General features: G+C 60.1%; 52 protein-coding genes and 2 tRNA genes (1 of these 54 running past the window's edge). 22 read left to right on the forward strand and 32 right to left on the reverse strand.

The genetic code is table 11. The features are described from left to right. The 4 genes from LG31_RS0104515 to LG31_RS0104530 form a co-directional block, all read right to left on the reverse strand. The coding region (locus tag LG31_RS0104515; protein WP_033113314.1) for an HD domain-containing phosphohydrolase at positions 1-1,420 on the reverse strand (1,420 nt) is incomplete at its 3' end. Positions 1,421-1,476: 56 nt separating this feature from the next. Then, positions 1,477-2,598 (reverse strand): beta-ketoacyl-ACP synthase III, encoded by a 1,122-nt coding sequence (locus LG31_RS0104520; RefSeq protein ID WP_033113315.1) that lies wholly within the window; start codon positions 2,596-2,598, stop codon positions 1,477-1,479. A gap of 54 nt (positions 2,599-2,652) precedes the next feature. After that, a complete protein-coding gene (locus LG31_RS0104525; protein ID WP_033113316.1) occupies positions 2,653-3,816 on the reverse strand; it encodes a vWA domain-containing protein in 1,164 nt (387 codons plus the stop codon). 3 nt (positions 3,817-3,819) lie between these two features. Then, on the reverse strand, positions 3,820-4,662 hold the full coding sequence (locus LG31_RS0104530) for an AAA family ATPase (protein ID WP_033113317.1): 843 nt from the start codon (positions 4,660-4,662) through the stop codon (positions 3,820-3,822). Between the two features lie 159 nt (positions 4,663-4,821). Between LG31_RS0104530 and cysK the strand changes: the two genes are divergently transcribed. The 4 genes from cysK (at position 4,822) to crr (ending at position 8,814) form a co-directional block, all read left to right on the forward strand. Beyond that, on the forward strand, positions 4,822-5,790 hold the full coding sequence (gene cysK / locus LG31_RS0104535; protein WP_005347490.1) for a cysteine synthase A: 969 nt from the start codon (positions 4,822-4,824) through the stop codon (positions 5,788-5,790). A 442-nt stretch (positions 5,791-6,232) separates the two neighbouring features. Continuing rightward, positions 6,233-6,490: an HPr family phosphocarrier protein gene (locus LG31_RS0104540; protein ID WP_005303128.1), complete on the forward strand. Its 258-nt coding sequence runs from the start codon at positions 6,233-6,235 to the stop codon at positions 6,488-6,490. A gap of 44 nt (positions 6,491-6,534) precedes the next feature. After that, positions 6,535-8,262, forward strand: a complete 1,728-nt coding sequence (ptsI, locus tag LG31_RS0104545) for a phosphoenolpyruvate-protein phosphotransferase PtsI (RefSeq protein WP_033113318.1) — start codon at positions 6,535-6,537, stop codon at positions 8,260-8,262. A gap of 42 nt (positions 8,263-8,304) precedes the next feature. Continuing rightward, positions 8,305-8,814: a PTS glucose transporter subunit IIA gene (crr, locus tag LG31_RS0104550; protein ID WP_005303134.1), complete on the forward strand. Its 510-nt coding sequence runs from the start codon at positions 8,305-8,307 to the stop codon at positions 8,812-8,814. A 104-nt stretch (positions 8,815-8,918) separates the two neighbouring features. Here crr and LG31_RS0104555 read toward each other — a convergent pair whose 3' ends face one another. The 3 genes from LG31_RS0104555 to pykF all read right to left on the reverse strand — a co-directional run bounded on the left by LG31_RS0104555 (position 8,919) and on the right by pykF (position 15,160). Beyond that, entirely contained in the window at positions 8,919-9,857 is a 939-nt protein-coding gene (locus LG31_RS0104555; protein ID WP_033113319.1) for a GGDEF domain-containing protein, read from the reverse strand. 404 nt (positions 9,858-10,261) lie between these two features. Then, on the reverse strand, positions 10,262-13,597 hold the full coding sequence (gene mscK / locus LG31_RS0104560) for a mechanosensitive channel MscK (protein WP_033113320.1): 3,336 nt from the start codon (positions 13,595-13,597) through the stop codon (positions 10,262-10,264). Between the two features lie 150 nt (positions 13,598-13,747). Further along, positions 13,748-15,160 carry a pyruvate kinase PykF gene (gene pykF / locus LG31_RS0104565; RefSeq protein ID WP_033113321.1) on the reverse strand — a complete coding sequence of 471 codons (1,413 nt, stop codon included), beginning with the start codon at positions 15,158-15,160 and terminating at the stop codon, positions 13,748-13,750. Positions 15,161-15,468: 308 nt separating this feature from the next. Here pykF and LG31_RS0104570 point away from each other — a divergent pair, with 308 nt between their 5' ends. Then, entirely contained in the window at positions 15,469-15,714 is a 246-nt protein-coding gene (locus LG31_RS0104570; protein ID WP_033113322.1) for a hypothetical protein, read from the forward strand. A gap of 217 nt (positions 15,715-15,931) precedes the next feature. Continuing rightward, positions 15,932-16,696 (forward strand): DODA-type extradiol aromatic ring-opening family dioxygenase, encoded by a 765-nt coding sequence (locus LG31_RS0104575; RefSeq protein WP_033113323.1) that lies wholly within the window; start codon positions 15,932-15,934, stop codon positions 16,694-16,696. Positions 16,697-16,757: 61 nt separating this feature from the next. On the opposite strand, the gene LG31_RS0104580 is transcribed toward LG31_RS0104575, so the two are convergent. From LG31_RS0104580 to LG31_RS0104590, 3 genes are all read right to left on the reverse strand, one after another. Then, on the reverse strand, positions 16,758-20,510 hold the full coding sequence (locus LG31_RS0104580) for an AAA family ATPase (protein WP_033113324.1): 3,753 nt from the start codon (positions 20,508-20,510) through the stop codon (positions 16,758-16,760). After that, positions 20,507-21,733 carry an exonuclease SbcCD subunit D C-terminal domain-containing protein gene (locus LG31_RS0104585; protein ID WP_033113325.1) on the reverse strand — a complete coding sequence of 409 codons (1,227 nt, stop codon included), beginning with the start codon at positions 21,731-21,733 and terminating at the stop codon, positions 20,507-20,509. Before LG31_RS0104585 ends, LG31_RS0104580 begins: the two co-directional genes overlap by 4 nt. Before the next feature lie 103 nt (positions 21,734-21,836). After that, entirely contained in the window at positions 21,837-22,265 is a 429-nt protein-coding gene (locus tag LG31_RS0104590) for a GNAT family N-acetyltransferase (RefSeq protein WP_033113326.1), read from the reverse strand. 180 nt (positions 22,266-22,445) lie between these two features. On the opposite strand from LG31_RS0104590, the gene rdgC reads away from it, so the two are divergent. Further along, positions 22,446-23,357: a recombination-associated protein RdgC gene (gene rdgC, locus LG31_RS0104595; RefSeq protein ID WP_033113354.1), complete on the forward strand. Its 912-nt coding sequence runs from the start codon at positions 22,446-22,448 to the stop codon at positions 23,355-23,357. 187 nt (positions 23,358-23,544) lie between these two features. On the opposite strand, the gene LG31_RS0104600 is transcribed toward rdgC, so the two are convergent. Together LG31_RS0104600 and LG31_RS0104605 are read right to left on the reverse strand one after the other, a co-directional pair. Continuing rightward, the gene (locus LG31_RS0104600) at positions 23,545-24,015 is read right to left on the reverse strand and encodes a BamJ family beta-barrel-assembly machinery protein (protein WP_033113327.1); all 471 of its coding nucleotides are present in this window, start codon (positions 24,013-24,015) and stop codon (positions 23,545-23,547) included. Positions 24,016-24,188: 173 nt separating this feature from the next. Beyond that, positions 24,189-25,337 (reverse strand): sodium:phosphate symporter, encoded by a 1,149-nt coding sequence (locus LG31_RS0104605; protein ID WP_033113328.1) that lies wholly within the window; start codon positions 25,335-25,337, stop codon positions 24,189-24,191. Between the two features lie 249 nt (positions 25,338-25,586). Here LG31_RS0104605 and LG31_RS0104610 point away from each other — a divergent pair, with 249 nt between their 5' ends. Beyond that, complete coding sequence (locus LG31_RS0104610; protein WP_225315422.1) at positions 25,587-25,961, forward strand: hypothetical protein; 375 nt, start codon at positions 25,587-25,589, stop codon at positions 25,959-25,961. A gap of 93 nt (positions 25,962-26,054) precedes the next feature. Here the strand turns inward: LG31_RS0104610 and LG31_RS0104615 are convergent, their stop codons facing one another. The 5 genes from LG31_RS0104615 to LG31_RS0104630 all read right to left on the reverse strand — a co-directional run bounded on the left by LG31_RS0104615 (position 26,055) and on the right by LG31_RS0104630 (position 33,033). Beyond that, complete coding sequence (locus LG31_RS0104615) at positions 26,055-27,401, reverse strand: APC family permease (RefSeq protein WP_033113329.1); 1,347 nt, start codon at positions 27,399-27,401, stop codon at positions 26,055-26,057. Continuing rightward, positions 27,401-27,541: a hypothetical protein gene (locus tag LG31_RS21405; RefSeq protein ID WP_167334751.1), complete on the reverse strand. Its 141-nt coding sequence runs from the start codon at positions 27,539-27,541 to the stop codon at positions 27,401-27,403. Before LG31_RS21405 ends, LG31_RS0104615 begins: the two co-directional genes overlap by 1 nt. A gap of 775 nt (positions 27,542-28,316) precedes the next feature. Continuing rightward, complete coding sequence (locus tag LG31_RS0104620; protein ID WP_033113356.1) at positions 28,317-29,660, reverse strand: APC family permease; 1,344 nt, start codon at positions 29,658-29,660, stop codon at positions 28,317-28,319. A gap of 366 nt (positions 29,661-30,026) precedes the next feature. Further along, positions 30,027-31,316: a 4-aminobutyrate--2-oxoglutarate transaminase gene (gene gabT / locus LG31_RS0104625; protein ID WP_033113330.1), complete on the reverse strand. Its 1,290-nt coding sequence runs from the start codon at positions 31,314-31,316 to the stop codon at positions 30,027-30,029. Positions 31,317-31,569: 253 nt separating this feature from the next. Beyond that, a complete protein-coding gene (locus LG31_RS0104630; RefSeq protein ID WP_033113331.1) occupies positions 31,570-33,033 on the reverse strand; it encodes an NAD-dependent succinate-semialdehyde dehydrogenase in 1,464 nt (487 codons plus the stop codon). Positions 33,034-33,386: 353 nt separating this feature from the next. Here LG31_RS0104630 and puuR point away from each other — a divergent pair, with 353 nt between their 5' ends. Both puuR and LG31_RS0104640 read left to right on the forward strand, forming a co-directional pair. Further along, the gene (puuR, locus tag LG31_RS0104635; protein ID WP_033113357.1) at positions 33,387-33,989 is read left to right on the forward strand and encodes an HTH-type transcriptional regulator PuuR; all 603 of its coding nucleotides are present in this window, start codon (positions 33,387-33,389) and stop codon (positions 33,987-33,989) included. Positions 33,990-34,034: 45 nt separating this feature from the next. Further along, the gene (locus tag LG31_RS0104640) at positions 34,035-35,312 is read left to right on the forward strand and encodes an NAD(P)/FAD-dependent oxidoreductase (protein ID WP_033113332.1); all 1,278 of its coding nucleotides are present in this window, start codon (positions 34,035-34,037) and stop codon (positions 35,310-35,312) included. A 90-nt stretch (positions 35,313-35,402) separates the two neighbouring features. Here the strand turns inward: LG31_RS0104640 and LG31_RS0104645 are convergent, their stop codons facing one another. The 4 genes from LG31_RS0104645 to LG31_RS0104660 form a co-directional block, all read right to left on the reverse strand. Continuing rightward, the gene (locus LG31_RS0104645; protein ID WP_005347440.1) at positions 35,403-35,651 is read right to left on the reverse strand and encodes a DUF3297 family protein; all 249 of its coding nucleotides are present in this window, start codon (positions 35,649-35,651) and stop codon (positions 35,403-35,405) included. Positions 35,652-35,768: 117 nt separating this feature from the next. Continuing rightward, positions 35,769-36,200, reverse strand: a complete 432-nt coding sequence (locus LG31_RS0104650) for an N-acetyltransferase (RefSeq protein WP_033113333.1) — start codon at positions 36,198-36,200, stop codon at positions 35,769-35,771. A 45-nt stretch (positions 36,201-36,245) separates the two neighbouring features. Continuing rightward, positions 36,246-36,524: a putative quinol monooxygenase gene (locus LG31_RS0104655; protein WP_238567477.1), complete on the reverse strand. Its 279-nt coding sequence runs from the start codon at positions 36,522-36,524 to the stop codon at positions 36,246-36,248. A gap of 142 nt (positions 36,525-36,666) precedes the next feature. Beyond that, positions 36,667-37,134, reverse strand: a complete 468-nt coding sequence (locus LG31_RS0104660) for a hypothetical protein (RefSeq protein ID WP_050513406.1) — start codon at positions 37,132-37,134, stop codon at positions 36,667-36,669. Between the two features lie 497 nt (positions 37,135-37,631). Between LG31_RS0104660 and LG31_RS0104665 the strand changes: the two genes are divergently transcribed. Then, a complete protein-coding gene (locus LG31_RS0104665) occupies positions 37,632-37,976 on the forward strand; it encodes a DUF805 domain-containing protein (protein ID WP_033113334.1) in 345 nt (114 codons plus the stop codon). A 93-nt stretch (positions 37,977-38,069) separates the two neighbouring features. On the opposite strand, the gene LG31_RS0104670 is transcribed toward LG31_RS0104665, so the two are convergent. The 3 genes from LG31_RS0104670 to LG31_RS0104680 form a co-directional block, all read right to left on the reverse strand. After that, on the reverse strand, positions 38,070-38,750 hold the full coding sequence (locus LG31_RS0104670) for a hypothetical protein (RefSeq protein ID WP_033113335.1): 681 nt from the start codon (positions 38,748-38,750) through the stop codon (positions 38,070-38,072). A gap of 145 nt (positions 38,751-38,895) precedes the next feature. Further along, on the reverse strand, positions 38,896-40,290 hold the full coding sequence (locus tag LG31_RS0104675; RefSeq protein WP_420796187.1) for an ATP-binding protein: 1,395 nt from the start codon (positions 40,288-40,290) through the stop codon (positions 38,896-38,898). Further along, positions 40,281-40,955, reverse strand: a complete 675-nt coding sequence (locus tag LG31_RS0104680) for a response regulator (protein ID WP_033113361.1) — start codon at positions 40,953-40,955, stop codon at positions 40,281-40,283. The genes LG31_RS0104675 and LG31_RS0104680 overlap by 10 nt, the downstream gene beginning before the upstream one ends. Positions 40,956-41,167: 212 nt before the next feature. On the opposite strand from LG31_RS0104680, the gene LG31_RS0104685 reads away from it, so the two are divergent. Then, complete coding sequence (locus tag LG31_RS0104685) at positions 41,168-41,842, forward strand: polymer-forming cytoskeletal protein (protein ID WP_033113336.1); 675 nt, start codon at positions 41,168-41,170, stop codon at positions 41,840-41,842. Positions 41,843-41,902: 60 nt separating this feature from the next. Here the strand turns inward: LG31_RS0104685 and LG31_RS0104690 are convergent, their stop codons facing one another. Together LG31_RS0104690 and tsaA are read right to left on the reverse strand one after the other, a co-directional pair. After that, positions 41,903-42,451 carry a cytochrome b gene (locus LG31_RS0104690; RefSeq protein WP_033113337.1) on the reverse strand — a complete coding sequence of 183 codons (549 nt, stop codon included), beginning with the start codon at positions 42,449-42,451 and terminating at the stop codon, positions 41,903-41,905. A gap of 281 nt (positions 42,452-42,732) precedes the next feature. Further along, the gene (gene tsaA / locus LG31_RS0104695; RefSeq protein ID WP_033113338.1) at positions 42,733-43,437 is read right to left on the reverse strand and encodes a tRNA (N6-threonylcarbamoyladenosine(37)-N6)-methyltransferase TrmO; all 705 of its coding nucleotides are present in this window, start codon (positions 43,435-43,437) and stop codon (positions 42,733-42,735) included. Positions 43,438-43,664: 227 nt separating this feature from the next. On the opposite strand from tsaA, the gene LG31_RS0104700 reads away from it, so the two are divergent. After that, complete coding sequence (locus LG31_RS0104700; RefSeq protein ID WP_033113339.1) at positions 43,665-44,645, forward strand: NAD-dependent epimerase/dehydratase family protein; 981 nt, start codon at positions 43,665-43,667, stop codon at positions 44,643-44,645. Between the two features lie 98 nt (positions 44,646-44,743). On the opposite strand, the gene LG31_RS0104705 is transcribed toward LG31_RS0104700, so the two are convergent. The 4 genes from LG31_RS0104705 to cydD all read right to left on the reverse strand — a co-directional run bounded on the left by LG31_RS0104705 (position 44,744) and on the right by cydD (position 49,163). Then, positions 44,744-45,130, reverse strand: coding sequence for a DUF488 domain-containing protein (locus LG31_RS0104705; RefSeq protein ID WP_033113340.1), 387 nt, complete (start codon positions 45,128-45,130; stop codon positions 44,744-44,746). A gap of 6 nt (positions 45,131-45,136) precedes the next feature. Continuing rightward, a complete protein-coding gene (gene rcsF, locus LG31_RS0104710) occupies positions 45,137-45,508 on the reverse strand; it encodes an Rcs stress response system protein RcsF (protein ID WP_033113362.1) in 372 nt (123 codons plus the stop codon). Positions 45,509-45,670: 162 nt separating this feature from the next. After that, complete coding sequence (gene cydC / locus LG31_RS0104715) at positions 45,671-47,401, reverse strand: heme ABC transporter ATP-binding protein/permease CydC (protein WP_033113341.1); 1,731 nt, start codon at positions 47,399-47,401, stop codon at positions 45,671-45,673. Further along, positions 47,394-49,163: a heme ABC transporter permease/ATP-binding protein CydD gene (gene cydD, locus LG31_RS0104720; protein WP_033113342.1), complete on the reverse strand. Its 1,770-nt coding sequence runs from the start codon at positions 49,161-49,163 to the stop codon at positions 47,394-47,396. The genes cydC and cydD overlap by 8 nt, the downstream gene beginning before the upstream one ends. Positions 49,164-49,364: 201 nt before the next feature. Here cydD and LG31_RS0104725 point away from each other — a divergent pair. Together LG31_RS0104725 and LG31_RS0104730 are read left to right on the forward strand one after the other, a co-directional pair. After that, positions 49,365-49,438: transfer RNA gene (locus tag LG31_RS0104725), tRNA-Gly, on the forward strand. A 15-nt stretch (positions 49,439-49,453) separates the two neighbouring features. After that, positions 49,454-49,528 (forward strand) — tRNA-Gly (locus LG31_RS0104730). A gap of 146 nt (positions 49,529-49,674) precedes the next feature. On the opposite strand, the gene arcA is transcribed toward LG31_RS0104730, so the two are convergent. Then, positions 49,675-50,394, reverse strand: coding sequence for a two-component system response regulator ArcA (gene arcA / locus LG31_RS0104735; RefSeq protein WP_005338193.1), 720 nt, complete (start codon positions 50,392-50,394; stop codon positions 49,675-49,677). 395 nt (positions 50,395-50,789) lie between these two features. On the opposite strand from arcA, the gene LG31_RS0104740 reads away from it, so the two are divergent. Together LG31_RS0104740 and LG31_RS0104745 are read left to right on the forward strand one after the other, a co-directional pair. Beyond that, on the forward strand, positions 50,790-51,197 hold the full coding sequence (locus tag LG31_RS0104740) for a DUF3293 domain-containing protein (RefSeq protein ID WP_084059541.1): 408 nt from the start codon (positions 50,790-50,792) through the stop codon (positions 51,195-51,197). Between the two features lie 42 nt (positions 51,198-51,239). After that, positions 51,240-51,719 carry a putative 4-hydroxy-4-methyl-2-oxoglutarate aldolase gene (locus LG31_RS0104745; RefSeq protein ID WP_033113344.1) on the forward strand — a complete coding sequence of 160 codons (480 nt, stop codon included), beginning with the start codon at positions 51,240-51,242 and terminating at the stop codon, positions 51,717-51,719. Between the two features lies 1 nt (position 51,720). On the opposite strand, the gene LG31_RS0104750 is transcribed toward LG31_RS0104745, so the two are convergent. Then, complete coding sequence (locus LG31_RS0104750) at positions 51,721-52,200, reverse strand: hypothetical protein (protein WP_033113345.1); 480 nt, start codon at positions 52,198-52,200, stop codon at positions 51,721-51,723. 157 nt (positions 52,201-52,357) lie between these two features. Here LG31_RS0104750 and LG31_RS0104755 point away from each other — a divergent pair, with 157 nt between their 5' ends. The 5 genes from LG31_RS0104755 to LG31_RS0104775 all read left to right on the forward strand — a co-directional run. Continuing rightward, a complete protein-coding gene (locus LG31_RS0104755) occupies positions 52,358-52,756 on the forward strand; it encodes an META domain-containing protein (protein WP_033113346.1) in 399 nt (132 codons plus the stop codon). A gap of 197 nt (positions 52,757-52,953) precedes the next feature. Next, entirely contained in the window at positions 52,954-53,322 is a 369-nt protein-coding gene (locus LG31_RS0104760) for an ArsR/SmtB family transcription factor (RefSeq protein WP_033113347.1), read from the forward strand. Positions 53,323-53,417: 95 nt separating this feature from the next. Next, positions 53,418-54,482, forward strand: a complete 1,065-nt coding sequence (gene arsB / locus LG31_RS0104765) for an ACR3 family arsenite efflux transporter (protein ID WP_033113348.1) — start codon at positions 53,418-53,420, stop codon at positions 54,480-54,482. Positions 54,483-54,543: 61 nt separating this feature from the next. After that, positions 54,544-54,969 (forward strand): glutaredoxin-dependent arsenate reductase, encoded by a 426-nt coding sequence (arsC, locus tag LG31_RS0104770; protein ID WP_152598299.1) that lies wholly within the window; start codon positions 54,544-54,546, stop codon positions 54,967-54,969. A 358-nt stretch (positions 54,970-55,327) separates the two neighbouring features. Then, on the forward strand, positions 55,328-55,973 hold the 5' portion of the coding sequence (locus LG31_RS0104775; RefSeq protein WP_033113350.1) for a NupC/NupG family nucleoside CNT transporter. The gene runs 563 nt beyond the window's last position; 646 of the gene's 1,209 nt are visible here — the first part of the coding sequence; the start codon lies at positions 55,328-55,330; its stop codon lies off the right edge, out of view.

The raw sequence follows: 55,973 nt of genomic DNA on the forward strand, positions 1-55,973 counted from the left end.
CAATATCCTTGAACTGCGCCTCGCAGGCGAGAAAGGCCGCGACGATGCCGGGATCAAAATGGCTGCCGCTCCCTTTCACAATGATCTCCTTCGCTTCCTCATGGCTGAATGCGGGTTTGTAGACCCGTTTCGATATGAGGGCATCGTAGACATCCGCCACCGCCATCAGCCGCCCCGAGAGGGGGATATCCTTACCCGCCAGCCCTGCCGGATAGCCGCTGCCATCCCACTTTTCATGGTGGGTGAGGGAGATCTCCCGGGCCAGCCGCAGGAAGGAGTTGGAGCCCAGCTGCGCCTCGGCGCTCGCCAGCGCATCAGCGCCGATCTGCGGGTGGCGCTTCATGATGGCGAACTCCTCATCGGTCAGCTTGCCCGGCTTGAGCAGGATGGCATCGGGAATGCCCACCTTGCCTACATCGTGCAGCGGGGCCGATTTGAACAGCAGATCGATGGTTGCATCATCCAGTGGATAGCTATCCCAGTTGCTGAGGCTCAGATGCACTGCCAGCGCCTTGACGTAGTGCTGGGTACGGATGATATGGGCGCCGGTCTCGTTGTCGCGGGTCTCTGCCAGCGAGGCGAGCCCGAGAATGGCCACATCACGGGTGAGGTTAAGCTCGTCGCTGCGGGATTTCAGCTCGCCGATCATCTGATTGGTGCTGGCGGCGATAAGGCCGAACTCGTCATCCCGGGTGATCGGCACCCGGGCATCGAAGTCACCGCATTGCACTCTGGCCATGGTGCGGGTCTGGTGGCGCAGGGAGAGGCCAAGATTGCGGCCGTAGCCGTAAATGATGAGGGCGAGATAGCTGAAGGTCACCGTCATAACGAAAGCGATCTCCCACAGAATGTAGTGCTGGGCCTCGACCCTCGGCAGACTGCGCTCCACCGTCACCAGCCACTCCAGATCCTTGTTGAACAGCAAAAAGAAGACGCACCCCAGCAGGCTGAGCGTCGCCAGGGTAAAGAGGATGAACTTGCGTGGCAGCGGCATGGCCAGCGGGTAGCTCAGCGCCAGGTTCTGCTCATCTTGCCGTGCTCTGGCTCGATACCAATCCCGCTCCAGAGTCAGATCGGCCGCCACCAGAAAGCCGAGGGTGGTCATCCCCAGCAGCACCTTGAGATGGCTTGTCAGTGGAAAATCGTGGGCCACTGCGTTGTAGCCAGAGAGCAGCAGCGCCCCCAGCAGGTAAAAGCCCAGCTCCAGCATGAATCCATCCAGACCGTTGCGCGGCAGGGGGCGCCTTGAGAGCAGCATGTTGCGTATGGCGAACATGATGGCGAACGTCACCAGCGTCGGCCCCAGCAGCTGGGGCAGGGTGAGACTCTCGAGAAACGGGCAGACCTGCCATCCGTAGAGGCAAAAGAGTGACAGGGTAACCCCGTAATGCAGGGCACAACGCCCCGAGATTCTCATCATGATTTCACCTGAACAGCGTTTTTGTTGTTATGGCCGCCGCGACAGGCGCGCCATCCTCAGCACCGTTGCAGCAACAGACTACCAATAGAGTAGCCGGCGCCAAACGAGCAGAGGACGCCGCGCGCCCCGACAGGAAGGTCGCGATTGTACAGATGAAACGCGATGATGGAACCCGCCGAGCTGGTATTGCCATAGCTGTCGAGAATGACCGGCGCCTCCTGCTGGCTGGCATCGTGGCCCAGCAGCTTGCGGCCGATGAACTGGTTCATGGTGAGGTTGGCCTGATGGAGCCAGAGCCGGTTCAGGCTCTCGGCAGGCCAGCCCTGTTCATCGAGCTGGTTGGCGATCTGCTCGCACACCAGCGGCAACACCTCCTTGAACACCTTGCGCCCCTGCTGGCGAAACAGCTTGTCATCGCCGTAGCGGGTGCGCGGACTGAGCCGGTTCAAAAAGCCGAAGTTGTTGCGGATGTTGTTGGAGTACTGGGTCACCAGCTTGCTTGCCACCAGTTGCCACGGATTGGCCACCTTGCAATCTTCCGCTCGTTCCAAAAGTACCGCGGTACAGGCATCGCCGAAGATAAAGTGGCTATCCCGATCGCGAAAATTGAGGTGCCCCGAGCAGATCTCCGGATTGACCACCAGCGCCAGTTTGGCGGTGCCTGCCGCCAGCATGTCTGAGGCTGTTTTGATACCGAAGGTGGCAGACGAGCAGGCGACGTTCATGTCAAAGGCCATGCCGCTCGCCCCCAGATAGTGCTGCAGCTCGATGGCCAGCGCCGGGTAGGGGCGTGGCATGTTGGAGGCGGCGACGATGACCAGATCGATCTCGCCAGGCTCGCGGCCGGCGGCGATCAGCGCCTGTTCGGCGGCGGCTACCGCCATCTCCACCATGATGGAGGGCATATCGTCGGGTCGCTCCGCCAGCAGCGGCTGCATGATGTCGGGGTTGAGCACCCCCTCGCGGCTCACCAGATAACGGCTCTTGATACCGGAGGCCTTTTCGATGAACTCGCAGCTGGAATGCTGCTTGGCAGGGAGCTGACCGGCGTCGATGGCGGAGGCGTTCTCCTCGTTGTAGAGATCCACATACTGGTTGAAGGCGGCCACCAGCTCTTCATTGCTGACGGCAAAGGGTGGGGTATAGAGGCCTGAGCCGCTGATCACGATAGAGGTCATCTTTGCTCCTCGCCGGGTGCGTTCCCGGCTTGTCGGTTTATAGGGTAGAGAGGGTTACAGCTGGTCGATCGCCGCAGCGAGACCCGCCAGAGTCAGCGGATGCATCCGCCCGCCAACCACGTCATTCATCAGCTTGATGGAGGGATGCCAGAGCCATTCCCGGCGCGGGGTGGGGTTGATCCATACCAGTTTGGGAAAGTGCTGCTGCAAGCGGGTAAGCCACACCTGACCCGGCTCCTCGTTCCACTGCTCGACGCTGCCGCCCGGCCAGGTGATCTCATAGGGGCCCATGGTGGCATCCCCCACCAGGATCACCCGGTAGTCGCTGCCATAGGTGCGCAGCAGCCGCAGGGTATCGAACCGCTCCTCAAAGCGGCGCTCGTTATCCTTCCAGACGAAGTCATAGAGGCAGTTGTGAAAATAGAAGTACTCCAGATGCTTGAACTCGTGGCGCAGAGCCGAGAAGAGGCGCTGCACCTCGGCTACGTGGGCATCCATGGAGCCTCCTACATCGAAGAAAACCAACAGCTTCACCCCGTTGTGGCGTTCGGGCCGCAGCTTCACATCGAGCCAACCCTGCCGGGCAGAGCTTTTTATGGTGTCGTCGAGATCCAGCTCGTCGGGATTGCCTTTGCGTACCCAACGCCTGAGTTTGCGCAGCGCCAGCTGGATGGCGCGCTGGCCGAGCGGCGAGTCGTCGCTGAAGTTGCGGTAATGCCTGGCCTCCCACACCTTGACCGCCTTGCCATGCTGCCCCTCTCCACCCATGCGCACCCCCTCGGGGTGAAAACCCCCATGGCCAAACGGGCTGCTGCCGCCGGTCCCTACCCACTTGTTGCCGCCGGCGTGGCGCTCTTTCTGCTCGTTCAGCCGCTGGTTAAGGGTCTCCAGCAGTTTGTCGAGTCCGCCGAGGGATTTGAGCAACGCCTTTTCCTCGGCGCTCAACAGCCGTTCGAACTCCTTGCGCAGCCACTCCTCGGGCAGGCTCTCCGGCAGCAGGGGGATGGCGTCCAGCCCCTCGTAGTATTCGGCGAAGGCGCGATCGAAGCGATCGTAGTGGGCCTCGTCTTTTACCAGAAGGCAGCGGGAGAGTTGGTAGAACTCGTCCATATCGATGGTGACCAACCGGGCAGCCAGTGCGGCGTGCAAGTCCAGCAGTTCGCGCAGGCTGCAGGGGAGCTTGTGGCGGCGCAGGTGGGTAAAAAAGTCGATCAGCATAAATTAGCTGCCGCGCCGGGCCAGAAAGGCGAGCTTCTCGAATAGATGCAGATCCTGCTCGGTCTTGAGCAGGGCGCCGTATAGCGCGGGCACCAGCTTGCCCGGCTCGCGGGCGCGCATCGCCTCGGGGGCGATATCGTCGGCCAGCAGCAGGCGGATCCAGTCCAGGAGTTCTGAAGTGGAGGGCTTCTTGCGCAGTCCCTCTACCTCGCGCAGCTCGAAGAAGAGATCCATCGCTTCACCGAGCAGGCTCTCCTTGAGGTCTGGGTAGTGGAGTTTGACGATGGCCTGCATCTCGGCCTTGTCGGGGAAGCGGATGTAGTGGAAGAAACAGCGGCGCAGGAAAGCGTCCGGCAGCTCTTTTTCGTTATTGGAGGTGATGATGACGACCGGCCGCTGGCGCGCCTTGACTCGCTCGCCGGTCTCGTAGACGTCGAACTCCATCCGATCCAGCTCCAGCAGCAGATCGTTGGGGAATTCGATATCGGCCTTGTCGATCTCGTCGATCAGCAGCACCGGTCGCTGTTCGGCGCTGAAAGCCTGCCACAGCTTGCCCTGGCGAATGTAGTGGCTGATATCGGCCACTTTAGGGTCACCTAGCTGGGAGTCGCGCAGCCGGGCTACCGCATCATATTCGTAGAGCCCCTGCTGGGCCTTGGTGGTGGACTTGATATGCCAGGCAATGAGATCGGTGCCGAGATGGTCGGCGACCGCTTCTGCCAGCACCGTCTTGCCGGTACCTGGCTCCCCTTTGATCAGCAGCGGTTTTTCGAGGGTGATGGCGGCATTGACCGCCATCTTCAATGCCTCGGAGGCGAGATACTGGCTGCTTCCTGAAAATCCCATAACGTCGGTTCCTTTGACGATTGGCACCCGGAGTCAGGGGCCAGAGAGAATAAGCTCTATATGTTGTAATACCATATGGTTATAACGAATAGTCACTTCTCATTCAGAAACCACAGGGTAATCTTGTTTCATCGTCGTAACAAACACAGGGATAGCACCATGAGCAAAATTTTTGAGGACAATAGCCAGACTATCGGTCACACCCCGCTGGTTCGTCTCAACCGTGTTACCAAAGGCCGCGTGCTGGCCAAGATCGAGAGCCGCAACCCCAGCTTCAGCGTCAAGTGCCGTATCGGTGCCAACCTGATCTGGGATGCCGAGAAGCGCGGCATCCTGACCAAGGGTAAGGAGATCATCGAGCCCACCAGCGGCAACACGGGTATTGCTCTGGCCTTTGTCGCAGCAGCTCGCGGCTATCCCATTACCCTGACCATGCCGGCCACCATGAGCCTGGAGCGCCGCAAGCTGCTCAAGGCGCTCGGTGCCAATCTGGTGCTGACCGAAGGACCGCTCGGCATGAAAGGGGCCATTGCCAAGGCCAACGAGATCCTCGAGTCCGAGCCGGGTAAGTATGTGCTGTTGCAGCAATTTGAAAACCCGGCCAACCCGGAGATCCACGAAAAGACCACCGGCCCCGAGATTTGGGATGCCACTGACGGCGAGGTAGATGTGTTCGTGGCCGGGGTCGGTACCGGTGGCACCATTACCGGTGTCTCCCGCTACCTGAAGAAGACCCAGGGCAAGGCGGTGGTCTCTGTCGCCGTTGAGCCTGCCGAGTCGCCGGTCATCAGCCAGAAGCTGGCCGGTGAAGAGATCAAACCGGGCCCCCACAAGATCCAGGGGATTGGTGCCGGCTTTATCCCGGGCAACCTTGACCTCTCCCTGATTGACCGGGTTGAGCAGGTGACCAGTGACGAAGCTATCGAGATGGCCCGCCGTCTGATGGAGGAGGAGGGGATCCTGGCTGGTATCAGCTCCGGTGCAGCCGTGGTGGCTGCCAGCCGTCTGGCCGAGCTGCCGGAGTTTGAAGGAAAAACGATTGTCGTCATCCTGCCGAGCGCCGCGGAGCGCTACCTCTCCAGCGCCCTGTTTGCCGGCGTATTCAGCGAGCAGGAGCTGCAGCAGTAAACCACAAGATTGCACTGACAAGACGGCGCTCCCAGGAGCGCCGTTTCTTTATGGGCTAGACTCTGCATCGCCCAGCGCCACTCGGGACCTTATTTTTTGGGGTAAAATAACAAGCTCCGGAGCGAGAAAAAAAGCAGACATTCTGTGATAAATCTCATATCCTGTGCGGCGTCACGCGGTGTCTGATGGTCAGGTATCACAAAGTAACAAAGTGTTATTTTTCGTTATAAAATAATTTCAGGCCAGTCCTGATGCGGCTTGTAGCTCAATAACGGAAAAATCCCGATCAAGACACCGAAATACTGCACAGAAAATTGACCTGGATTAAACCATTGCGGGTCTGCTTTCGTTACTTTACAACATATCCATACTGACACGGTGGGTCAGGTTGTCTGAAAAGCGACCAGCTTACTAAAAAATATCAATAATATGGGGTGAAACCATGTACGAGAAGTCTGTTGTTATTACTGCTGAAAACGGCCTGCACACCCGTCCGGCAGCTCAGTTCGTGAAAGAAGCCAAAGAATTCCAAAGCGAGATCACTGTGGTCTCCGGTGGCAAATCCGCCAGCGCCAAGAGCCTGTTCAAGCTGCAGACTCTGGGTCTGACCAAAGGCACCAACGTGACCATCCAGGCCGACGGCCCGGACGCTCAGAAAGCCGTTGAGAAGCTGGTTGCCCTGATGGACGAGCTGGAGTAATCCAGCTTTATTCCTCCCCCACAGTCGTTTTAATAGGAAGGATTATGATATCTGGCATTCTTGCGTCCCCCGGTATCGCATTCGGTAAGGCGCTTCTTCTGAAAGAAGATGAAATCGTTATCAATCAGGGCAAGATCTCTGCTGACCAGATTGATGTCGAGATCAACCGCTTCCTCGAAGCCCGCACCAAGTCAGCTGCACAGCTGGAAGCCATCAAAGAGATGGCCGGTCGCACCTTCGGCGAAGAAAAAGAGGCCATCTTCGAAGGCCACATCATGTTGCTCGAAGATGAAGAGCTGGAAGGGGATATCAAATCCTTCATCAAAGATAACAAGGCATCCGCCGACAAAGCCATCTACGAGGTGATCGAACAGTACGCCAAGATGATGGCCGAGCTGGACGACCCCTATCTGCGCGAGCGCGCAACCGACTTCCGTGACATCGGTACCCGTCTGGTCAAGAACGTACTGGGCATAGCCGTTGTCAACCTGAGCACCATCGACGAAGAGGTGATTCTGGTCGCCAAAGACCTGACTCCGTCCGAGACCGCTCAGATCAACCTGAAATATGTGCTGGGTTTCGTTACCGACATCGGTGGCCGTACCTCTCACACCTCCATCATGGCCCGCTCCCTGGAGCTGCCGGCCATCGTGGGCACCAACGACATCACCGATCGCGTCAAGAACGGTGAGATGATCCTGCTCGACGCCATCAACAACAAGGTTGTGATCAACCCGAGCGAAGCCGAGCTGACCCAGTTCAAAGAGACTCAGGCCCGTTATCAGGCCGAGAAGGACGAGCTGGCCAAGCTGAAAGATCTGCCTGCCATCACGCTTGATGGTCATCAGGTCGAAGTGTGCGCCAACATCGGTACCGTCAAGGATACAGAAGGTGCCATCCGCAATGGCGCCGAAGGCGTGGGTCTGTACCGTACCGAGTTCCTGTTCATGGACCGTGACGCGCTGCCGACCGAAGACGAGCAGTTCAAAGCCTACAAAGAAGTGGCCGAAGCGATGCCGGATCAGCCGATCATCGTGCGCACCATGGACATTGGCGGCGACAAAGAGCTGCCGTACATGAATTTCCCGAAAGAGATGAACCCCTTCCTGGGCTGGCGCGCCGTGCGTATTTTCTTCGATCGCGAAGACATCATGCACGCTCAGCTGCGGGCCATTCTGCGTGCGTCTGCCTTTGGCAAACTGCGCATCATGTTCCCGATGATCATCTCTGTCGAAGAGTTCCGTAGCCTGAAAGCTACCGTAGAGACGCTGAAAGCCGAACTGCGCGCCGAAGGCAAAGCCTTTGATGAATCCATCGAAGTGGGTATCATGATCGAGACCCCGGCTGCTGCCGTCATGGCTCATCATCTTGCCAAGGAAGTGGATTTCTTCAGTATCGGTACCAACGACCTGACCCAGTACACCCTGGCTGTCGACCGTGGTAACGAGATGATCTCCGCGATGTACAACCCGCTGTCACCCTCCGTCCTGACCCTGATCAAGATGGTTATCGATGCATCCCATGCCGAAGGCAAGTGGACCGGTATGTGTGGTGAACTGGCTGGTGACGAGCGTGCCACCCTGCTGCTGCTGGGTATGGGTCTGGATGAGTTCTCCATGAGCGCCATCTCTGTACCGCGTATCAAGAAGCTTATCCGCAACACCAACTTCGAAGATGTGAAGGCAATGGCTGATCAAGCACTGAGCTTTGCCACCGCTGCTGAAATCGAAGCGTGCGTAGATAACTTTATTAAGCAGAAGGCAGTCTGCTAAGATCGGCTGCAAACAGCGACAAATCATCTCTAGGAGCTTTATATGGGTCTGTTCGACAAACTGAAGAAACTGGTTTCCGACGATAGCTCTGACACCGGTGGCATCGAAATCTTTGCTCCGCTGTCTGGCGAAATCGTACCGATCGAAGATGTACCCGACGTAGTCTTCGCCGAGAAGATCGTCGGCGACGGCATCGCCATCAAGCCGGCTGGCAACAAGATGGTTGCTCCGTGCGACGGCACCATCGGCAAGATCTTCGAGACCAACCACGCGTTCTCTCTGGAATCCGACTCCGGCATCGAGCTGTTCGTTCACTTCGGTATCGACACCGTTGAGCTGAAAGGCGAAGGCTTCAAGCGTATCGCTCAGGAAGGCCAGCAGGTCAAGCGCGGCGACACCATCATCGAGTTCGATCTGGCCGTTCTGGAAGCGAAAGCCAAATCTACCCTGACTCCGGTGGTCATCTCCAACATGGACGAGATCAAAGAGCTGGTGAAGATGACTGGTGCCGTGACTGTGGGCGAGACCCCGGTGATCCGTATCAAGAAATAAGCCGTGACGGGCCAAGCGCCTGTTACTGCAATAAAAAACCGAAGCCTTGTGCTTCGGTTTTTTTATGGCTGCGATCAGGGCCAAAACCGTATTCCCTCCTCCCTTTACTCTTTCGCGACCACCACCCGGTTGCGCCCCTGCTCCTTGGCGAGATAAAGCGCCCGATCCGCCATCATCAGTAGATAGTCGATGCTCTGATCGCCCCGGGTTGCGGCGCAGCCAAGGCTGATGGTGAGAGTGATAGCTTGTCCCTGCCATGGCATGACCTGCTCGCTGACCTGCTGGCGCAGCCGTTCGGCCCGGCAGGCGGCCTGCTCCAGCGTGTGATCCGGCAAGATCAGCAGAAACTCCTCGCCGCCCCAGCGGGCCAGGCACTCCCCCGGTTGCAGCAGCTCAGTCATGGTTTCTGCAACGGCGCAGAGCGCTGCATCCCCGGCAGGGTGACCGTAACGGTCGTTGATCTGCTTGAAGTGGTCGATATCGCCCAGCACGAGGGCAAAGGCATCGCCCTGCATCCGGTGGGATTGCAGCTGCTGCTCGGCACCACGACGGTTGCACAGCTCGGTGAGGGGGTCGGTACAGGAGAGGCGGCTCACCTCTTCCACCATGCACTGCAGGTCGTGAATGTCGCGGAAGGTGACGATATGGCCATCCGGGATTGCATCGGCCCCCAGCTGGGCCGTCACCACGAACCAGCGGTGCTGGCCATTCTTGCAGCGGATCAGGGCGGGTATCTCTGCCACTTCCAGCCCCTGTTGCAGTGACTGCTCTACCTCGGTGTGCCAGGCCTGAATGATCGCGCTGCGGTAGGTTGCATCCGGATAGGCGAGGCGAAACCAGTTGTCCATATCGGGCAGGTCGGTCAGGTCATACCCGAGCTGCTCGCGAAAGGCGCGGTTGAGAAAGCGATGGCGACGAACAGGGATGCTGTCACCGGTATCGGGCAGACCCTCGCGGCGCGCCACCGATTCTGACACCAGAATGGGGAGCGGTATCACATCAAAGGAGCGAAACAGGATCTGCTGCAGTTCTCTCTCTTCCATCGTCACGTGATGCTCCCTGATCCTTTTGTCACTTTCTCTAACATAGGTTAGCCAGCGCAGGTGGTAAATGGATTTCTGGGGCACGGCCGGGGCGGGCTCTCGTCTCATCTGAAAGCAGGGAAAAGGGTGGAGGAGCTGCATTTTGCACCAGAACGGAGGGGTCTGCTGCGTGTCTGCCGATGTCACCAGCGCGGCTTGCGGTAATGATTCAGCACGTTTAGTGGCTTATTTTATAAACCTTTTTGTTTATAAAATAACAGTATTCTGTCGCCAGAGAGGGCAACACCTGCCGGGTGGCCATCTCCCCAAGGCTTGCCGAGCTTCCTCCGATCCGCTGACCGATCATGTGAACGCAATAAAAAAGCCGCTCACATCGGTGAGCGGCTTTGTTGGTTCCTCTTCCCTTAAGCGGGCTGCTTGCCCTCTTCTGCGGGAGGTGGCGGCAGGGCGCCGGAGTTGGATTCGACCTTCTGCTCCTCCCCCTGCATGTTCTTGATGTAGACATCCATCTGGTTGAAGGCGATCTCGATGCCATTCTCGCGGAACAGCTGGTCGATCTTGCGGTTCAACTCGTCCACCGCCGGGTTGCGATCTCCCAGTTCGCTCACGAAGAAGCGCAGCTCATGATCCAGGGTGCTGGCACCGAAGGTGAGGAAGTAGACGATGGGCGCCGGGTCTTTCAACACGCGGCTGTTCTCGTCCGCCGCCTGTTTGAGCAGGGTGCGGGTCAGCTCCAGATCGGAACCGTATGCCACGCCTACCCGCACGATCACCCGGGTCACGGTGTCACTCAGCGACCAGTTGATCAGCCGTTCGGTCATCAGCTGCTGGTTGGGGATGATCACCTCTTTGCGGTCGAAGTCGGTCAGGGTGGTGGCGCGAATGCGGATCCGCGAAACGGTACCCGAGAAGGAGCCGATGGTGACGGTGTCACCGATCCGCACCGGACGCTCGAACAGGATGATGATGCCGGAGACGAAGTTGGAGAGGATCTCCTTCATGCCAAAACCGATACCGACTGACAGACCACCCGCTACCCACTGCAGCTTGTCCCACTGCACGCCCATCATGGAGAGGGCGGTCAGCGAGCCGAAGCCGATCAGTACGTAGTTGAGCATGGTGGTGATGGCGTAGGCCGTCCCCTGAGCCAGGTTCAGCTTGGAGAGCACCAGCACCTCCAGCAAACCCGGCAGGTTGCGTGCCAGCGACCAGGCGCCGCCGAGCAGCAGGAGGCCGATCAGTACGTCACTCAGGCTGATGGGGAAGAGCACGGCATTGGCGCCGGTGCCTTCACTGCGGTGCCACAGCACCATGCTGTCGAGGTAGGAGAAGACCGCGACCAGATCGGACCAGAGCCAGTAGAAGGCGACGCCGAAGATCAGCATCAGCACGGTGCGAGTCAGACGCAGGGACTGCTGGCTGACATCCTCCAGATCCATCGGCTGCTCTTCGATGGACTCGCCACCTTCCGCATCTTCCGAGGACTTGTGCTCACGTTTGGCCACGGCGCGGCGGTAGGCCAGACGACGGGCCGCCAGCTCCAGCCCGCGCAGGGCGGTGCGGTAGACCAGGCTCCAGATGATCAGCAGATAGAAGGATTCGATCAGGCGACCGGTCAGCTTCAGCGCGGTGTAGTAGTAGCCGAGCATCGCCAGCACGATCAGCGCCACCGGGGCCAGTGCCAACGCAATGGCGGTCATGGTCTGGGTCATGCTCGCCTCGCCCTTGATGCGGGCGCGGGAGATGGGGAACACCAGATAGGCGGCCAGTGCCAACAGGATCAGGGTGAGAGCCTGACCGATCACGTCGTTGCCCAAGGTGGAGGGTTCTACCACCGCCTTGGTTGACAGCATGATAAGGGGCAACAGCGGCAGCCAGAGGTAGCGCATGCTGTTGCGCTTGGCCTGCAGCTCGGCGCGCGGGATGCGGAAGTGGGATTCACCGAGGCCGCCCGGGCGCATCACCGCCATGTAGATGCTGAATACCAGATAACCGAGGGCCAGGTTAAGGGTGATCTGGAAGATGAGCTTGGGGCTCAGCAGACCACAGTAGGTGAGCAGCAAGCCGCCCGCCAGAATGAACAGGCTGCCCGGCAGGCGTTGCAACAGGGTAAAGAAGAGTGCACGCGGGGTGTGCCACTGGCTGTCCTGACGGAAGCGGCCCAGATCCTTGGCAATCTTTTTCTGGCGTTCGGCCAGCGCTGGACGCTTCCACATCAGCAGGCCGCCGATCAGCAGCAGCGGGAAGGCGAGCAGGGAGACGCCGAGCAGTTCCTGGCGCCACTGGCTCCAGTCCGGTTTCAGTACCCAGTCGGAGGCCTGTTTGTAGGCTTGGGCCGGCCAGCTGATGGCCCACTTGAAGTCGATCGGTTTGTTGCTGCTTACCCAGAAGATGTGCTGCTGCAGGGTAAATTCGATAGAGGCATAGACCCGCGCCAGCTGCTGCTGGGTCAGCTGCAGACTGATGGCGTTGGTGAGCTGGCTGTCGAGCTGGCGGTTGAGCTGATCGAGCAGATTGATGCGGGTATCGATCAGTTTGCTGAGACTCTCCTTGTCCTCCTCGCTGACCGGCTCTTTGCTGCCCTCGATCAGGTTGTCCAGATAGAGGTTCTTCTGGAACAGCTGGTCACGCTGCTGACTCAGCTCGAACTGGGCCAGATGCAGATCGGCGATCTGCTCTTCCAGGTTTTTGACGGCGATGGTGGGCGCCGCTTCCAGCTGTTGATAGAGCTGATAGAGGATGCGTGACAGCAGCAGATTGCCCTTGAGCATCTGCACCTGTTCGTTGAGGTTGCGTTCGGTCTGGGTGCCGCGCTCCAGCCAGCTCTTGGCCTGCAGGTTTTTCTGCACCAGCGAGTTGAGGTTGGTGGTAGCGCTGATGAGTTGCTGGCTGAGCTGATGGTTGAGGACCTGCTCTTTTTGTACCAGCGGGCTGTCTTCGGTCGCTACCAGCTCGCCGGTCTGTTCGGCGGTCTTCTCAGTGTCGCCGAGGCGCTTGGCACTGCTCTGCTCCTGCAGCAGTTGCAGCTTCTGCTCTTCACTGGTGAGGCGGGCGTTCTGGTAGTCGCGCTGTTTGACCGCCAGATCCTGCATGCTGGTACGGTTGTCCATATCCTTTTGCAGCTGGGAAATTTGCAGATCGAGCAGTGCCAGTTCTGTATTGAGCTTCATCTTCTCGGCGCTGCTGACGTTCTCGCCGGCAGTGAGACGGCTGCGGATCTCCTGACTGCGCTGATAGGCGCGGCTCATGCTGCTCTGGGCGCGCTCCGGCAGGGTTTGCAGGTTGGTGAGCTGGCTGCCGATGGCGCCGAGCGCCTCCTGGGCGGCCTGCATGTTGGCCAGCACATCGGGCTGGCGGTTGTCGAGCTCGGCCAGACTCATGCTGGCGTATTCACTCTTGATCTGCTCCGGGCTCTTGCCCTGGGTCAAGTCGTTGAGCTTGGCGCTGATGTCGCGCAGCTCACCCGGCAGATTGCGAATGCGCTGGGCCTGCGCCTTGGCTTTCGCCTCCTCCTTGTCGATGCTGTCGAGCAGGGCGAGGGTATCGGTCAGAAACTTCTGATCGTTTTGTTGACTGACGGTCAGGGTCTCGGATTTGCCCAGATTGTCCAGCGCCCGCTGGACTGTGGCGCGGGAGGGAACATCCTGCGCCATGGCTTGCGGGGCAACGCAGAGGCTGACGAGTAGGCAGAGCAGCGGCAACAGGATGGCCGATGCTCTCTTGAAGGGTGTTGATTGCATATAACTTCCGGGTTATTGCGCGGTAATTGGGAAATTTCCCACCTGGATTAAATCCGCGGGGATTCTAACACCGGCACCCTTTGCGAAGCAGGGGGGAGGGATAAAAAAAACGGCGCCCGCAGGCGCCGTTTTCAGCTTGTTCAGTTCCGATTAAAGAACGTGAACAGAAGCGGTGTTGGTGGTGCCGCTCGGTACCAGAGCACCGGAGACCATCACAACCACGTCACCTTTCTGGCCCATGCCGATTTCCAGCGCGGCTTCTTTACCGATGCGATAGAAATCGTCGGTAGAGGCGATGCTGTCAACCACGTGAGCAACCACACCCTTGGTCAGAACCATCTGGGCAGCGGTCTTCTTGTTGGTGGTGATAGCCAGGATCCAGGCTTTCGGGAAGTACTTGCGGATGGCCTTGGCAGACTTGCCGCCTTCGGTGGCAACCACGATCAGCGGGGCGTCCAGCTTCTCGGAGGTCTCTACCGCACCTTTACATACGGCTTCGGTGATGCGCAGCTTGTTGCTGTCGTTGGCAGCAGACAGGTTGGACGGCATCACGGCATCGGTACGCTCGCAGATGGTCGCCATGATGGTCACGGCTTCCAGCGGGTACTTACCCTTGGCGGATTCACCGGACAGCATGACTGCATCGGTACCGTCCAGGATGGCGTTGGCCACGTCGCCGGCTTCGGCGCGGGTCGGACGCGGGTTCTTGATCATGGAGTCCAGCATCTGGGTGGCAGTGATAACCACTTTGCGGGCCTTGTTGCACTTGGCGATGATCATCTTCTGGGCGAAGATTACCTCTTCAACCGGGATCTCTACACCCATGTCGCCACGAGCAACCATGATGCCGTCGGAAACAGCCAGGATCTCGTCGAAGTTGTCCAGACCTTCCTGGTTCTCGATCTTGGAGATGATCTGGATGTTCTCGCCACCGTGGGCTTTCAGGTGCTCACGGATTTCCAGTACGTCTTCTTTCTTGCGGATGAAGGAAGCAGCAACGAAATCAACGCTCTGCTCGCAACCGAAGATCAGGTCACGCTTGTCTTTCTCGGCCAGGGCCGGCAGCTTGATGGAGACGCCCGGCAGGTTGACGCCCTTGTTCTCGCCCAGATCGCCGTTGTTCAGTACTTTACAGACAACTTCGCGCTCGGTGATCTCGATGACGTCCAGACCGATCAGACCGTCGTCAACCAGGATGCGGTTGCCGACGCGCAGGTCGTTGGCGAAACCAGCATAGGTCACGGCCACTTTGTCTTTGTTGCCAACCACGGTCTGGTCGGTGGTAAAGGTGAAGGTCTGGCCAGCAACCAGTGCTACGTCATTGCCACCTTCCAGCTTCATGGTACGGATTTCCGGACCCTTGGTATCCAGCAGGATAGCTGCGCGCTTGCCGGTTTCGGCCATCACTTCGCGCAGGTTGCGGATACGGGTGCCGTGCTCTTCGTAATCACCGTGAGAGAAGTTCAGGCGCATGACGTTCATGCCGGCGTCCAGCATTTTTGCCAGCATTTCTTTGGATTCGGTCTTGGGACCGATGGTGCAGACGATTTTGGTCTTTTTCATGTCAGTCTTCATGGTTAAGGAGTTTCCGCCGAGCAATATACACCAGTTTTTGGATTCTTTTTATGATCCAGAAACAACGTTTTGACCAGATAACGTTTTCTTTTCAGGGATAACGTTTTCCTGTTGGTCACTTTTTAGAGCATGCATCCACTGGTCTGAGCTGATTGACGACAAATGTTGCCATCTGTGTCTTATTGGCGGAGAGAAGGTTCAGATGTTGTAAAATGACCACCTGCTCACTGTCACCGTCTTGTCACCAGCTTGCGCAAAGATGTTAGCCCATTGGCGCGCTTGTGAAGGGGAAACAGATGGAAAACAGCCCATGGGGTGGCCCGGTCCTGCTTTTGCTGGCGGGGGCACTGTTGCTGGCCCATGCCATGCCTGACGCTATCTGGCCGGGTAATCACCACTGGCGCTCAGCCTTTACCGGCAACCACTCTGCCGAAGGAGCGGCACCGGTCTCGGCAGAGGTGGCCGCAGAGCGACTGCTGCTGCAGGAGTGGCTGGCGCAGGGGGCGGCGACCCGCGTGGCCCTTTCCGGCGAGAGTCGTTGAGGGGTCATCAGGTTGTGGGGGAACCGCAAAGTGGGCTAACCAGACAGGCTGCCCTCTTTTGACAATGGTGGGGCTGGCCATCTTATTATCAATAATAGGTTGATAGTGCTTATCCATTTAGCCTGATTGTTAACCTGTTGAGGTGGGCTGATAATGAATTCAGCGGCGTTGCCTTGCGGCAAAAATCGCCATCCAAACCCTTGCTGGAGTCACTGTTATGTCCCTCGCCCCCGTCTGGTTTATCTCTCACGGCGCACCGGATCTGGTGTTGCGTGATCAACCTGCCACCCGATTTCTGAGCACCCTGCGGCTGGGGGATCTCAAGGGATTGGTGGTCATCTCCGCTCACTGGTTCAGCCGCGAGTTGCAGATCAACGTCGAGCCCAATCCGGCGCTGATGTACGATTTTTACGGCTTTCCCGAGCCGCTCTACCGGATGCGCTGGCCAGCCAGCAGCCCCGAATGGTTACAGCAGGCGGTGGGTGATCAGCTGACGCTGGCGGGTCTGAGCGCGACCCCGGTGCGGCGTGAGCTGGACCACGGGGTCTGGTCGCCGCTTTCCCTGATCGACCCGGACAGCGAGATCCCGCTGGTGCAGATCTCCATCCCCGCCAGCTTCACCCCGACCCAGCTCTGGCAACTGGGAGAGGCGCTTGCCGAATTGCGCAGTCAGGGGATTGGTATCCTTGCCTCCGGCGCCATTACCCACAACCTGCGGGCGTTGGGGCCCGAGGGGTCGCCGGTGCCGCGCTGGGCCAGCCAGTTTGTCGACTGGCTGGAAGGGGCGATGGCGGCAGAGGAGCGGGAGGCGTTGCTCGACTACCGTCGGCTGGCCCCTGGGGCGGTGGAGTCTCACCCCCATGACGATCACCTGCGCCCGCTCTTTGTGGCGCTGGGGGCCGCGCAGGGCAAGGCACCGATCCTGCTGCACGAGAGCTGGGATGGCGGCAGCCTCTACATGGGGGCTTATCGCTTCGATTAACGAGCGCCGTGCAAGCAAGAGCCCGCCAATTGGCGGGCTCTTGTCGTTCGGGGGGCTGCGGTCAGGGGACGATCACCCGGCTTTCGCCGCCACCAAGGGCTTCCACCCTGACTTGCACACCAATCCGCTCCACCAGGGTCTGGACGTGGGAGATAACCCCGATCTGGCGGCCGGCGGCCTGCAGGGAGTCGAGGCTGGCGAGCGCCAGATCCAGACTGTCCGGATCCAGGGTGCCGAACCCCTCGTCGATAAAGAGCGACTCGACCTGGGTCTGCCCTGACGAGAGGCTGGAGAGGGCCAGCGCCAGTGCCAGCGACACCAGAAAACTCTCGCCACCGGAGAGGGAGTCCACCGAGCGCACCTCGTCCCCCATGTCGAGATCCACCACCTGCAGCGCCAGATCAGTGCCTGGCACCCGCTCCAGCCGGTAGCGCGGCGAGAGCTCGGCGAGCTGGGCGTTGGCTTCCAGCAACAGGCGCTCGAGGGTGAGGCTCTGGGCAAAGGTGCGGAACTTGGCGCCGTTGGCTTGCCCGATCAGATCGCACAGCTTTTGCCAGTGATCGGCGACTGCCTGCTGGCTGGCCAGCTCCTGCTGCAGGCTGCCCGCCTTGAGGGCGGCCGCTTCGGCTTGCGCCAGCGTGCTCTTGCACTCGAACAGTTGCTCGTCGAGCTCGCGGCAGTGGGCTTCCAGTGCCGTGAGCCGCAGTACCAGCTCCTCCTGCGGCAGGGCAGCCAGCTCGGGGTGATGCTCGCGATAGCGTTCCCGCTTGCTCTCCTCCAGCGCCAGCGCCCGCTGCCGCTCGGCAAGGCGGGTGCGCGCCTCGCCAACCGCATCCTCCAGCCCTTGCAGGGCGGCGCGGCGCGCCTTCAGCTCATCGGGGCTGATGGCCAACAGCCGGCGCAGGTCGTATTCGGCGATGCCGAGGGTACTGGCGTGGGCCGCCCAGCGGCCCAGCACCTCCCGCTTACGGCGGCTGCTCACCTGTTTTTCCTGCTCCACATGGGTGAGGCGGGTCTTGAGCTCGGTCTGCCGCTCGCGCAGGGTGCGGGCGCTCTGTTGCATCGCCTCCAGTTCGCTGGCGACCTGCTGTAGTCGTTGCTGCCAGCGGTTCTCGACCAGTGCGATATCCTCACCACCCAGACAGGCAGCGCGGCTGGTGAGCAGTCCCTGCCGCTGCTGCTCGTGCTCCTTGTAGTCCCGCTCCAGCTTGTGCAGCAGTTCGCGTTGGGTCTGCAGGCGCGCCTCCTGCGCGCTCAGGGCCGGGGTGAGACTGGCGATCTCGCTGGCCAGCCGCTCCCACTCGCTCTGGCCGTGCAGCCAGGCCTCGCAGGCCCGCTGCCACTCACGCCACTGCTGGCTGCCGAGCCACTGGCGCCAGGGTTGGCCAGCCATCTGTTCATCGAGACGGTTGCCCCCCAGTTCGAGGCGCTGGCGCAGGGTCGCTTCCTGCTCGCCCATTGCCTTCACTTCCCCTTCCAGCGCAATGCGCTGGCGGTCAGCCTCCTGCCACTGCTGCTCGAACTGCTGGTGCTGGGCGCCCAGCTGGCTCAGCTGCTGACGCACCCCCTGCAACTGCTGCTGGCCAAGCTGGGCCTGACGCAGCAGCTGCTGGCTCTGGGCCAGCCCCTGCTCCAGCATCTGGCCGTGGCCGAGCAGGGTGCTCATCAGCTCGTTCCACTCAATGGGGCTCTGGCGCAGCGGCAGCGGGTGGCCCAGCAGGGTATCGCCTCCGAGCTGCAGCCAGCGCTGGGTCAGCTGCTCGGCGCGCGCCTCCAGCTCCGGCAGGTGCTGCTGGCGTACTGCCAGCTGGCGAGCCAGCTCCTGACGCTCGCTCTCGCACTGAATGTATTGATGGTTGAGCCGCTCCCACTCCAGCTCCAGGCTGCGGGCCCGCTCCGCCAGTTGACCGAGAATGCCGGCCAACTGTGGCTGGCTCTGGCTGTAGGGGTGCTCCTCGGCGCCACAGAGCGGGCAGGGGGTGCCATCGCTCAGGATATGGCGATACTGCTCGAACGTGGCCACCGCCCGGGACTGCTCCAGCGCGTGGCGCGCCTCGTCCCGCTGCATGGCAAGCCGCTCGCGGGCTGGTGCCAGCTCTTCGCCAAGGGTGGCGAGTTTGCCGAGCGCCTGCTCCAGTTGGCCAATCTCCTGTTGCAGACGGCCATGCTGCTCGCCGTGGTTGCGGCCATAGTCGGCCAGCTCCAGCAGTTGGCGCAGTAGGCCCAGCTGTTCGGTCTGCTGCTGCCACTGCTCCTGCGCCTTGGCGAGGCGGCTCTCCCACTGCTGCTCCTGCAACTCGTTTTGTTGCTGTTGCAGCCGCGCCTGCTCCTGTTGCCAGTAGTCGCGCTCCTGCTGGCCCTGTTCCAGCTGGCGTTGCAACTGCTGCAGGGCGCGCAGCTTGTGATCCCGCAGGGTGAGCAGCTGTTGCAGCTTGTCGGCATCCTCGGCCCAATCCTGCATGGCGGTGAGCAGGGGCTGCCACTGGCGGGCCACTGGTGCCAGCTCCTTGTTCTCTTCCAGCCAGAGGCTCCACTGCTGGTGCTGCTGCTTGAGCTGTTCTACCTGTCGGCTCTGCTCGCGCCACCCCTGCTCGAGGGTGAGCTGGACTTCCCGCTCCTGAGTTCCCTCCTGCTGGATCTTCTGCAACTGCTGCTGCTTTTCCCGAATGCGGGTGTCGAGCTCCTGTGCCCGCTTGAGTTCAGGCTGCAGGGCGCCCCATTCGCGCTCGGCGGCAATCTTCTCCGCCAGCAGCTGCTGTTCGGTGAGGGCGCTCTGCTGGGTCTGCTCCTCGAGCTTGGCCAGCTCAGGCCCCAACTCGGCGATCACCTTCTCCTGCTGCTGTACCTCAAGGGTGAGGCGGGCCAGCTCGTCGTGATCGGCGCGGGCCACCTGCGCCTGCTCGGCGCGGGCGAACTCCTCTCGCTCGGGAGCGGCGCCGCCATGGGCCTGCATGGCTGCATCCAGCGCGGCTTCAGCCTCGCTGCAACCTTGCTGCTGGGCGGCGATGCGGCTGTTGAGGTCACGCAGATCCTGCATCAGCTGCTGTTGCTGCTGTTCATGCTTGAGGCTGGTGGCGAGATTCACCTGCCGGCTTACCCACTGCTCGCGGGTCGCCTCGTCCATCAGCGCCACGTCGCCGAGGCGCTGATGGATGGCGGCCAGCTTCTGCTGCTCTTCCCGCGCCCGTTCATAGGTCTGGATGGAGATGGCGGAGTAGAGCTCGGTGCCGGTCATCCGTTCGAGCAGGGCGGAGCGCTCGTTGGCGTCCGATTTGAGGAAGGCGGCGAATTCCCCCTGCGGCAGGATCACCGCGCGGCGGAACTGCTCCCAGGAGAGGCCCACCAGCTCGTCGATGCGATCCTGCAGCTCCCGCTTGCTGCCAGAGAAAACCTGACCCGACTCGACATCGGTCAGGGTGCGCTCCTGCGCCTGAAAGCGCCCCTCGGCGCGGTTGCGGGCACGGCGCACCGCCCAGCGGGCCAGCCAGATGCGGCCATCGCAGCCACGAAATTGCACCTCGGCAAAGCCGCTGGCGTGACCGCGGCTGAGGATGCCACGCACGTCGTTGGCCTTGAGCTTCTCCTCGTCATCCATGCGGCCCACTTCGGCCACGTTCTTGCGATTGGCGATAAAGCGCGGCATCTCGTCGTAAAGAGCCAGACAAATGGCGTCGAGCAGGGTGCTCTTGCCGGCGCCGGTATTGCCGGTGATGGCAAACAGGCCCGCGGCGCCAAGCGCCCCCCTGGTAAAGTCGATGGTGAAGGTGCCGGTCAGACTGGCCAGATTCTCACCTGACAGAGACAAGATTTTCATGCGTTGGACTCCTTCACCAGCTCAAGGATCTCTTCAAACGAGGCGACCAGCTGTGCCTCGGGTTCCCCTTCAAATTGGCGCTGATAGCAGAGGCGAAAAACTTCAGTGGGGGAGAGCTCATCCAGCCTGCGCCGCTCGCGGCCATCGGCCAGCCCTTCGCCCGAGCCTTGATACTGGGTGCTGATGCGGGCCAGCCGCACCGGCTTGTCGGCGATGGCCGCCAGAATCCGCTCGCGGATGCGGGCCTCGGGCTTGGGCAGCAGCAACCGCACTTCGAGGAAGGGCTGTGCTTCTTGTGGACAAGGGGGGAGCGTCAGTGCCTCGATGGCGTTCAATGCGTCGTCGAGAGGGCTCTGGGGCAGGCGGATCATCTCCACCGCGCGTGGCACTGGAATGGATGCCACCGTGGTGAGCTTGCCCTCTGCAAAGGTCACTTCCAGCACCTGATGGTTGTAGTTGGCCTCGGCTAGCGATAGCGGCAGCGGCGAGCCGCTGTAGTGCACCCCGTCGGCCGGGCTCTGGGCCAGATGGAGGTGACCGAGCGCCGTGTAGTCGGCACCGGCAAAGAGTTCGGCAGGCAGGGCGTGCTGGTTGCCGCCGAGCACCCGCCGCTCTGAAAGCTCGGAGAGCTGGCCCGCCGCCAGATAGGCGTGGCCCATGGCGATGAGCGGCAGATCCTCGCCGCAGCGGGTGCGCCCTTCGGCCAGCACCTCGGTGTAGATTTGGCGTACCCCTTCGATCAGCCGGTCCTGCCCCTCAGCCAGCTGTTCTACCCGCAGATCGCTGCTGCGCAGGAACGGCACGGCGGCGCACCAGGCGGCAATCTTGCCTTCCCGGTCTTGCAGCGGCACCAGCAGACGGTCGGTCTCGAGTTTGCCATCGCCATCGCGGCTGATGCTGCCTACCAGATGCAGATCAAAGGCCCGCAGCAGCTCGTGGGGGGCATCCAGCTTGGAGGGAGAGTCGTGGTTGCCGCCGATCAGCACCATGTTGAGGTGAGGCAGCTCGGCGCGCAGCCGCGCCAGAAAGCGGTAGAGCTGCTGCCAGGCGCTGGCGGGCGGATTGGCGGTATCAAACAGATCGCCCGCCACCAGCAGGGCGTCGATCTCGCGCACCTTGAGGGTGTCGGTCAGCCAGTCGAGGAAGGCATCGTGTTCAAAACGGCGGTCGTGACCATGGAGTTGATGGCCAAGATGCCAGTCGGCGGTATGGAGGATTTTCATGAGAAAGCAACCCGGATCCTGGGATGGTGCCGGTGGCACCCGATGGTGACAAGATGAGGATGCCCCGTGCTTTTTTCAAGTAAAACAGGGGGCTGCCGTCAGCTCATGCAGGTTCGCAGCACATCTTGTACTGGGGGTGGCCGGTAAGGGGATCGGACTCCTCCGCCTCGATGACGAAGCCGTGGCGGCGGTAGAAGCGCACCGCCTGAGAGTTTTCCACGAAGACTCTGGCATGGAGCGACGCCCCCTGACGCTTGGCCTCCTGCAGCAGGGCGTGGCCGACGCCGCGTCCCTGTCGGTCGGGGCGCACAAAGAGGGCTGCGAGGTAGTTGTCTACCAGCGCCATGAAACCAAGCAGGTCGCCGCGCTCCTCGAACACCCAAATGGAGGCGCGATCGAGATATCGGGTACGCAGATCCTCCTGAGCCTGCCACCAGCAGGAGGCATCGACAAAATCGTGGGCCTGCAGGGAGGCCAGCAACCAGATTTCGACGATCTCGTCCATGTCTTCGGGGCGACTGGGCCGCAACATATCTTCATCCTTGTTAACAACTTCACCTTCGCAGTCTAGGGGAACTTGATGACAGTTCCGGTAACCGGGATGGCACCCTGTGAAGTTGATCGCCCTTTATTTAGCAAGAATGATTGGCTGATCACAAAGCGCCTCTCTAGTACAATGCCCGCCGGACAATCTATCGAGACCGAGGACGCCATGTGGTTTAAAAACCTGCAGATTTATCGCTTTACCCGCCCCTTTGACCTGACCGTGGAGCAGCTGGAAACCCAGCTGGAGGCCTGTGCCTTCACCCCCTGCGGCAGTCAGGACATCTCCCGGTTCGGGTGGGTCAAGCCCCTTGGCAAATTCGGCTCAACCCTGACCCACAGCGCCTCCGGCCACATCCTCATCTGCGCCCGCAAGGAGGAGAAGATGCTGCCCGGTACCGTGGTCAAGGAGATGCTGGCGGAGAAGGTAGAGGCGATCGAGTTCGAACAGGGCCGCGCCCTCAAGAAGAAAGAGAAGGAAGCGCTCAAAGAGGAGATTCTCCATACCCTGCTGCCGCGCGCCTTCAGCCGTACCAGCCAGACCTTCGCCTGGATCAATCCGGCCGACAACCTGATGGTGGTGGATGCAGGCTCAGCCAAGAAGGCGGACGACCTGCTGGCACTGCTGCGCAAATCCATCGGCTCCCTGCCGGTTGTGCCGGTGGCCCTCAAGAACCCGCCCGAAATCACCATGACCGAGTGGCTGAACGAGGGCAATCTGCCCGCTTCGTTCACCCTGGAAGACGAAGCAGAGCTGCGCAGTGCCATGGAGCACGGCGGCATCATCCGCTGCAAGCAGCAGGATCTGATGACGGATGAAATCAAGAACCACCTGGCCAACGACAAGCTGGTGACCAAGCTGGCCCTCAACTGGGGCGAGACCGTCAGCTTCGTGCTGGGGGATGATCTCTCCATCAAGCGCCTGAAGTTCAGCGAAGAGCTGCGCGAGCAGAACGACGACGTGACCAGCGAAGATCCGGCCGCCCGTCTGGATGCCGACTTTGCGCTGGTGACCGCCGAGCTATCCCAGTTTATCCCGGCGCTGTTTGCCGCCCTGGGTGGCGAAGAGCAGTCCATCTAGGCGAACTGCTCTGCCTGATTGCAAAAAACCGCCCGAGGGCGGTTTTTTTATGGGCGCTGATGACCGAAGGCAATCCCGAACAGAGAGGGCCGACTGATGGTCGGCCGCTCTCCGAGCTACGGTTGACTGGATACCCGGCAGCTCCACGTTGAAGATCAGCTCGGGCGTGGGATTTCGCCACAGGGGCTTACTTGATACCCAACAGCTCCACATCAAAGATCAGCACGGATCCCGGCGGAATTTTGCCGGCAGCGCGGTCACCGTAGGCGAGGTTGGCCGGGATATAGAAGCGGGTCTTCTCCCCTTCCACCATCAGCTGAACCCCTTCGGTCCACCCCTTGATCACCTGATTGAGGCCAAACTCGATGGGCTCGCCACGGGCGACCGAGCTGTCAAAGACGGTGCCGTCCAGCAGCTTGCCCTCGTAGTGCACCTTCACCTTGCTGGTGGCAGTGGGGTGAACCGTGCCGGTGCCCGGAGTCAGCACTTCGTACTGCAGGCCGGAGGCGGTGGTGGTCACCAGCGGTTTCTCCTTGTTGCTGGCGAGGAACTCGGCCCCCTTGCGAACATTATCTTCGGCCAGCTTCTTGTTATTGCTGCTGGAGTAGAAGTAGTAGGCGACACCGGCAACCAGCAGCGCGATCAGTATGAATTTCATCGGTTTTCCTATTCCAAGAAAGACAAAGAGTGCAATGAGGGGCCATCTTATCGCGCACCGCCCCTCATGGCGAGCCACAGGGGGGGGAGGATGTGAGCGGGCAGGCAAAGCAGGGTGGCGCAGACGTAAAAAGGGGCGAGTCGGTGACTCGCCCCTTGTTATGATGGCAGCGCTTACTTGGCCACGACCATCATCAGGGCCGGCAGGGCGAAGAAGAGTCCCGCCACATAGCCAAGCGCCAGCAGCTTGTTCTCGCTGCCAATCCGGGCCAGCCCTTCGGCGGCGCGCACCGGCAGGTCACGCAGGAATGGCAGGCCATAAATCAGCGCCACGGCGAAGACGTTGAACAGCACGTGGACCAGCGCAATGGTCAGGGCCAGCTGGGCACCGGCTCCGCTGATGGCAGTGGCAGCCAGCAGAGCGGTGATGGTGGTACCGATATTGGCGCCCAGAGTGAAGGGGTAGAGCTGGCGAGTGCTGAACACGCCGCCGCCGGCCAGCGGGATCATCAGGCTGGTAGTGGTGGAGGAGGATTGCACCATGATGGTCACCAGCGCACCGGAGGTGATGCCGCTCAGCGGGCCACGGCCCAGTGCCTTGTGCAGCACCTCTTTGGCGCGGCCAACCAGCACCTTCTGCAGCACTTTGCCCAGATAAGTGACGCTGGCCAGGATCAGCAGGATACCGATGACGATGGTGGCGATGGCGGCACCCTTGCCCGGCAGGAAGGCGACGGCGCTGTCGATCAGCTGCTGGGCCGGTGCGGTCAGCGGCTTCATGAAATCCATGCCCTTCATCGACATGTTGGCAGAGCCCACCAGCATGTTGGCCAGCCATTCGGCGCTATGTTGCAGCAGACCGAACATCAGCTCCAGCGGCAGGAAGATGACCACGGCCATCAGGTTGAAGAAGTCGTGTACGGTGGCGGCGGCGAAGGCGCGGCGGAATTCGGTGCGGTCGCGGACATGACCCAGCGAAACGATGGTGTTGGTGATGGTGGTGCCGAGGTTGGCACCCATGACCATGGGGATGGCCATGCCGATGGGCAGGCCGCCGGCAACCAGACCGACGATCACCGAGGTCACAGTGCTGGAGGATTGCACCAGCGCAGTCGCCAGGATGCCGAGCAGCAGGGCGACGAAGGGGTTGTTGGCAAACGCGAAGATCTGGGCTGCGCCCTCGGCGCCGCCGGAGAAACCTTTGAAACCGTGGGAGACTGCGCCGACGGCTACCAGGATCAGGTAAACCAGGGCGATGACACTCATCCAGTTGAACAGGGCGCGGGTCGCTGACTGCTGCTGTTGGGAGTCACTCTGTTGCATAAAGCCTCTTGGGACGGCCGTGCCGTCTTGGGTTGTTGATGACCCGCGCATTTAATCAGTGGTTAATGACAGAAATATGACAACGTGACATTTCGATGATGTTTTTATGACGACGAGCTGCGGCGACAAGCGTTGACCGAGCCGGTTGGCTCTGGGGTGGCAAAAGGGGTGGTGCAGCCACTGTCGCCTTGCCAGCCGGGACGTGATCGCTACACTGCGCCCCTTTATTGGCAAGCAGGAGTAAACAAGATGATGCGTGCATGGATCCTCTCTCTGTCGCTGGGGCTGCTCTCGGCGGGGGCACAGGCCAGCCTGTTGAAAACAGATTGCAACCTCGACAAGGCCCTCAAAAACGAAGCGGTTAATGCCACTCTGGGGGTCAAGGGCAACTGTGATACCAGCAAGCTGGTGAAGCAGGAGAAAGAGAAGGTGAAAGCCGAGGTGCAAAAAGGCCGCACCGACCTGCTGGGCGAGAAGCGCGCCGACCTCAAGGAGAGCGGCAACGGTATGCAGCAGAAGATGGACAAGGCAAACCAGCAGTTGCACAAGGCGGAGCAGGATGCCAAAACCATCGCTCGCGATCCGCTCAAGGCTGCGGCGACCGCCGTACTGGATAAGCAGTAAGCAGACCGGGCCCAAGCCCGTGTGACCGGCAACAGACCGGCAGCAAAAAGGGGAGCCATGGCTCCCCTTTTGTTATGCGCTATCTGCAGGCGATCAGGCGTCGGCCGCCTCTTCGTACTGACGGAACGGGATACGGAACACCGCCAGACGCAGGAACAGATAGGTCACGCCGAGACCTGCCCAGATCAGGCCAAGCTCGAGGGAGCTCTGCTCCAGATTGCTCCAGAGGGCGCCGATAGTGGCGGCACCGAGCAGCGGCATCAGCAGATAGACGATGTGGTCCTTGAGGGTCTTGTTGCGCTTCTCGCGCACCCAGAACTGACCGATCACCGACAGGTTGACGAAGCTGAACGCCACCAGCGCGCCGAAGTTGACCAGCGCCAGCGCGGTATCCAGATCAAACGACACGGCGGAGAGGGCCAGCGCGCCAACCATCAGCACGTTGATGGCCGGAGTGCGGTATTTCGGGTGGATGTAGCCAAATACCCGCTCCGGGATCATATGGTCACGACCCATCACGTAGAGGATGCGCGACACACCGGCGTGAGCCGCCATGCCGGAGGCCAGTACCGCGACCGTGGTGCAGACCAGTACCACCGACTGGAAGAAGGTGCCGCCGACGTAGAGGGCGATCTCCGGCAGTACCGCATCCGGATGCTGGAAGCGGGAGAGGCTCGGGAAGTAGAGCTGCAGGCAGTAGGAGACCATCACGAAGATGATGCCGCCGATAAGGGCAGTCAGCACGATCGCCTTGGGGATCACCTTGCCAGCGTTCGGGGTTTCTTCGGAGAGAGAGCTCAGCCCGTCAAAGCCCAGGAACGAGAAGCAGAGAATGGTTGCGCCGGTGAAGAGCGGCACCAGCTGTGCTGACTCGAAGTGGAACGGACGGCTGCTCATCAGGGTGCCGGCGCCTTCGCCGTGGTAGATGCCCCATGCCATCAGACCTATGAAGATGGTGATGATGGCCAGCTGGATCACCACGATGAGACCATTGAAGTTGGCTACAAGGTTGATGCCGCGCAGGTTGAGGAAGGTCATCACGGTCACCAGACCGAAGATGAAGACCCAGGGCTCGACACCCGGGAACATGGCGGTCAGGTAGATCTTGGCCAGCAGGATGTTGATCATCGGCATGAACATGTAGTCGAGCAGGGAGGACCAGCCGACCATGAAACCGATGTAGGGGTTGAACACTTTCTGGGCGTAGGTATAGGCAGAGCCCGCAGAGGGGAACTTGCGCACCAGATGGCCGTAGCTGAAGGCGGTCAGCAGGATGCCGCCGAGGGCCAGCAGATAGGCAGTGGCGACCCGGCCTTCGGTGATGTCACCGACGATGGCGAAGGTATCGAATACAGCCATGGGGGTCAGGTAGGCCAAACCCATGACGATCACTTGGGTCAGGGTCAGGGTTTTGAGCAGCTTGGCGCCTTGAGATGCCATTACGCTTTCTCCTCAATCAGTGCCGCAGCACGTGCTTGCAACGAGTACAGGATTGCGGTGGATTCGCAGGCCTGCAGATCAAAGGCGCCGGGGAGGCGCAAACCGGTATTGGCCGGCAGGAAAGCATTGAAACGCCCCATGTTTTTCCTCATTAACGTCGGGAGATTGTTGGCAATCTCGGGTATCACTTCCGGAACGTTTCCGGCCTCTTGTGGTGGGTTTGCACTGCTCTTCAAAATACAAAAACCGATGTCGCAGTGAACATCGGTCCTTTATTGGCGGCGTATTGTGCATTCGGGATTCCCCCTTGACAAGCAATAATCGGCTCAATATCGCATTTTTTTGCATAAGCGCAGCGAAGGTAAGTGGTCACTCGCCCCCTGTGGCTGACCCCGTGCCGCCCCCCTCTTTACGGGGGCATAGAGGGGGGCTATGCACTATTTCCCTGCTGTGCGAAATTTGTCCTGATTGTCCCTGCAGGGCGCATTGCGCCTCAAGATTGATCCTGATCATATTTGCCGCCATCACCCGGGTAGTTGCCCAACCTCCCGGAGGCTTTTCTGGCGGGAACAAGGGGGTTGGCGGGGGAGAATAGCAATTGCATGTTTAGTCATTAAAGTGACTGAATTAAATGGTTTGTCTGGTCAGTGCCATGTCATGGAGGGCGATAGTGGCGGGGGCCGATTTGAAATCAGTCACATTTTCAGAAAAAAGCGCAATGGCAAAACATGCGGGGCTGCCAAAAAGTGGCGGCCATAACCGCATCACACACAGCTGATCAGGGGATCGCCAGCGCGGTGAAGGAGAGCAACCGCAAAGCGTTAAAACGGGGAGCAACGCGCTAAAAAATCAGCATGACAGAGTAAAAACAAAGGAGCCCGCAGGCTCCTTTATCGTTTTATCCGCGTGGCTGGCTTATTGCACCAGCTCCTCGCTGGTGCGCAGCGGAATGCGGAACACCGTCAGGCGCAGGAAGAGGTAGATGGCACCGAGCGCAGCCCAGATCAGCCCCAGCTCGAAGGAGGAGGGCTCAAGGTTGAGCCACAGCACCCCGATGCAGGCGGCGCCACAGAGCGGCAGCAGCAGATAGATCAGATGATCCTTGAGACTCTTGTTGCGACCGAGTTTCACATAGAAGTGGGCAATCACCGCCAGATTGACGAAGGTGAAGGCCACCAGCGCGCCGAAGTTGATCAGGGCCAGCGCCATCTCCAGATCGAACGAGACGGCGGAGAGGGCGAGCAGGCCGACCAGCAGCACATTGCAGGCCGGAGTCTGCCACTTCGGATGCACATAGGAGAAGAAGCGGCTCGGCAGGGCGCGGTCCCGCCCCATCACGTAGAGCAGGCGCGATACGCCGGCGTGGGAGGCGAGCCCGGAGGCGAGTACCGCCACTGTGGTGCAGACCAGAACCACCGCCTGGAACAGCTTGCCACCGACATAGAGGGCGATCTCCGGCAGCACCGCATCCGGATGCTGGAAGCGGGAGATGTCCGGGAAGAAGAGCTGCAGGAAGTAGGAGGTGGTGACAAACAGCACACCGCCGATCAGCGCCGTCAGCACGATGGCGCGGGGGATAACCCGATCCGCGTCAGGGGTCTCTTCCGACAGGGTGCTGATGGCATCAAAGCCGAGGAACGACAGACAGAGGATCGAGGCCCCCATCAGCAGCGGCGAGATGTTGATCTGCTCGGAGAAGAAGGGACGACTGCTGGTCACGGTGCCCAGCCCCTCGCCATTGTGCACGCCCCAGGCGATCAGGCCGATAAAGACGGCGATGATGCTGAACTGCATGATGACGATGACGCTGTTGAAGTTGGCCACCAGTTTGATGCCGCGCAGGTTGAGGGCGGTCATCACCGCCGCCAGACCGAAGATATAGGTCCAGGGCTCTACGTTCGGGAAGAGCGCCTGCAGATAGATCTTGGCCAGCAGCATGTTGATCATCGGCATGAACATATAGTCGAGCAGGGAGGTCCAGCCCACCATAAAGCCGACATAGGGGTGGAACACCTTCTGGGCATAGGTATAGGCGGAGCCTGCCGACGGGAACTTGCGCACCAGATGGCCGTAGCTCAGGGCGGTGAACAGCATGCCGATCAGGGCAAACAGGTAGGCGGTAGGGACATGGCCTTCGGTGATCTCGGTAACGATGCCGAAGGTGTCGAACACTGCCATGGGGGTGAGGTAGGCAAGACCCATGACCACGACCTGCCACAGTTTCAGGGTCTTTTTCAGACCAACCGGTTGGGCGTTCATCATGCCTGTTCCTCACGCGGTGCCGGGGCGGCACACTCCATCAACGAAACCGGGAAAGAGGCCCGGGAATCAAGGGCGCCGGGGTGGCGCGCACCGGGCAGAGCCGGTCGGAAAGCATTGAGATGCCCCATGTTGTTCCTCACTGAATGTGGTGTCGGGAGATTGCTGCCAATCTCGCTATCTTTTCCGGGGGTGATCCGGCCTCGTTTATGGGTTTGTTCACTGTACAAAAAAGGACCGGCGAGATGTGGTAATACCGGTCCTTGCAGTGGCGGCGCATTGTGCATTTGCAGGGCCCCCTTGACAAGAAAAAAAGGGGGCAAAACTGCATTTTTTTGCACAGGTTAGCGGTTACTTTCCTGCTGGTCAGGCCAGCGCGGCCTCCAGTGATTTTTCAAGGATTTGCATCCCTTCGTCAATCACTGCCGCCGGGGCGGTCAGCGGGGCGAGAAAACGGATGACATTTGCACGTACCCCGCATGAGAGCAGGACCAGACCGCGTTTGCCCGCCTCGGCTACCAGACGTTTGGTGAGGTCGGGATCAGGCTGGTCGGCATTGCGCTGTTTCACCAGCTCCATGGCCACCATGGCACCTGGTCCGCGAATTTGACCTATGCAGTCAAAACGCTCGGCTATGCGTTGCAGCCCCGTCTTGATCTGCTCCCCCTGATCCAGTGCTTTCTGGTTGAGTTTTTCCTCTTCGATCACCTGCAATACCGCCAGCGCGGCGGCACAGGCGATGGGGGAACCTGCATAGGTGCCGCCAAGGCCGCCCGGCTTGGCCGAGTTCATGATCTCTGCCTTGCCCACCACGGCGGAGAGGGGGAAGCCGCCAGCCAGACTCTTGGCCAACGTCATGATGTCCGGCTCGATGCCGGCATACTCGGTGGCGAAGGTCTTGCCGGTGCGACAGAAGCCGCTCTGGATCTCGTCGCAGATGAGCAGAATGCCGTGCTGATCGCAGATGCTGCGCAGCTTCTGCATAAAGCTCGCGGAGGCGGGATAGAAGCCCCCTTCGCCCTGTACCGGCTCGATGATGATGGCGGCAACGCGGGAGGGCTCGATATCGGCGCTGAAGCAGAGGTCGAGGGCGTGCAGGGCATCCTCTTCACTTACTCCGAGATAATCGGCGGGGAAGGGGATGTGGTAGACCTCGCCCGGGAAGGGGCCAAAGCTGGTCTTGTAGGGCACCACCTTGCCGGTGAGCGCCATGCCCATCATGGTGCGACCGTGAAAGCCCCCCTTGAAGGCGATGGTGCCGCTGCGACCGGTGTGGGCGCGGGCAATCTTGATGGCGTTCTCGACCGCCTCGGCGCCGGTGGAGAGAAACAGGGTGCGCTTCGGGGTCGGGCCGGGCACCAGGGCGTTGAGCTTTTCGGCAAGCTCGATATAGCCCGGGTAAGGGGTGACCTGAAAGCAGGTGTGGCTGAATTTTTCCAGCTGCTCGCGCACCGCTGCCACCACTTTCGGATGGTTGTGGCCGGTGTTGAGCACGGCGATGCCGGAGGCAAAGTCGATGTAGCGGTTGCCCTCCACATCCCACAGCTCGGCATTTTGCGCACGGTCGATAAAGACCGGCAGCAGGGTGCCAACGCCGTTGACCACGGCCGCTTCGCGGCGCGCTTGCCACGCCTTGTTTGATTCTGACTGACTCATCTTTCCTCCCTGAGGGGCGCTGGCCCCGAAATTCCCTGAAAATGTGGCGGGCGATCTGACGCCCATCACCGCCAATTAGCCCATAGGGCCAGATCGGCGGCGTGTGGTGTGTGTTGCAGAAGCCCTCTTGGGAGGCAGCGCAGGCCAAATTACGCCCCTTGCCGCCTCGGGTAAACGTCTGCATCTATCTGTAAAAGCGATGAATCTTGCGGCTAAAGCATCGATGAATACGATGCTTTAGCCCTCTGCTGCCCTAGCGAATGGCGCCAAAGCAGAGGTATTTGGTCTCCAGATACTCCTCCAGCCCCTCGGCTGCCCCCTCCCGACCCAGACCCGACTCCTTGATGCCGCCAAAGGGGGCCAATTCGGTTGAGATGATCCCCTCGTTGATACCTACCATGCCGTATTCAAGCTGCTCGGCGACGCGCCACACCCGGGCGATGTCGCGGCCATAGAAGTAGGCGGCCAGACCATAGGGGGTATCGTTGGCCAGCGCGATGGCCTCGGCTTCGCTCTCGAAGCGCACCAGCGGCGCGACCGGGCCGAAGATCTCCTCCTGCAGGATGGGGTTGTCTTTGGCGACCTTGCCGAGAATGGTGGGGCGGTAGAAGAGGGGGCCGGCGGGGTGGGGCTCGCCACCCAGCAGTACTTCGGCACCGGCGGCAACAGATTGTTGCACCAGCTCGGCGACCTTGCTGGCGGCGGCCGGATTGATGAGCGGGCCGATCTGGGTGCCTTCACTCATGCCATCCCCCACCTTGAAGGCGGCGACGGCGGCAGTCAGCTTCTCGGCGAAGGCGTCATAGACGCTGGCCTGCACCAGAATGCGGTTGGCGCAGACGCAGGTCTGCCCGGCATTGCGGTATTTGGAGGCGAGCGCCCCGGCCACGGCGGCGTCGAGGTCGGCGTCGTCAAAGACGATAAAGGGGGCGTTGCCGCCCAGCTCCAGCGAGAGGCGCTTCATGGTGTCGGCGCACTGGCGCATCAGCAGCTTGCCGATGCGGGTCGAGCCGGTGAAGGAGAGCTTGCGCACAGTCGGGTTGTTGCACAGCTCGTTGCCCACCACGCTCGGCTGGTGGCTGGTGACGATATTGATGACCCCGGCGGGGATGCCCGCCTGCTCGGCCAGTACCGCCAGCGCCAGTGCGCAGAGCGGTGTTTCGGCGGCCGGCTTGATAACAATGGTGCAACCGGCGGCCAGCGCCGGGCCCGCTTTGCGGGTGATCATGGCAATCGGGAAGTTCCACGGGGTGATGGCGGCGACGACCCCGACCGGCTGCTTGATGGTGGCCAGCCGGCGATCGCCGCTAAAGCCCGGGATGGTGCGGCCATAGGCGCGCTTGCCCTCTTCGGCGAACCACTGGATGAAGCTGGCGCCGTAGGTCACTTCCCCTTTGGCTTCCGCCAGCGGCTTGCCCTGCTCGCAGGTCATGATGCGGGCCAGTTCATCGCTGTTGGCGGTGATGGCGGAAAACCAGGCGTAGAGCTTGTTGCTGCGCTCCTTGGCGGTGAGGGCAGCCCAGGCGGGTTGCGCCGCATGGGCGGCCGCGATGGCGTGGCGGGTATCCTCTTCATTCATGTCGGGCACCTGAGTGATCACGGCACCGGTAGCCGGATTGGTGACCTCGAAGGTGCGGCCGCTGGCGGCCTCGCACCACTGACCATCTATATAGGCGCGGGATTTGATCAAGCTTTGATTGGAGCTGGTAGCGGACATGGCAAGCCTCAATGGTGAAACCTGGCAGCAAGGTGGCGATGATGCGGCTCATCCTGTGGTGCTGCCGTATAAAATAATAAGCACATGGAGACCATAAATTGAGCTGAAATGTTTTTCAAGTGTTAAATATATTTGAATTGTTGGTGTGCTGCGTGCTAGAAAATGGGCTGTGTAGCGCAGTTTACCCCGATCCGGTGGCTTGGTGTGATGGTTGGGGTGTGCAAAATAATTAACGATGTGTGTGTAGCATTGCAAACAGCCAGGGATGGTGCTGGTCCGCTATTTTAACCAGAGGGAAGAGGGAGATGACCCATGTTGCGGGAGTGCAGGCAGAAGATGAGAGGGGGCCTGCCATGAGCGGGCCACAGAGCAGTGAGAGCGAGGCTCGCCTGCAGCTGGTGCCACAGAACGGTGCCCGTACCATGGGCGAGCGGTTGGCGGCAGTGCGCCACCAGCTGGGACTCTCCCAGCGGCGGGCTGCGGAGCTGAGCGGCCTGACCCACGGCGCCATCTGCATGATAGAGCAGGACAAGGTGAGTCCCTCGGTGGCGTCGTTGCAAAAGCTGCTCACCGTCTATGGCCTGCCGCTGTCGCGCTTTTTCGCCGAGGAGGAGAGCCGCCCCTGCAGCGTGGTGATCAAGGCTGAACAGCTTATCGAGCTGGGCAGTCAGGGGGTCTCGATGAAGCTGGTGCACAACGGCAACAACCGCCGCCAGCTCGGCTTTATGCTGGAGACCTATCCCCCCGGTACCGACACCGGCGGGCAGGTCAAGCATCAGGGGGAGGAGGTCGGCACCGTGCTGGAGGGGTCGGTGACCCTGACGGTGGCAGGCCAGAGCTATCAACTCGAAGCGGGCGACAGCTATGTGATCGACACCGGCGAGCCCCACAGTTTCAGCAATCCGTCGGGGCAGACCTGCCGCATCGTCAGCGCCCACACCCCGGCGAGCTTTTAATCCTGACAGTAGTTTGGCAACAGAACCGGTAAGGAAACAGGGATCATGACCGAACATGTAAACAGTTACTACGCAGCCAGCGCCAATAAACACGCGCCCTACCCAACATTGACCGAGCAGCTGGAGTGCGATGTCTGCGTCATCGGGGCGGGCTATACCGGCCTCTCCAGCGCCCTGCATCTGGTAGAGAAGGGCTACAAGGTGGTGGTGCTGGAGGCCGCACGAGTCGGCTTTGGTGCCAGCGGCCGCAACGGTGGCCAGATCGTCAACTCCTACAGCCGCGACATTGACACCATAGAAGCGAACTGCCCGCCGGATCAGGCCAGGCTGCTCGGTTCCATGCTGTTTGAGGGGGGTCAGATCATCCGCGAGCGGATCAAGCGCTACAACATCCAGTGCGATCTGCAGGAGGGGGGCGTCTTTGCCGCCGAGACCGAGAAGCAGCTGCACGAGCTCAAGGCGCAGAAGGCGCGCTGGGAGAAGTGGGGCAATGAGCAGCTGGAGCTGCTCGATGCCAAGGGGGTGCGCGAGGTGGTGGCGAGCGATCGCTACGTCGGCGCCCTGCTCGACAAGAGCGGCGGCCATATTCACCCTCTCAATCTGGCGCTGGGGGAGGCGGAAGCGATCCGCATCCAGGGGGGGCAGATCTTCGAGCAGTCCGCCGTCACCAGCATTACTCCGGGCCAGCCGGCGCTGGTCAAGACCGCCAAAGGGGCGGTGAAGGCGCGCTTTATCGTGGTGGCCGGCAACGCTTACCTCGGCAATCTGGTGCCGGAACTGGCCAGCAAGAGCATGCCTTGCGGCACCCAGGTGATCGCCACCGAAGTGCTGGGAGAGGAGCGGGCCCGTTCACTCTTGCCGCAGAACTACTGTCTGGAGGATTGCAACTACCTGCTCGACTACTACCGTACCTCCGGCGATCACCGGTTGATCTATGGCGGCGGTGTGGTCTATGGCGCGCGGGATCCGGCTGATATCGAGCGGCTAATCATCCCCAAGATGCTCAAGACCTTCCCGCAGCTGGCTGACGTCAAGGTGGAGTACACCTGGACCGGCAACTTCCTGCTCACCCTGTCGCGCCTGCCGCAGTTTGGCCGCATCGGCCCCAACATCTACTACATGCAGGGCTACAGCGGCCATGGTGTCACCTGCACCCATCTGGCGGGCAAGCTCCTCTCCGAGGTGCTGAGCGGTCAGGCGGAGCGCTTCGATGCCTTTGCCAAACTGCCGCACTACCCCTTCCCGGGTGGCCGCCTGTTCCGTATCCCCTTCACCGCCGCCGGCGCCGCCTGGTACACCCTGCGCGATCGGCTGGGGGTATAAACCCGACTAGCTTGTCGTCGTGCTGACCGACGCAAACAACAAGGCCACCGCGAGGGTGGCCTTGTTTTTAACCGAAGCGGGCAGCTGCAATTAGCTGTAATAGGCTTCGACGGTGCCCTTGAGCTTGATCAGGATGGGCTGACCGCGGCGATCCAGCGCCTTGGGGGAGGGGATCTTCACCCAGCCTTCGCTGATGCAGTACTCTTCGACGTCGGTGCGCTCTTTGCCGTTCAGGCGAATACCGATCGGATGCTCGAAGCAGGCCGCCACATAGTGGGGGCTGCGGGGATTGCAGGAGAGGTGATCCGGCAGTGCCGGCTTGGTGCTGGTATCGCTCATGGCTATGACCCGAAATGGATATAAAGTGGGGCATTGTAGAGAATGGCGTCATGGCATTCAAGGCAACGCCTGCCCGCCCTGCTGCAGCATGTCAGCAATCAGCGAGTGTTTTTGACTTCAGATGCCCCGCTGCCAATGCATCATGATCTCGGCGTGGCCGCTATGCTCGCATATTCTCAGCTCCCCCTCGTGAAAGCCGTTGCGGGTGTAAAAGTGCCGCGCCGGCTCATTCTCTGCGTAGACAGTGAGCTCAAGTCGCTCATACCTGGCCTTGAGATGGTCGAGCAGCTGGCGACCCAGCCCCTGTGATTGCAAGCTCGGGGTGATAAAGAGGGCGGCAACCGAGCCCTGATGCCAGGAGATAAACCCCGCCAGCAGCCCCTGCTCCTCATAAACCCAGCTCTCGCTGGCAGGCAGATAGATATCCCGCATCGCTGCACGCTGCGCATGCCAGAAGTCGGCGGGAATAAAGCCGTGTGCCTTGACCGAGGCCTGATACCAGAGCTCGACTGCGGCATCGAGATCGGATTTGGATAATGGGCGGATCATAAGTCTCTCAATCATTGAAGGTGGAAAATAGGCGAGGGGCTACGGCTATTCGCCAAGTCCCGTCACGGTATAGTGTCTCTCGACATTGACCGTGATCTCCCCCCAGCGGGAGGCTTTGACCCGGGCTTGATGGGCGGCAAAGGCGGCGGGATCGCGGAAGGTCTCGCAGACCTCGAAGCGGCAGGGGTTGAGTCTGCTTTGCGTCACCTCGAACTGCAGGCAGCCATATTCATGTCGGGTCAGGTGGATATGGTTATCAAGCTCCCCCATGACGGCTGATAAATCGGAGGCGGGCACAATGATATAACCGGTTAGCACAACCATATTTATCTCTTTGGTGGGCAACATTGTTAGATTTATTATCGAATCAAGGTCGGATTTTTTATTTATTGTGAAATCATCCAGGCTCTCTTTATATTGTAAATATCTGGCCAGCAAAAAATAAATGGAATCCATAAAGACAGGGCTACATGGTGGTTGCCGATATCTGCTGTAGTTTTTGTTGGTGCGGACTGGGCTGACGAATAAAATAGCCAATGCACTCTTCATCACTTTCATCGAGACAGATTAAAAACTGATCTTCAGACGGCGAAAATTTCAGATAGTAGACGTAGTCAGTATCCTCATTCTGGGACATATCCAGGCAGTCTTTTCCACCATTTTCTTTGAGAATATGTTCTTCCAGCTTGTAAAATCCGGAAGCGGATGGCTCGCGCTCAATAATATAGGATGATTCGATCTGCTGTTGATTTGACGAGGTATAGAGACGACCATCCGCCCTGAAGTCGTACTCTTCATAACAGCTGGTATCGGCAAAATTGAGGCGCCATACCCCGATAACCGGATGAGCATCGCTGTTAATGGTCGTAAGGTTCTGGCCAGCATGGAGATTCATGCTAAAGAGAATGGAGAATATAGCCGCTGTCTTGTTCATCTGGTCATCCCTGATATCCATGCGCTGTTATTGAGCCTGGCCTGCCAACGTAGCGTTTATCCAGTTACCGCACTGTTGGCTGCCGTTATCCAGCTTCGATTCTTCCGCTGCCACTCGTTACCCGGGCTCCCTTTGCGGCTTTCGGGGCCTGTATTGGCCGGAAACAGCGCCTATGGCTCTGCTGCAAAGCCCTTATTGTGCGTGTTTGCACGATGAAAAGTTATCAAAAATTATCAAAAATCTTTAAAACTTGGGGCCTGTCACACTGCGCAAAGCCAGAGCTGGCACCGCTCATTGGCCATATCGGTGATTAACGGGGTATTCTCTTTTATATTTTATAATCCAAATTGCCTTGCTGAATATCACAATGTCCAATTATCTTTGTCTGGCCGCAGCAGGTTATGACAAGCGACCAACACCAATACTGATGGTTTTGCTATCGCTTATTTCTGTCTCCTTCGTGCAAAAACAACATAGACGCAGAAGCTGGAGTTTTTATGAACTGGTATTTTCGTGCATTTCAGAAATTTGCTGATTTCAAAGGACGGGCCTCGCGCAAAGAATATTGGATGTTCGTTCTTATCAATACCGTTATTTGTGTCATCCTCTCGCTGCTCACCAAACAGCTGGATTATGGCTACAAACTGATGGGCGTATATGGTCTCTTTATTATTGTGCCCTGCTGGGCATTGAGCGTGCGCCGTCTGCACGACATTGGTCGCAATGGCTGGTTTTTGCTGCTGGGATTAATCCCGATTATCGGCCCGCTGATGGTGCTTTTTTTCAAGGCAAAGCGCGGTAATCCCTATTCAAATCGCTATGGTGCCGTCCCTTTTATCTGACTAAACACCGACAGAAAGCTCTCCCGTGTAGCAAGCAGGCCGGACGAAATGAGATAGTCCGGCCTCTTTTATTGGCAGCTTAACAGCGCTGGATCATTGACCGTTGCCCGCATCCAGCGGGAAGGCGAACAGATCCCGTCGGTAGGTCTCGACCACCAGACTGAACGGCGTGCCATCCTCCCGTGAAAGCAGGGCGCGGTGCTGCAATACCTGCTCGGGGATGGTCAGCGGTGCCTTGTTGGTGGCAATGACGGGCATCTTCATCTCCCAGCCAGCCGGCAGGGGTGACCAGAGCAAGGTGGAGGAGAGTGTCTTGCGGCTGAAGTTGAGCGCCTTGACCGCGAGCCCGAACGGGGTGTCGCTGCTGTCGAGCAGCTGGTTCATCTCCGGAGTGAGGCGGCTTTTGACATACCAGTTGTCCGCTTCCGAGAAGATATGATCACCGCAAGTTAGCTGCACCCGGCGATAGCCCACCGGCTCATCGGCGCCGATCTTGAACAGCTCGCGGGTGGCTGCATCGGCTGGTTTGCGTGTTGTCTGGTCACGCAGGGCGCGAATGCGCGGCTCGCCCGCCATCTTGTGGTCGGCGCACCAGTTTTGCAGGGTGACGGTTGCGCTCGGGTTGCTTAGCAAGGTGGCATTGAGGGTTTGCAGCAGGGCCTGTGCCTTGAGACGGGTCATAGTGCCATCTTGCCAGCCGGCCGGGGCTTTCTCCTGCGCCTGTACGGCGCCGTGGCAGAGCAGTGCGGCCAGCAATAGCATTCGGATCTTCATGTTTTCATTACCTTTCCCGATTTTTGTGACGGGATTGTAACATCGAGGGACATGAATGCGACCAATATGTGGTCTGATCAGCGCAGGGTTGCGGGCCGCTAAAGCGCCCGCAACGCAGAGGTTTTTCAGGGAGGCTGGCTGGAGGTCAGGGCAGATCCAGGGTAAAACGGGCACCGCCAAGAGGAGATTCATCCACCTGGATCTGGCCGCCGTAGCTGTGGACGATTTCGGTCACTACTGCCAGACCGATGCCTTGGCCGGGGGAGCTGTCGGCCCGCACGCCGCGCTGGAAGATCTGTTCGGATTTGGCCTCGTCGATGCCGGGGCCATCATCTTCCACCTCGATGCGCAAGCGCTCGAGATGGCGGCGCAGGGTCACCCGCACCTCGCTGATGGCAAATTTGCAGGCGTTGTCGAGCAGATTGCCCATCAACTCCATCAAGTCCCCCTGCTCACCATGGAACAGGGCGTCGTCGTCAAAGTGAAACTGGGTTTGCAGCTTCTTGTGACGGTAGACCTTGGTCAGGCTGGCGAGCAGCTTCTCGATGAGCGGCACCGGCTCGGTGCCCTTGCTGGCAAGGCGCTGGCGGCCAGTGACGGCGCGTCTGAGCTGGTACTGGATCATCTGATCCATGGTGAGGATCTGTTCGTTGATGTTGTCGTGGATCTCCCGGCCCAGCTCCAGCTCGCGGGTGGTCATCTGGATCAGCGCCAGCCGGGTTTTCAGACTGTGGGCGAGATCGTTCAAGGCGTGCTGGTAGCGCTGGGTTTGCTGCCGTTCGTTCTCCAGCAGCTGGTTGACCGACTCGGTGAGCGGGGTAAGCTCCTGCTCGAAGTCGCTGGAGAGAGAGTCGAGTTTGCCGGAGCGAATGTTATCGATCTGGCGGGCAATGGTGCGCAGGGAGCCGAGGCTCCAGTAAGTGGTGAGCAGCAGCAGGCTGGCCAGCAGCATGTAGGCGAGCACCGCCTGACGGGCGATATGACCGAGATAGGCGATGGATTCAGCGTGATAGCGCTTGGCCGAATCGATCATCACCACGTAGTAGGCGGTGGTGCCGTTGCCGGGGTTACGGATAAAACGCAGGCTGTAGACGAAGTAGCTTTCGCCGTTCTTGATGGTGTGCTTCTTGAAGAAGTAGTCGAGATCCATCCCACCCAGATACTGCATCAGGTCGCCGCAGATGGTCTCCTTGGCCTTGATCACCTCCGGCATGTGCAGGCTTGACCAGATCCGTTCACCATCGGCGCGGCAAATCAGGGTATCGAGGTCAGCATCCCCGGCATTGCGGGAGATGTGGCTGAGATCGGTAGGGCCGCCATTGCTCGGCTCGGTCGAGGAGAAGAGTTTGGCCAGGTTCTCCTGCATCCGGGCGCTCGCCTTCTGGGTCTGCTCCTCGACATGGCCGAGGTAGAGGGCATAGACGGCAAACCCCATGCTGAGCGCGATCACCAACAGGGAGCTGAGCAGCAGCTTGATATGCAGCGAGCGGCGCAGCACCCGTACCATCCGCAGTAGCGGGCAGAATCTCATCAGTTGCATGACAGGTTGAAGATATAACCCTGACGGCGGATGGTGGAGATGGGTTGAATAGTACCCTCCGGATCCAGTTTCTTGCGCAGGCGGCTCACCATGACCTCGATAGTGTTGGGGTCACCTTCGCCATCGCCGTAGAGCTGGTCGAGCAGCTGCTGTTTGGAGACTACCTGACGGGCATTGCGCATCAAGTACTCCAGAATGAGGTATTCGAAGCTGGTCAGCACGGCCACTTCACCGGCGATGGTCAGCTCCTTGCGGGAGAGATCGAGCTCGTAGTCACCCGCTTTCACCCGGGGAGAGATAAAGCCAGCGCTGCGGCGTACCAGCGCGTTGAGGCGAGCCAGCAGCTCATCCTTCTGAAACGGTTTGACCAGATAGTCATCGGCACCTGCTTCCAGTCCTTCCACCTTGTCCTGCCAGTTGCCACGGGCGGTGAGGACGATGATGGGAAAGGGGATCTGCTTCTCGCGCAGCTCGCGGATCAGTTGCAGGCCATCCATATCGGGCAGACCCAGATCGATGATGGCCACGTCGATGGGGTAATCCGTTGCATAGTGCTGCGCAATCCCTGCCTGATCGGTGCTGTAGACCTGATTGTCTGCTTCGGTCAGCAGAGAGGAGAGGTGGTGATTGAGTAGCTTGTCGTCTTCGACCAGGAGAATTTTCATGGTGTGTGCGGCGGTCATAGGGATCCAAGCAGTCAATTAGAAGATGTTCGCTATGCGGAGTCAATCCGTATCCTAATGCCTTCCGCCTGTATCGGGACTGAATCACCCGGGCTTCAGAGTTTCCTCCGATTGGTCGTCTATCCCGAGCATGTTGTTATCGATGGCCATCGCATCGGCGCTTGCTGACTGGCCATGCTGCAAAGGGTGTGGTGATGAGAGAGATGGCCATCAGGTGGCGATGCCACCTGCAGGAGCGGGAGCGTAGCGACCTTCTCTATCTGGTCTGGCTCTGCTGGGGAGCCGCATTGCTGCTCTATGTGCTGGGGTCGGATGCCTATTTATGGCCAGTGGCGCCCATGCCGCTGGTTCTGCTTGTCTGGTTGGGGGAGAAATTCGGAATGTTTGGACGAAAAGCCAAGAGCGAGGGCTCAGTGCCGGAAAAGGCAACGGTTATCGCCGCAGGTGCCCGCTTCAAGGGGGAGTTGCAGCTTGAGGGGGATCTGGAGGTGCGTGGTGTGCTGGTCGGCACCATAGTGCTGAGCGACGGGATCCTGCGCATCATGGCGGGTGGCCGTGTCGAGGGAGAGGTGAAGGCTCCCCACGTCATCATCAATGGCCTGCTGGATGGTACCTGCTCTGCCGCCGAAGTCGAAATACTCGAGAGTGGCCGCATGCAGGGGACGTTCAAGGGGGGAAGCCTCTCCATCAGCAAGGGGGGCAACTTTATCGGTCACTCTCGTCCGGATGAGAGCTCTGCCAGCTCTCCCGCACCGGTACCAGCCAATCAGGAGCTGGAGAGCGTGCCCGTCGAGGGGAAAGGAAATGTGAAGGCACTGGCCAAAGAGGGTCGGGGCAAAGGCAGCGAGCCGTTGGCCAAGCAGGCTTGATGGATGCTGGATAGCAAGAGGGGGCCATGATGGCCCCCTCTTTTGTCTGTCGACAACGCCTTAGCTGCGGCGCGGCGGCAGCATATTGGTCAGGGTGTTGTCCTTGAGCACATGGTGGTGGAAGAGGGCGGCCACAGTGTGCAGGGCAATCAGGGCGTAACCCAGGTTGCCCAGGGTTTCATGCACCTCCTTGATAAACCCTTTGGCGTCAGGGCTCGGCGCTATCAGCGCAGGCAATTCAAACCCGAAGAAGGGGATGGGCTTGCCGGCGGCGCTCAGCAGCAACCAGCCACACAACGGGGTTAGGATGAGAAAGCCGTAGAGGGCGATATGGGCGAGCTTGGCCAGCTTGTGCATCAGGGGGGAGAGCTCGGGCACGATACGGGGCGTCGGGCTCATCCAGCGCAGGGCCAGTCTAACAAAGACCAGTGCAAAGATCAGCAGCCCCAGCATGAAGTGCCACTCTTTCATCAGGTCTCGACCCGGGTCTCCTTTGGGAAAAATGTCGCGAAATTCGATCAGGGCATAGACGGCGATCATGGCCCACAGGGTCAGCCAGTGCAGCCCGAGACTCAGGGTGCCGTAGCGTTGTTCACTGTTCATCAGCATGGTTGGTTTCCTTCAGTCAAAGAGTCACATCCGTGTGGCATCTCCCGATGAGCGAAACGATCGGAGGAGGCCAGCTCCATTGGCGACGCCTGCCGGATGCACACAGGTGCAGGCCGGGCGCCCGTTAGAGGAAAATCGTCTGTATTTTCCGCATGATACTGCCATGGAGATGGTATCACTGCCGGCTCGTTGAGGAGCTGATCAATACCACACAATTTACAGGTTAATTAAACCGTGAGCAGTGTGAAGCGCCCGTGAAAAGATCTGCCTGACCCTGATGGTCAGGCCGGTTCGATGGCAATGACCAGACAGGCGGGCTCGCTGATCCGAAAGCGCACATTACAGTTGAACAGCCGCACGCCGTACTCCTTCTCGTCCGGCTTGCCCTTCTTGTAGGCAGGGCGAGGATCTTGCGCCAGTACTTCGCTGACCAGCTGGCGCAGCTCGGGGTAGCGCTGGCTCCACGTTTGCAGCTGCAACTCGGCGTCCGGGCTGAAGCTCACCGCCAGCGGCGGGGTCGGGGCATCGGGGGCAAAGCCGCCACGGGCTTCCGGCAGGCTGTCGGCATAGGGAATATAGGGTTTGATATCGACGATGGGAGTGCCATCGAGCAGGTCGACGGCCCCCAGCTCCAGCCAGAGTTTGCCGCGCTCGCGACCTACCCCGTGCAGCTCGACCACCGAGAGACCGAGTGGATTGGGGCGAAAGGTGGAGCGGGTAGCAAAGACCCCGACCCGCTCGTTGCCGCCAAGGCGCGGCGGGCGCACCGTCGGATTCCACCCCTGCGCCATGGTCTGGTGAAAGACGAAGCTGAGCCACAGATGGGAGAACTGCTCGATGCCGCGCAGCACGTCCGGCTGATCGTAGGGGGGGAGCAGCTCGAGGCGGGCACGGGCCGATTTGACCAGGCCGGGCTGGCGCGGAATGGCGAACTTCTCCTTGTAGGGAGAGCGGATAATCCCGAGGGTGTCGATTTCGAACTTCATGGCGGATCCTGGCTGAAAACCCTGGCAATTTAGCACATGCAGCCCCAAAACGCAGGCTTCCCCGCGCGGCTCCCTCGCCGCCTGCTGCCGTGATCCCCGTCCCATCCCGGTATATCGAGGGCTGTGCCTTGGCGCCAAGTTGCGTAGGGTGGGACAAACAGGAGGAGCTGTGCTGGCTCGCCACGGTGCGAAGACCGCAACAATAAGCCGGATGGGGAGGGGGAGGGATGAAACTGCTGATTATCGGTGGCACCGGATTTTTGGGGCGTCACCTGACTGCGCTGGCGCTTGATTGGGGTCACGAGGTGACCCTGTTCAATCGCGGCCATCACCAGCATCCCGACTGGCGGGAGCTGGAGCAACTCACCGGTGATCGCAATGGCGATCTGGGCGCGCTGCAGGGAGAGGGGCGGCAGTGGGATCTGGCCATCGACACCTGCTGCTATCGGCCAGAGCAGGCGGCGAGCCTGTCGATGGCCCTGCTTGGGCGCTGCGAGCGGCTCATCTTTATCTCCACCATCAGCGTCTATCGCGACTTTGCCCAACCCGGAATGGATGAATCAGCGCCCCTGCATGCCACCGGTGCGGGCGAGCAGCCCGAGGAGTATGGCCCGCTCAAAGTGTTGTGCGAAGAGGAGTATCGCGCCCGCTGGGGTGAGCGGCTCTGCATCCTTCGCCCGGGCGTATTGTGTGGCCCCCATGATCACACCGGCCGTATGGCCTGGTGGGTGAAGCGGGTGCAGCAGGGTGGACGCTGGCTGTTGCCGGGGACGGGGCAGGATCGACTGCAGTATCTGGATGTGCGCGACTGCGCCGAGTTTGTGCTGCGGGCTGCCGAGCAGCAGTTGACGGGAGTTTTCAATCTGGTCAAACCGGGTATTGCGCTGGCAGATTGGGTCGAGCGGTTGGCGGCGAGAGTGGGGACGGCTACGCCCATTGACGCTGAGTGGGCGCCCTGGCAGGCACTGCTCGCGGCCGGTGTCGAGCCCTGGCTGAGCTATCCGACCCTGCTGCCCAATATGTTGCCGGAGTATGCCGGTTATGGCCGCATCAGTGCCGAGGCGGCCATCGTGCACGGTCTCAACTTCCGGCCGCTGGAGGAGACGGCCGCCGATCTGGCCGAGTGGCTGGCACGCACGCCGGATGCGGTGGTGGCTGAAGGGATGACCATTGAGCAAGAGATGCTGCTGCTTCAGCAGGTGAGATAGCGCAAGTGCGGATAGACGCGCCATGCAATCCCTGAAAACAAGAGGGCATCGTAATGATGCCCTCTTGTTTTTATTTTTACCGGCATTGCATGCGGGGGCTAGCGGATGGCCGCACCTGCGGCCGCCAGCAACTCCCGCAAAATGGCGCGATGGCAGCGTGACTCCTGCTCGCAGTAGCAACCCACCGACAGGTTGGTGGTGTGGGAGAGGGCAGCAAGCAGTGCCAGATCGTGTTTGGCTGCCGGGGTCGCCAGCTCCGCCTTGTACGCCTTGCCAAAGGCAGCCCACTGGGCGGGCGTCTCTGCGGCTTGCCCCAGCTTCATGGTTTCGCTGCCGGGGGCCAGGTTCGGGAACCAGACGTCATACCAGTTCTGGCTGGCAAACTCGGTCTTTGGTACGCCGCGTGGCGGGCGACGTACCGTGCCGATCCGCAGTCCTTCGTCGGGGAGGCGGGGCGAGCCGAGACGCACGATGGCGAGCGCCATGAGCCGTTACTTCTCTTCAGCCACTTTCAGCGCCTGACCGTAGCAGATCACCTGCTTCAGGCAGCCGGGGGTATCGCTGAATTCGCTGCACTTGTCGAAGGTGACGCCGTTGCCGCCCATGTCGGCAGCGCGGCGGCGAGCCAGGGTGCGCGCTTCACCGGCGTTGGGCACCGGTTGCTTGGCATCGGCCTGGCACGATTCCCCCTCGACGGTGCCGAGGTAGAGGTAGTTGAGATCGGCCAGCTGAGCTTGCTCGTAAATCCGCACGCTACCGGGTTTGAAGTAGTCGTCGAAGTTCTCTTTATCCAGATTGCTGTTGAAGGCGTAGTTGGCACAGCCGGAGGCAATCAGGGGCATCATCAGGATCAGGCGTTTCATCATCTCGTATCTTGTGTCGGTGATGAGGACAGTAGAAAGGCGCAGGCGCTCCATGTCGGCATCTTGTTGAATAATGAGGGGCCATTATAGGGGCCAGTCGCCTGTGGCGGCCAGCCCCGTTTTGACCCTGAATGTCAGGGTGTGACCGCCATCAGGCAGATATCAGACCGGTGCCAGCCGTTGATGCAGGCTGCGATAGTACTCATCCTCCAGCAACTCCTGATGGGGAGCGCAGAGGCGGATCTGCCCCTCTTCCATCAGGGCGATGCGATCCATCTGCTCCAGCCCCAGCAGGCGGTGGGAGATGAGCAGCATGGAGCGGTCGGCTCCCAGGGTGAACAGCAGCGCCATGATCTCCCGCTCGGTCTGGCTGTCGAGCCCCTCGGTCGGCTCATCGAGCAGCCAGAGCGGCGCATCGTGCAGCAGGGCGCGGGAGATGCCGATACGGCGGCGCTCGCCACCGGAGAGGGGTCGGCCACCGTCGCCGAGCCAAGCATCCAGACCTGCTTCATCTTCCAGCAGGGTGGCAAGGCCAACCCGGGTCAGCACTTCGACCAGCTGTTCGTCAGTAGCGGTCGGAGCCGCCAGCTTGAGGTTGCCCCGCAAGGTATCGGCAAACAGATGCACCCGCTGGCTCACCACCGAGATGGAGGCGCGCAGCGCCCCTTCGCTGTAGTCGGTCAGCGGTTTGCCATCGAGCAGAATTTTGCCCGCCAGCGGGCTCCACTCCCGGGTCAGCAGACCCATCAGGGTCGATTTGCCACAGCCGGTCTGGCCCAGCAGCGCCAGCTTCTCGCCTGCGTGCAGTTGCAGGGTGCAGCCGCGCAGCACCGGCTGCGGATTGCCGGGATAACCGAAGTAGAGGTCATTGATCAGCAGGGCACCCTGGCTGGCGTGGGCCTGTTCGCTGCCCCACTCGGGCGCTTTGGCCTCCTGCAGGATCTCGTTCAGGCGGCGTGCCGAGGTGAGGCTGGTGGAGAGGTGCTGGAAGGAGCCAGCCAGCGGCATCAGCGCTTCGAAGCTGGCTAGCGTGGCAAATACCATCAGGGCGGTAACGGGATCGGGCGCAGCCCCTGCAACCCCGTGGCCTGCCATCCAGAGCATCAGGGTCAGGGTCCAGCCGCTCAGCAGTTGCACCGAGAAGTTGGCCAGCCCGCTCACCTTGGCCATGCGGGCCTGGGCGGCGAGCAGTGCCTGCTCGGCCTGTTGCAGTTCACCGAGTACCTTGGGGGCGGCGGCAAACATCTGCAGCTCGGCCTGACCATCCAGATAATCCACCATGCGGGTGCGCAGACTGGCCTTTTCGGCGATCAGTGCCTGACCGGGGCGACGGCCGAGGAAGTAGAACACTAGCGGCAAAGCGATCATGCCAAACAGCAGAATGGCGCCGAGGGTCAGGGCGAGGTGACTGTCGAAAAACGACAGGAAGAAGACCAGTCCGGCACTGCTGAGCAGGGCCGCGCCGATAGGGGTGAGCAGGCGCAGGTAGACGTGGTCCATGGCGTCGATATCGGCCACTAGCCGGTTGAGCAGATCCGCCTGACGAAAGCCTGCCAGCGTACCGGTGGAGAGTGGCGAGAGCTTTTGCCAGAACCAGACTCGCAGCCGGGTCAGTACCCGGAAGGTGGCATCGTGGCTCACCACCCGCTCACCCCAGCGACCTGCGGTGCGGATGATGGAGAAGAAGCGCACCCCGCCAGCCGGCGTCATGTAGTTGAAGCTGTCTCGACTGGCGACGGCCATCCCGGCAACGGCGGCGGCAGAGAGGAACCAGCCGGAGAGCGACAGCAGCCCCATCCCGGCAATCAGGGTGACCAGTGCCAGCAGCAGGCCGAGGGAGAGGCTGAGCCAGTGTTGACGGTAGAGGCGCAGAAACGGCAAGAGATCAGTCATCGAGAGAGCCCTCGGAACGTTGGGAGAGCAGCCGGGCGAATGGCCCCTCTGCCTGACAAAGTTGCTGGAAGTTGCCCTGTTCCACCAGCTGACCGCGCTCCAGCACCAGGATCTGATCCATCTTGCCGAGCTGGTCGAGGCGGTGGGTGATCATCAGCAGGGTCTGGTTGGCCATCGCCTCTTCAAGGGTGGCCATAATGGCCCGCTCCGAGTGGCGATCCAGACTGGCAGTCGGCTCGTCCAGCACCATCAGCTGGGTCGATTTGAGCAGGGTGCGCGCCAGCGCGAGGCGCTGGGCCTGACCGACCGAGAGGCCGCCCGCCTGATCGCCAACCGGATAGTCAAACCCCTTCTCCATGGCAAACTCCCATGCCTGCGCCCGTTTCAGGGCCTCCTCCAGCTCGGCATCGCTGGCTGCTGGCTTGGCCAGCAGCAGGTTGTCGCGAAGAGAGGCGTGAAACAGTTGCGGGTTTTGCGAGAGCCAGCCCAGTTGCAGGCGCCACTGACTCATGTCGAGGGTGGCCAGCTCCTGACCATTCACCTTGAGCTCGCCGCGATAGGGGGCAAAGCCGAGCAGGGCGTTGACCAGCGAGCTTTTGCCGGCACCACTGATGCCGACCAGGGCGGTGCGTGAACCGGCTGCAAGGGTGAAGTCGATGGGGCCGACCAGCACCTTGCCCTCGGCGCTCAGCACTTCCAGACCTTTGGCTTCAACCTTGATGGGGCTGTCGGCGTGGAAAGGGGTGCTGCCTGCGGCTGGCTCGCTCACCTCGGCTTCGAGGAATTCGAGCAGCTGTTCGGCAGCGCCGATGGCCTGTGCCTTGGCATGGTAGTGGGCACCTAGTTCGCGCAACGGTGCGTAGAGCTCGGGGGCAAGGAAGAGCACGAACAGGCCGGTAAAGAGAGTAACTTTGCTGCCATAGTGGCCAAAATCGAGGTGATCGATATAGGAGAAGCCGAAGTAAACGGCGACCAGCGCGACCGAGATGGCGGCGAAGAACTCCAGTACGGCGGTGCTCAAAAACGCAAGGCGCAGCACTTCCATGGTGCGCTCGCGAAAATCTTCCGAGGCGTCGCGAATGGCGTCGCCTTCAGCCTGGGTGCGCATGAAGAGTTGCAGGGTTCGCAGCCCCTTCAGGCGATCGAGGAAGTGGCCGGAGAGACGAGCCAGCGCCTGGAAGTTGCGGCGGTTGGCATCGGCGGCACCGACACCGACCAGGATCATAAAGATGGGGATCAGAGGGGCAGTACCCAGCAGGATCAGGCCCGCCGCCCAGTTGACCGGGAATACGGCTACCAGAATGACTACCGGAATAAAGACCGCGATGGCCATTTGTGGCAGATAGCGGGAGAAGAAATCCTGCATGTTTTCAATCTGTTCCAGCAGCAGGCTGGCCCAGGTGCCGGCCGGGCGACGCTGGATATAGGCAGGGCCGAGACGGCTTAAGCGAGTGAGCACCAGCTGGCGGATGGTCTGGCGCACCACGCTGCCGGCCTTGAAGCTGGCCACTTCGCGGCCGTAGGCGAGTGCCGCCTTGCCGAGGGTTACCAGCAGCAGGGTAATAAAGAGGGGGATGGATTGTTCCGGCTGTTTGCCCTCAATGATGAAGCTGTGGAGCAGGGTCGCCAGCAGCCAGGCTTGCGCCACCATCAGAATGCCCTGACCCAGGCCAAAAGCGATGGAAATCGTGATCCAGCGGCGACCGTGACTCGATTGCGTGCGCAACCAGCCATAGAGACGTTTTTGCGTTTTTTTATCCATTACCACCATCCTCGCGTCGAGTGGCGCAAGACTATCCTCGCCGTTTGGCCTTGGCAACCTTGTAAATTATCTGTGTTGAAAATGTTTGCTTGAAAAAGCAACCGACTGTTCAATCCTTGTCCGAACAGATTGATTTATTGAAAAAAGTGGCAAGGACGGCATTGCGCTCACCGGCAAAATGCATATAGTAGGAGCCCTGACGCGGGTGTAGTTCAATGGTAGAACGGTAGCTTCCCAAGCTGCATACGTGGGTTCGATTCCCATCACCCGCTCCAAATTTCAGATGCCAGGCGGGCATCGTATAATGGCTATTACCTCAGCCTTCCAAGCTGATGATGCGGGTTCGATTCCCGCTGCCCGCTCCAGCTTCAACGCAAAAAGCCCACTCCTGCGAGTGGGCTTTTTGTTTGTCCGCGATTTGCTTCTCTTTTCCACTCTTCATGGCGCCCCGGGATCCGGAAAAAAGAAAAGGCGCCATAGGCGCCTCTTCGGATGGGTAAGCGGTGCGGAATTACTCCTGCTCCAGCTCGCCGCAGAAACGGTAACCTTCGCCGTGGATGGTGGCGATGATCTCCGGGGTATCGTTGACACTTTCGAAGTGCTTGCGGATACGACGGATGGTCACATCAACGGTACGGTCATGCGGCTTGAGCTCGCGGCCGGTCATCTTCTTCAGCAGCTCGGCACGGGTCTGGATCTGGCCCGGGTTTTCGCAGAAGTGCAGCATGGCACGGAACTCGGAGCGCGGCAGCTTGAACATGTCGCCAGTTGGGCTGACCAGTGCGCGGCTGTTGATATCCAGCGCCCAGCCGTTGAACAGATAACGCTCAACCAGCTTCTTCTCTTCGCCACCGGCAGCCACGTTCATGGTACGGCTCAGCAGGTTGCGGGCACGGATGGTCAGTTCGCGCGGGTTGAACGGCTTGGTGATGTAATCATCGGCGCCGATCTCCAGACCCAGGATCTTGTCCACTTCGTTGTCGCGACCGGTCAGGAACATCAGGGCGATGTTGTCGTTCTCGCGCAGTTCACGGGCCAGCAACAGGCCGTTCTTGCCCGGCAGGTTGATGTCCATGATCACCAGATTGATGGTGTGAGAGGTGAGGGCCTGATGCATCTCGTCGCCGTTGTTGGCTTCGAGTACGATGTAGCCTTCTGCCTCGAAAATGCTTTTCAGGGTATTACGAGTGACCAGTTCGTCTTCGACGATCAGAATGTGTGGTGTTTGCATGAGTATTCCCAGATTCTTATCAGTTAATTATCTTAAATTTAACACTTCTTGGCGTTTCAAGCCGATTTCCTGACTGATCCTGAAAATTAATTACGTCATCCTGGGTATGAAGGTCAGGTCGGCATAGTGTGAATTTGGCATCAGTATCGGCAAATATCCCTGTGCCACTTATAGGTTCCCGAGAAGACTACTCGAGCAAAGCCTGGAAAGGTCATCCATTACGAAGTTGCCGCATTTTATCAGTTAACAGGAGCATAACAACACCCTTTGCCGTCAGATAGCAACTTTTTAACTCTGTTTTGATATAGGTCAAACCGTAGCACAACAGCATCATACTTGGCCTTAACCGTGTTTTCGCCCCTATAAAATGTAATGGAATGTAACATGTGATTGACATGATTTTGTGGGAAAACTACAAGAAAATTTGCTTTTTAGCGCCATTTGGAATGCCTTCCTGGCCCGAATTTGCCATCGTTCCAGCCTGGAATCCAGCCAGCCAATGGGTGGGAGAGCGTCGCAACCGGCGTCGCGAGCGGGCACTTTGGCGTCATCTGGAGGCCATGCCGGGCGTCAATATGGCTGGCCCAGTGTGGGGGATGGCACCGGATGAAAGCTGGCGTGAGTCCTCGCTCGCTGTGGCGCTGCCCCTGCCAGAGGCTTGCGCACTGGCTGCCCGCTTTGGCCAGAACGCCATCTACTGGGTCAAAAGGGGACAACTCTGGTTGGTGCCGGTATTAAGCGATAAATCAGCAGTTTGTCTGGGAGATATCGCTGCTTTCTGGATTGTCAGAGCCAATTGTTGATGAAAGAATGAACATCTTCATGCATCTGAAAGGAATCAAATCATGCTGGATCTTCTGCCCGACCTCTGCGATCAGCACGGCGATATGCTGCAAGTGGCTGAACCCTGTTTTCACGATTTCGGTGGCAAGGCGATCTTCTATGGTCGCGCCGTGACCCTCTCCTGCTACGAAGACAACAGTCTGGTGCGGGAGTTGGTGAATCGTCCCGGCCAAGGCAAGGTGATGGTGATCGATGGGGGCGGTTCACTGTGTCGGGCTCTGCTTGGTGATCAACTGGCCATCAAGGCGGTGGAGCAGGGGTGGGAGGGGATCCTGATCCACGGCGCGGCGCGGGATGTGGGCACTTTGGCCACGCTGGCGCTCGGGGTCAAGGCGCTGGCGGCCTGTCCGGTCAAGACCGAGAAGCGCGGGCAGGGCGAGCTTGGCGCGGTAGTGAACTTTGCCGGCGTGACCATTCATGAAGGGGATTACATCTACGCGGATCGCAACGGCGTAGTGGTGAGTGCCACGCCGCTGATCTGATTCAGAAGTTGAAACCCACCCCCAGGCTCAGCGCCTGATCGGCCGTAAAGGCGCTGACGCCGTAATTGGCGGTCAGGGAGAGTCTGGGGGTCAGCAGCAGGCTGGAGTTGAGCTCCAGCAGGGTGCTGCCCTGATTGAGTTCCAGATGGCGGATCTGGCTGCCGACATTGAAGGCGGGGGAGAGTTGATAGCGTACCCCCGAGCTCATGTTGAAACCTGATTGACGGTTCTGATCCGCGACCGCCGGCCCCGCTTCCATAAAGAGGCTGACATCATCCATCACCGGATATTGATAGCCGCTGTTGACCAGCCAGAGATCAAAACTGTCGCTGTGATGGCTCTGACTGTTGAGCAGTACCCCGGAGTAACTTTTGACATAAAGTGCGGGGTCGGCTGGCTGCTTGAAGAGATCCCAGTCGGCAGCCTGAGCGGCCACGCTGGTGCAGGATGCGAGCAGTGTGATGAGTAGCGCCTTGGTCATTCTTTTCCCCTCCCTGGGTCCGGAACTGAGCTTAAGCATGGCACATGCCAGAGCGGAGTTAAGTGAACTCTGATCACAATAAATCGCTTTGGCTGAGGCGCTGAGCATGTTAAACAGGCTGCCATATTGATGAGTCCAATCATTAAGAGGTGAATCCATGAACAAGAAACTGACTCTGCTGGCCGCGCTGGCACTGGGAGGCTGCGCCATGGCGACCGGTTCTACCATGACTCAACTGCAGGCATCCGGCTGGCAACTGCAAGGTGCCACCGGCGATACCTTTACCCTGCAAGTTGTCGACGGCAAGGTGGCGGGCAAAGGCGGCTGCAACCGCTATTTTGGCGGTATCACCAAGCAGGGTGACGGTGTCTTGACGCTGGGGGCCATGGGCTCCACTCGCATGATGTGCATCGGCGACGCCATGAACAAAGAGACCGAGTTCCTGCAAAAGCTGGAGAAGGTGGCAACCTACTCCATCAACGGCAACCAGCTGACTCTGAGCGATGCCAACAAGGCGGCCCTGCTCACCTTCAACGCCGTTCCCGTGACCAAGTAAGAGTCTGTTGCAGACCCTTGGCTGACGCCCTCCCTGCCGGAGGGCGTCTTTGTTTTACCCACAGCAATCCGTTCCCGGCTTCTCCTCCCGATTCTTTGGCTCTTCCTTCTCATCATGGCGAAAGGAGTGTCTGCAAATTGATCATTTCAATGATTCTTGTATAGTTGAAATAAAAGAGCGTTCAACGAGGGGAAATTATGAACAAAGAGATGGCCACCAAGGTCTTCGAATCGCTGGCTTCCGGTATCCGGCTTGATGTATGGCGGCTGCTGGTCAAGGCCGGGCTGGAGGGGCGGGTCGCGGGCGAACTGGCCAGCGAACTCGATATTGCCCCCAATACCCTCTCGTTTCACCTCAAGGCGATGCTCAACGCCGGTCTGCTGTCGGTGGAGCAGGAGGGGCGCTTTCTGCGCTACCGCGCGAATATCCCCTTGATGCTGGATGTGATTGCCTACCTCACCGAGGAGTGCTGCGCCGGTCATCCCGAAGCGTGCGGCGTGATGCGCGCCGAGTCGGCCTGCTCCCCCCATGTTCTGCCTGCGCAACCCTGCTGCAACAAGGGGTAACCGGCTACGACATCCCCTGGCGGCGCCTTGTCAGGGTAATCAGTCATTCACATTTTCAATTACAGGTGCTCAAGCGAATAGCACCGGGAGTCATCATGTCTGCAACCTGTGATGCCAAGGCCGTGCCTGCCATCGGCTTTTTTGAACGTTATCTGACCGCCTGGGTCGCCCTCTGCATTCTGGTGGGGATTGGCCTCGGGCAGGGGGCGCCGGATCTCTTCAAGGCGATCGGCGCCATGGAGGTGGCCAAGGTCAACCTGCCGGTGGGGCTGCTGATCTGGGTGATGATCATCCCCATGCTGCTCAAGATCGACTTTGGCGCCCTGCATCAGGTGAAGGGTCACCTCAAGGGGATTGGGGTCACCCTCTTTATCAACTGGCTGGTCAAGCCGTTCTCGATGGCCTTCCTTGGCTGGCTCTTTATCCGCGTGCTGTTTGCCGACTGGTTGCCGGCAGATCAGCTCGACAGTTACGTAGCGGGGCTGATCCTGCTGGCGGCGGCCCCCTGCACCGCCATGGTGTTTGTCTGGAGTCGCCTCACCAACGGCGATCCCTACTTCACCCTGTCGCAGGTGGCGGTGAACGACCTCATCATGGTGTTTGCTTTCGCGCCGCTGGTGGCGCTGCTGCTCGGGGTCTCCAGCATAGTAGTGCCGTGGGATACCCTGCTCACCTCTGTGGTGCTCTATATCGTTATCCCGGTCATCATCGCCCAACTGCTGCGCAAGGCCTTGCTGAAAAAGGGAGAGGCCCATTTTGACGGCGTCATGACCCGCATCCAGCCCTGGTCGGTGGCGGCCCTGCTGCTCACTCTGGTGCTGCTGTTCGCCTTTCAGGGCAACGCCATCATCGAGCAGCCGCTGGTTATTGCCCTGTTGGCGGTGCCGATCCTGATCCAGGTGCTGTTCAACTCGGGATTGGCTTACTGGCTCAACCGCAAGGTGGGGGAGAAGCACTCGGTCGCCTGTCCTTCCGCCCTGATCGGTGCCTCCAACTTCTTCGAGCTGGCGGTGGCCGCCGCCATCAGCCTGTTCGGCTTTCACTCCGGCGCGGCGCTCGCCACCGTGGTCGGGGTGCTGATCGAGGTGCCGGTCATGCTGCTGGTGGTGCGGGTGGTTAACGCCAGCAAACCCTGGTACGAAGCGGGGCTAAGCCGCTAACTGATGGCCGCGAACTGATGCTATCCATTTTCTATTCACTTGAGTCATGAGAGACAGGCAAATGAGTGCAATCACCATCTATCACAACCCGGAATGTGGTACCTCCCGCAACACTCTGGCGCTGATCCGCAACAGCGGCGTCGAGCCCACCATCATCCACTATCTGGAGACGCCCCCCTCCCGTGACCAGCTGGTGGCGCTGATCGCCGCCATGGGCATGCCAGTGCGTGATCTGCTGCGCCAGAATGTGCCCCCTTACCAGGCGCTCGCTCTGGCGGAAGATCGCTTCAGCGATGATGAACTGATCGATGCCATGCTGGCCCACCCGATCCTCATCAACCGCCCCATCGTGGTCACCCCCCTCGGCACCAAACTGTGCCGCCCGTCGGAGCTGGTGCTCGATATATTGCCCTGCCAGCAAAAAGGGGCGTTCGTCAAGGAAGATGGCGAGCAGGTGGTGGATGCGAGCGGCAAGCGCCTCAAGTAATCATCTGAGTACTCAAGTACGGATTGAAACAGGGCCAGCATCACGCTGGCCCTGTTTCGTTGTGTGAACAAGTTGAAAAAGTTACTCCGGCCAATCGTTTTACCGCTTTTTCTGTGACGATGATCACTGTACCATCGCCGCCCGACCTGCCACCCGGCCGCATCTCCCCCTGCGACGGCGCTGGCGTCACCCGATACATGCTGTCACCCGGAACGTGAATGACCCCAGGATGGGACCCGCCACTAACCTGTAGGTTTGTGGTCTGCGTGTCGCGTGGGTCGGCACCTCTCCCGCCGGATCTCCCGCGACGCCTCTCTGCAGACTTGCCATATGAAACTCCTCTCTTCATAGGTGCAAGATGACACTGTTATTGAGTCTGGTCGGTATGCTGGCCCTGATGTTTATCGCCTGGCTGGCCAGTGAAAACCGCCGCGCCATCCGCTGGCGAACCGTGCTGGGTGCGCTCGCCCTGCAAACCGGTTTTGCCGCTCTGGTGCTCTATTTCCCCCCCGGACAAATCATGCTCGGTGCCATGAGCAGTGGCGTCTCCGCCCTGCTCGGCTTTGCCGACAGCGGCATCCGCTTCGTGTTTGGTGATCTGGCCAGCAACGGCTTTATCTTCGCCGTGCGGGTGCTGCCGCTGGTGATCTTTATCAGCGCGCTGATCGCCGTGCTCTACCACTTCGGCATCATGCAGTGGGTGATCCGGGTATTGGGCGGCGCCATTCACCGTCTGCTCGGCACCAGTCGTGCCGAATCTCTGGTGGCCACCGGTAACATTTTCCTCTCGCAAGGGGAGTCGCCGCTGCTTATTCGCCCCTTCCTGGCGGGTATGACCCGCTCCGAGCTCTTTGCGGTGATGACCTGCGGCATGGCCTCGGTGGCGGGCTCGGTGCTGGGTGGTTACGCCGGTCTGGGGGTGGATCTGAAATATCTCATAGCCGCCTCCTTTATGGCGGCGCCGGGTGGCCTCTTGATGGCCAAACTGCTGGTGCCGGAGCAGC

It is taken from the genome of Aeromonas lacus, assembly GCF_000764665.1.
Taxonomy (GTDB): Bacteria; Pseudomonadota; Gammaproteobacteria; order Enterobacterales; family Aeromonadaceae; genus Aeromonas; species Aeromonas lacus.

Coding starts and splice junctions, on each gene's coding strand:
- LG31_RS0104520 (WP_033113315.1), bottom strand. CDS start 2,598: ATGACCTCTATCGTGATCAGCGGCTCAGGCCTCTATACCCCACCCTTT.
- LG31_RS0104525 (WP_033113316.1), bottom strand. CDS start 3,816: ATGCTGATCGACTTTTTTACCCACCTGCGCCGCCACAAGCTCCCCTGC.
- LG31_RS0104530 (WP_033113317.1), bottom strand. CDS start 4,662: ATGGGATTTTCAGGAAGCAGCCAGTATCTCGCCTCCGAGGCATTGAAG.
- cysK (WP_005347490.1), top strand. CDS start 4,822: ATGAGCAAAATTTTTGAGGACAATAGCCAGACTATCGGTCACACCCCG.
- LG31_RS0104540 (WP_005303128.1), top strand. CDS start 6,233: ATGTACGAGAAGTCTGTTGTTATTACTGCTGAAAACGGCCTGCACACC.
- ptsI (WP_033113318.1), top strand. CDS start 6,535: ATGATATCTGGCATTCTTGCGTCCCCCGGTATCGCATTCGGTAAGGCG.
- crr (WP_005303134.1), top strand. CDS start 8,305: ATGGGTCTGTTCGACAAACTGAAGAAACTGGTTTCCGACGATAGCTCT.
- LG31_RS0104555 (WP_033113319.1), bottom strand. CDS start 9,857: ATGGAAGAGAGAGAACTGCAGCAGATCCTGTTTCGCTCCTTTGATGTG.
- mscK (WP_033113320.1), bottom strand. CDS start 13,597: ATGCAATCAACACCCTTCAAGAGAGCATCGGCCATCCTGTTGCCGCTG.
- pykF (WP_033113321.1), bottom strand. CDS start 15,160: ATGAAAAAGACCAAAATCGTCTGCACCATCGGTCCCAAGACCGAATCC.
- LG31_RS0104570 (WP_033113322.1), top strand. CDS start 15,469: ATGGAAAACAGCCCATGGGGTGGCCCGGTCCTGCTTTTGCTGGCGGGG.
- LG31_RS0104575 (WP_033113323.1), top strand. CDS start 15,932: ATGTCCCTCGCCCCCGTCTGGTTTATCTCTCACGGCGCACCGGATCTG.
- LG31_RS0104580 (WP_033113324.1), bottom strand. CDS start 20,510: ATGAAAATCTTGTCTCTGTCAGGTGAGAATCTGGCCAGTCTGACCGGC.
- LG31_RS0104585 (WP_033113325.1), bottom strand. CDS start 21,733: ATGAAAATCCTCCATACCGCCGACTGGCATCTTGGCCATCAACTCCAT.
- LG31_RS0104590 (WP_033113326.1), bottom strand. CDS start 22,265: ATGTTGCGGCCCAGTCGCCCCGAAGACATGGACGAGATCGTCGAAATC.
- rdgC (WP_033113354.1), top strand. CDS start 22,446: ATGTGGTTTAAAAACCTGCAGATTTATCGCTTTACCCGCCCCTTTGAC.
- LG31_RS0104600 (WP_033113327.1), bottom strand. CDS start 24,015: ATGAAATTCATACTGATCGCGCTGCTGGTTGCCGGTGTCGCCTACTAC.
- LG31_RS0104605 (WP_033113328.1), bottom strand. CDS start 25,337: ATGCAACAGAGTGACTCCCAACAGCAGCAGTCAGCGACCCGCGCCCTG.
- LG31_RS0104610 (WP_225315422.1), top strand. CDS start 25,587: ATGATGCGTGCATGGATCCTCTCTCTGTCGCTGGGGCTGCTCTCGGCG.
- LG31_RS0104615 (WP_033113329.1), bottom strand. CDS start 27,401: ATGGCATCTCAAGGCGCCAAGCTGCTCAAAACCCTGACCCTGACCCAA.
- LG31_RS21405 (WP_167334751.1), bottom strand. CDS start 27,541: ATGGGGCGTTTCAATGCTTTCCTGCCGGCCAATACCGGTTTGCGCCTC.
- LG31_RS0104620 (WP_033113356.1), bottom strand. CDS start 29,660: ATGAACGCCCAACCGGTTGGTCTGAAAAAGACCCTGAAACTGTGGCAG.
- gabT (WP_033113330.1), bottom strand. CDS start 31,316: ATGAGTCAGTCAGAATCAAACAAGGCGTGGCAAGCGCGCCGCGAAGCG.
- LG31_RS0104630 (WP_033113331.1), bottom strand. CDS start 33,033: ATGTCCGCTACCAGCTCCAATCAAAGCTTGATCAAATCCCGCGCCTAT.
- puuR (WP_033113357.1), top strand. CDS start 33,387: ATGAGCGGGCCACAGAGCAGTGAGAGCGAGGCTCGCCTGCAGCTGGTG.
- LG31_RS0104640 (WP_033113332.1), top strand. CDS start 34,035: ATGACCGAACATGTAAACAGTTACTACGCAGCCAGCGCCAATAAACAC.
- LG31_RS0104645 (WP_005347440.1), bottom strand. CDS start 35,651: ATGAGCGATACCAGCACCAAGCCGGCACTGCCGGATCACCTCTCCTGC.
- LG31_RS0104650 (WP_033113333.1), bottom strand. CDS start 36,200: ATGATCCGCCCATTATCCAAATCCGATCTCGATGCCGCAGTCGAGCTC.
- LG31_RS0104655 (WP_238567477.1), bottom strand. CDS start 36,524: ATGGTTGTGCTAACCGGTTATATCATTGTGCCCGCCTCCGATTTATCA.
- LG31_RS0104660 (WP_050513406.1), bottom strand. CDS start 37,134: ATGAACAAGACAGCGGCTATATTCTCCATTCTCTTTAGCATGAATCTC.
- LG31_RS0104665 (WP_033113334.1), top strand. CDS start 37,632: ATGAACTGGTATTTTCGTGCATTTCAGAAATTTGCTGATTTCAAAGGA.
- LG31_RS0104670 (WP_033113335.1), bottom strand. CDS start 38,750: ATGAAGATCCGAATGCTATTGCTGGCCGCACTGCTCTGCCACGGCGCC.
- LG31_RS0104675 (WP_420796187.1), bottom strand. CDS start 40,290: ATGCAACTGATGAGATTCTGCCCGCTACTGCGGATGGTACGGGTGCTG.
- LG31_RS0104680 (WP_033113361.1), bottom strand. CDS start 40,955: ATGAAAATTCTCCTGGTCGAAGACGACAAGCTACTCAATCACCACCTC.
- LG31_RS0104685 (WP_033113336.1), top strand. CDS start 41,168: ATGAGAGAGATGGCCATCAGGTGGCGATGCCACCTGCAGGAGCGGGAG.
- LG31_RS0104690 (WP_033113337.1), bottom strand. CDS start 42,451: ATGCTGATGAACAGTGAACAACGCTACGGCACCCTGAGTCTCGGGCTG.
- tsaA (WP_033113338.1), bottom strand. CDS start 43,437: ATGAAGTTCGAAATCGACACCCTCGGGATTATCCGCTCTCCCTACAAG.
- LG31_RS0104700 (WP_033113339.1), top strand. CDS start 43,665: ATGAAACTGCTGATTATCGGTGGCACCGGATTTTTGGGGCGTCACCTG.
- LG31_RS0104705 (WP_033113340.1), bottom strand. CDS start 45,130: ATGGCGCTCGCCATCGTGCGTCTCGGCTCGCCCCGCCTCCCCGACGAA.
- rcsF (WP_033113362.1), bottom strand. CDS start 45,508: ATGAAACGCCTGATCCTGATGATGCCCCTGATTGCCTCCGGCTGTGCC.
- cydC (WP_033113341.1), bottom strand. CDS start 47,401: ATGACTGATCTCTTGCCGTTTCTGCGCCTCTACCGTCAACACTGGCTC.
- cydD (WP_033113342.1), bottom strand. CDS start 49,163: ATGGATAAAAAAACGCAAAAACGTCTCTATGGCTGGTTGCGCACGCAA.
- arcA (WP_005338193.1), bottom strand. CDS start 50,394: ATGCAAACACCACACATTCTGATCGTCGAAGACGAACTGGTCACTCGT.
- LG31_RS0104740 (WP_084059541.1), top strand. CDS start 50,790: ATGATTTTGTGGGAAAACTACAAGAAAATTTGCTTTTTAGCGCCATTT.
- LG31_RS0104745 (WP_033113344.1), top strand. CDS start 51,240: ATGCTGGATCTTCTGCCCGACCTCTGCGATCAGCACGGCGATATGCTG.
- LG31_RS0104750 (WP_033113345.1), bottom strand. CDS start 52,200: ATGACCAAGGCGCTACTCATCACACTGCTCGCATCCTGCACCAGCGTG.
- LG31_RS0104755 (WP_033113346.1), top strand. CDS start 52,358: ATGAACAAGAAACTGACTCTGCTGGCCGCGCTGGCACTGGGAGGCTGC.
- LG31_RS0104760 (WP_033113347.1), top strand. CDS start 52,954: ATGAACAAAGAGATGGCCACCAAGGTCTTCGAATCGCTGGCTTCCGGT.
- arsB (WP_033113348.1), top strand. CDS start 53,418: ATGTCTGCAACCTGTGATGCCAAGGCCGTGCCTGCCATCGGCTTTTTT.
- arsC (WP_152598299.1), top strand. CDS start 54,544: ATGAGTGCAATCACCATCTATCACAACCCGGAATGTGGTACCTCCCGC.